This window comes from Ciceribacter sichuanensis (genome assembly GCF_024055605.1).
In the GTDB taxonomy this organism is placed as follows: domain Bacteria; phylum Pseudomonadota; class Alphaproteobacteria; order Rhizobiales; family Rhizobiaceae; genus Allorhizobium; species Allorhizobium sichuanense.
In genome coordinates this window covers 1-57,195 of the sequence record NZ_JAMXLX010000007.1, presented here as the reverse complement: position 1 = coordinate 57,195, position 57,195 = coordinate 1, and the positions used below count along the sequence as shown (strand labels likewise).

The following is a 57,195-nucleotide window of genomic DNA, read 5'->3' as shown; positions in this document are numbered from 1 at the left end:
CGCGCCGCTGGCGAGGATAGCGAGCGCAAGAGTGCCGGTCGTGAGTGAAAGCGCCAGCGACGCCGTTGCCGGGCTGAGGCCGAAAGCACTCTTGAATTCCGGCAACAGGGGCTGAACGCAGTAGATCAGCGAGAAACTTGAGAAGCCGGCAAGGAACAGGGCGAGGCTTGCCCGGCCATAGTCCCGGCTGCCTTTGCGGATCCATTGCTCGCTGAAATCATCTGCCGAGGAAATGGCCACGGCGCCGGCGGTTTCGCCAATTCTGAGGGTACGCATCTTTCCTGTCCTTTCTGACAGGCGAGATGTAGTCGAGCGAGGTCATTCGATCTAATATATGATGCTGTCGTTCTTCATACAAAAAATGAATACCATATGGAACTGAGACACATCCGTTATTTCCTCGCGGTAGCCGAGGAAGAGAGCTTCACCCGGGCAGCGGAAAGGCTTGGCATCGGTCAGCCGCCGCTTAGCCAGCAGATCAAGGCGCTGGAGGAGGAGATCGGTGCCCGGCTTTTCCGGCGGCTCTCCCATGGAGCGGAGCTGACGGAAGCCGGTAAGGTTTTCCGGGATCGCGTGGGTGGCATGCCTGCCGAGGTGGCGGAAGCCGTTCGCCTCGCACGGCGCGCCGCAGCCGGGGAAACGGGCACGCTTCGCCTGGGTTTCACGGGCACGGCGGCGCTCAGCCCCATCGTGCCGGCCTGTGTGAGAGCCTTTCGCCGAACCTATCCTGAGGTCGAATTCATCATCGAGGAGGCGAATTCGATGGCGCTTACGAAGGCGCTTGTAGAAGGCCGTCTCGATGCCGCCATCCTGCGGCCCTCTGCATCCGATCCGGCCGAACTGACGGAGGAGCGCGTGGCTGAGGAGCCGCTGGTGGCGGCTCTGCCCGCCGGGCATCCGTTGGCTGCGCAGTCCGGCGAGCTGAAACTCGCCCGTCTTGCCGACGAACCCTTCATCCTGACCTCGCGGGATCTGGGGATCAGCCTGCATGATGCGGTGCTTGCCGCTTGCCGCGAGGCGGGGTTCGAACCGCGGCTCGGTCCGTCTGCGCCTTAGATCGCCTCCATCCTCTCGCTCGTCGCTGCTGAACTCGGCGTTTCGCTCGTTCCGGCCTCGATGGGACAGATTAACGTGGGCGGCGTCTTGCTGCGGCAGCTCGAAGACGCGCCGCATACGGTGGGGCTTGCACTCGCCTATCGCAAGGCGACAACGGCGGTTGTCGTCAGGCATTTCGTCCAGATCGTGCGGCAGGTCGTGGCCGGAACATCTGGCGGCTGACGGCGCCCCATCGGGACGACGAAGCGTTGCGGTCCTCCTGTCGCCGTTCCCTCCGTCTATATGCTATGCCTATTTCATAGCCCGTCGATCCCAATCGAAAGGCTATGCGCTCGTGGTTACCTTTCTCGATACCCGGTCTCATCGACATCCCGTCGTGCAGCCGGAAATCAAGAAGGATTGTGGCATGTACGGTCGTTTGGGAAGTTTCTTTCTGGCGCAATATCTTGCGGAAAGCGATGCGCGAAACGGCGACAGACGTTGGCCCGAGCGTCGATCTGACCGTGGGCTTGCCAATCGGGATGCCGGGGTGCTGCTGACATGGTTTGCGCTTGCCGGCGTGGCATGTTGTGTTCTGGTCATCATTGCAGCGCTTTACTGAGGAGATCTCCCATGGGTAAGGCAGAGATGAATGCCGCTCCCTCGGCTGCGGGCGTGCGGTTCACCGTCGGGCGTGATGCGCGGGGACGCTGGGTTGTCGCTGACCGCGATGGTCTGGTTGGAGGTCTCTTCACCGATCGCGCCTCTGCGGTGCATTTTGCCATGTTTGAAAGTGACCATCAGCCGGGCGCCGTCTGGTGCGTTCCCGATCACGTCAGGCTGAAGATGGGGCGGCCTTTCGACGGACGCCCCGCCAGACCGGCCGGAACCAGCGCGAGGGCGTAAGACATGTCTCGCGCTTTCAATCGCCGGTTCAAGACAGTATTTGCACGCGCAGGCGGCGGGCGCGGGGAGCGCCTGCACGCCTTGAACATTGTTCCCGGTGCACTCGCCATCATGTTACTTGCGCTGCTTGCGACATACGGTCTGGCGCTCGCCGCCTGCATCCAGGCAAGGCCGGAATTCCTATAGGATTCCTATTTCTTTCCCGAACGTCCGCTCTCGAATCTATATGCGCCCGCGCCGCATATTCATACCCGAGGGATCGGGATGATCCTCTCCAGATCAGAAAGCATGGAGGTGCCATCATCGGAAGGCACCCTTTGTCTTGTCTGCTTCCAGTCATTGAAAAGGAGTGAAGATCAATGATGGATGTAATTCTACTCGCAACGGCGCTGATCTTCTTCGGGCTATGCTTCGCATACGTTCGCACATGTAACGAACTCTGAGGAATTTCAACGATGGTTCTCGATTACGTCTTGAGCGGTGCTGTGACCGTGCTTCTCACCGTCTATCTCACCTATGCTCTCATCCGTCCCGAGCGCTTCTGACCAAGCAGCCGGGCTATCGAAAGTTTTCCACCCATGACCCTCAACGGATGGTTTCAGATCCTGCTTTTTTGCGGGATCGTTTTCGCGCTGGTCAAACCGCTTGGCGGTTACATGACACGCGTCTTTTCTGGCGAGCGCACGTTCCTTTCACCGGTCCTCGTTCCCATCGAACGGGGACTTTACGCCATTGCAGGCACCGGCGAGCGCGAGGAACAGCATTGGAGCGCCTATGCCTTCGCCATGCTGATGTTCAATCTGCTCGGTGTTCTGTTTCTCTACGCGTTGATGCGCCTGCAGGCAGGATTGCCCTACAATCCGGCCGGCATGGGTGTTGTGCCGGAAGAGCTCGCCTTCAATACGGCGGTCAGTTTCGTGACCAACACCAACTGGCAGAACTATGGCGGCGAAAGCACCATGTCCTACCTGACCCAGATGGCGGGACTAGCAGTCCAGAATTTTCTCTCCGCAGCCACCGGCATCGCGATTGCCATTGCGCTCATCCGGGCGTTCTCGCGAGCTTCCGGCAAGGCGATCGGTAACTTCTGGGTCGATATGACCCGCGCCGTCCTCTATGTTTTGCTTCCGATCTGCATCGTGCTGACCTTGGTTTACGTCTGGCTCGGCGTGCCCCAGACCTTCGGTCCTTACGTGACCGCCACGACGCTTGAGGGTGCGCAGCAGACCATTGCGGTTGGTCCCGTTGCCTCCCAGCTCGCCATCAAGATGCTCGGCACCAATGGTGGTGGCTTCTTCAACGCCAATTCGGCACATCCCTTCGAGAACCCGGACGCGATCTCGAACCTGATCCAGATGGTCTCGATCTTCTTGATCGGTGCGGCGCTCACCAATGTGTTCGGCCGCATGGTCGGCAACCAGCGTCAAGGCTGGGCCATCCTCGCCGCCATGGGCGTGTTGTTCATAGCCGGTGTTTTCGTTACCTACTGGGCGGAAGCTGCAGGCAATCCGCTAATGCAGTCGCTCGGCCTTGCGGGCGGCAATATGGAAGGCAAGGAAGTGCGCTTCGGCATCGTCCTGTCTTCGCTGTTTGCTGTCATCACCACTGCGGCATCCTGCGGTGCGGTCAATGCCATGCATGGCAGTTTCACTGCGCTTGGTGGCCTGATCCCGCTCATCAACATGCAACTCGGCGAGATCATCGTCGGCGGCGTGGGTGCGGGCTTCTATGGCATCGTGCTGTTCATCGTCGTCGCCGTCTTCGTGGCGGGCCTCATGGTCGGTCGTACACCGGAATATCTCGGCAAGAAGATCGAAGCGAAGGAAATGAAGATGGCCGTTCTCGCCATTCTCTGCCTGCCGCTGGCGATGCTTGTCTTCACCGCGATCGCTTCGGTACTGCCTTCGGCGGTCGCCTCGATCGGCACGGCCGGTCCGCATGGTTTCTCCGAAATCCTCTATGCCTATACCTCGGCTGCCGCCAATAACGGCTCGGCCTTCGGTGGCCTGACCGGCAATACCCCCTGGTACAACGTGACGCTCGGCATCGGCATGCTGGCCGGCCGCTTCCTGGTCATCATTCCGGCGCTTGCAATCGCGGGATCGCTGGTCACCAAGAAGACGGTTCCGGCTTCCGCAGGCACTTTTCCGACCGATGGTCCGCTCTTCGTCGGCCTGCTCGTCGGTACCATCCTGATCGTTGGCGGCCTGACCTTCCTCCCGGCGCTGGCGCTCGGACCTGTGGTCGAGCACCTGTCCATGATCGCCGGACAGATGTTCTGAGGTGCGGTGGTGACCACGCGCATAAGACCCTCGAAGGCATCCGCCCATGCCCCGGTGAGCCGGGGCATGGGGGTCCCGCGGTGGCGGGCCTCCACTGTCATCGTGCTGATGACGGTCGGGCTTCTGGCCCTTGTGGCCGCAATACGAATTCTGCACGGCTGACCGGCCATCCGGTCCGCCTTCCTCGTTTCAACGCTGGAGTCTCTTATGAGCCAGGCAAAATCCGCGAGCATCATGGATTCTCGCATCCTTATTCCGGCCATCGGGGCCGCTTTCAAGAAGCTCAACCCGAGGACGCTTGCCCGCAACCCGGTCATGTTCGTCGTGGCCGTGGTTTCGGTACTGACCACCGTTCTCTTCATCCGCGATCTCGCCACCGGCGGCGGCAATCTCGGCTTCTCCTTCCAGATCAACCTCTGGCTCTGGTTCACCGTGCTCTTTGCCAATTTCGCCGAGGCTGTCGCCGAAGGCCGCGGCAAGGCCCAGGCGGACTCGCTGCGCAAGGCGCGCACGGAAACGCAGGCCAAGCTGCTGACGGGCAGTGACCGCGCCAGCTATAGCATGGTGCCGGGCACGAGCCTCAAGGTGGGCGATATCGTTCTGGTCGAGGCCGGCGATATCATTCCATCCGACGGCGAGGTGATCGAGGGTGTCGCTTCGGTCAATGAAGCTGCGATCACCGGCGAATCCGCTCCGGTCATCCGTGAATCCGGCGGCGACCGTTCGGCCGTCACCGGTGGTACGCAGGTTCTTTCCGACTGGATCCGCGTCCGCATCACGGCTGCTGCAGGCTCCACCTTCCTCGATCGGATGATCTCGCTCGTCGAAGGCGCCGAACGCCAGAAGACGCCAAACGAAATCGCGCTCAACATCCTGCTTGCCGGCATGACGCTCATCTTCGTTCTCGCTACCGCGACCATTCCGAGCTTTGCGGCCTATGCCGGCGGCTCAATCCCGATCATCGTGCTTGTTGCCCTGTTCGTCACGCTGATTCCAACCACCATCGGCGCTCTTCTTTCAGCCATCGGCATTGCCGGCATGGACCGCCTCGTGCGCTTCAACGTGCTTGCCATGTCGGGCCGCGCCGTCGAAGCTGCCGGTGACGTCGATACGCTGCTTCTCGACAAGACCGGTACAATCACGCTCGGCAATCGCCAGGCGACGGCGTTCCATCCGGTTCGCGGCGTATCCGAGCGGGATCTCGCCGATGCCGCCCAGCTTGCTTCTCTTGCGGACGAAACGCCGGAGGGACGTTCCATCGTCGTTCTCGCCAAGGAAAAATACGGTATCCGCGCCCGCGACATGGCGAGCCTGAAGGCGACTTTCGTCCCGTTCACCGCCCAGACGCGCATGAGCGGCGTCGATCTCGACGGTTCCAGCATCCGTAAAGGCGCGGTCGACGCCGTTCTCTCCTATGTCAATTCCGTTGCGCTTGGTGCGGGAACAGGCGGCGTGACCGCCGTCCGCACGGATATCTCGATCCTAAACGAACTGCAGTCGATTGCCGATGAGATCGCCAAGACAGGTGGCACCCCGCTTGCCGTTGTTCGCGACGGAAAGCTGCTTGGCGTCGTGCAGCTCAAGGACATCGTCAAGGGCGGCATACGGGAGCGATTTGCCGAACTGCGCCGCATGGGTATCCGCACGGTGATGATTACAGGCGACAACCCGATGACGGCTGCAGCAATTGCCGCAGAAGCCGGCGTGGACGATTTTCTTGCCCAGGCGACTCCGGAAAACAAGCTGCAGCTCATTCGCGAGGAACAGGGCAAGGGCAAGCTGGTCGCGATGTGCGGCGACGGTACGAACGACGCGCCGGCGCTGGCCCAGGCGGATGTCGGCGTTGCCATGAACACCGGTACGGTCGCCGCGCGCGAGGCCGGCAACATGGTGGACCTCGACAGCGACCCGACGAAACTCATCGAGATCGTCGAGATTGGCAAGCAGCTTCTCATGACCCGCGGCGCGCTGACGACGTTTTCGATCGCCAACGACATCGCCAAGTATTTCGCCATCATCCCGGCGATGTTCCTGGCCTTCTATCCGCAACTCGGCGTGCTCAACATCATGGGTCTTGCATCGCCGCAGAGCGCCATCCTGTCGGCAATCATCTTCAACGCGCTGATCATCATTGCGCTGATCCCGCTGTCGCTGAAAGGTGTGAAGTACCGGGCGGTCGGCGCCGGCGCGCTGCTCTCCCGCAACCTGCTCATCTACGGCGTCGGCGGCATCATCGTCCCGTTCATCGGTATCAAGGTGATCGACGTCGTCATCACGGCGATCGGTCTCGCCTAAGGAGTCATAAAAATGCTCAAGCAACTTCGTCCGGCCATAGTGCTGCTCGTCGCCACCACCGCTATCACGGGCCTCGCCTATCCCTTTGCCATGACAGGGGTCGCACAGGCGATCTTCCCTCATCAGGCCAATGGCAGTCTGGTCGACAAGAATGGTCAGGTCATCGGCTCGACGCTGATCGGTCAGGCATTCACCAGTGAGAAGTACTTTCACGGCCGCCCCTCTGCAGCCGGTGACGGATACAATGCAGCCGGCTCCTCCGGGTCGAACCTCGGTCCGACCAGCAGCAAGCTGATCGACCGCGTCAAGGCCGACTATGAGGCGGCCAAAGCGACCAATCCGGATGCGGAAGTGCCGATTGATCTCGTAACGGCATCCGGCAGCGGGCTCGACCCGCATGTCTCCCCGCAAGCTGCCTATTTTCAGGTGCCGCGTGTCGCCAAGGCGCGTGGCATGGACGAGGCGGCGGTTCGGGCGGTGGTCGACAGTCACGTGGAGGACCGGGAATTCGGTCTCCTCGGTGAACCGGTCGTGAACGTGCTGGCGCTCAATCTGGCGCTTGACCAGACGCATCCATAAATTGAAATAGATGCAATATCGTATCGGACGGCCATCAATCGATAGCCGCCCGATACGATCAAGAGATTTCAACCTATGCCGGATGACACTCGCGAAATGCTGAACAGGCCATCGCCGGATGCATTGCTGGAGCATGCCGAGCGGGAGACGCGAGGCAAGCTGAAGATCTTTCTCGGCGCCGCTCCCGGCGTGGGTAAAACCTATGAGATGCTGATGTCCGGCCGCGCCCAGAAGGCGGATGGTGTCGATGTGGTCGTCGGTGTCGTGGAAACCCATGGTCGCAGGGAAACCGAGGCGCTTCTCGACGGATTTGAAATCATCCAGCGCAAGCGGATCGACTATCGCGGGCAATATCTCGAGGAAATGGATATCGACGCCATTCTCGCCCGGCGTCCGGCGCTGGTCCTCGTCGATGAACTCGCGCATACGAATGCTGCGGGCAGCCGTCATCCCAAGCGCTACATGGATGTGCAGGAGATCTTGTCGCAAGGCATCGACGTCTATTCGACGCTCAACATCCAGCATGTCGAGAGCCTGAACGATGTCGTTGCCCAGATCACCCGCATCCGGGTGCGCGAGACGGTACCGGACTCGATCATCGATCGCGCCGATGACGTGGAGATCATCGACCTCACGCCCGACGACCTCATCAAGCGGCTGAAGGACGGCAAGGTTTACGTACCGACGACCGCGCGCCGGGCAATCGAGAATTACTTCTCACCGGGCAATCTCACGGCGCTTCGCGAGCTTGCGCTGCGGCGAACCGCGCAGCGGGTGGACGAGCAGCTCCTAAACCACATGCAGGCGCATGCGATCTCCGGCCCATGGGCGGCGGGCGAGCGAATACTTGTCAGCCTCGATCACAGCCGGAACGGCGCGAGCCTCGTGCGCTACGCCCGCCGTCAGGCCGACCGCCTCCGCGCGCCCTGGGCCGCATTGCATTTCGAAACACCGCAATCGATTAATCTTCCCGAAGAGGACAAGGACCGGCTCGCCGCCAACATGCGGCTTGCCGAACAGCTTGGAGCGGAGACGGTGACGCTGCCGGGGCTTCGCGTCTCGCGGGAGATCATTGATTATGCCCATGCCAACAATTTCACCCATATCGTCGTCGGCCGGCCGGGCAAGCCGCGTTGGCGCCAGCTCTGGCAGGGTTCGGTCACCCATGACCTGATCCGCCACGCGGGCGATATCAGCGTCCACGTGATTTCCAATGATGCGAAGGAAAACGACCAGCGACGCGGCATGAAGCCCGCATCGCAGCCGAAACCGTTCCGCATCAAGCCCTATGTCAAGAGCACGATCTTCGTCGCGCTCGCGATTGCTGCCGGTATTTTGCTGGATCAGACGCTCGCGGTGCAGAACCTCGCGCTCGTCTTCCTGATGGCCGTGCTGGCGGCTGCGATCCGCGGGGGGCTCGGAGCCGGTCTCTATGCTTCGCTGCTCAGCGCGCTGTCCTTCAATTTCTTCTTCCTGGAACCCCGATACACCTTCACTGTCCGAGATCCGGAAAGCCTTGTCGCTCTCTTCTTCTTTTTCGGCGTGGCGCTGGTCGCATCGAACCTGACTGCGGCTGTCCAGCGGCAGGCTGTCGCCGCGCGCCAGAGGGCGCGCACAACCGAGGATCTCTATCTTTTCTCGAAGAAACTCGCGGGGACCGGCACGCTGGACGATGTCCTGTGGGCGACAGCATTCCAGATCGCCTCCATGTTGAAGGTTCGGGTGGTCATCCTCCTGCCGGAAAAGGGAACGATTGCCGTGAAGGCCGGCTATCCCCCTGACGATACGCTTGTCGATGCCGATATTGCTGCCGCCAAATGGGCCTGGGAGCACAACCGTCCGGCCGGCCGCGCCGCCGACACGCTTCCGGGCGCCAAGCGGCTCTATCTGCCGCTGCGAACGGGACGTGAGGCGATCGGTGTCGTGGGGCTCGACAACGACAAGCAAGGCCCTCTGCTGACGCCCGAACAGCAGCGGCTGTTCGATGCGCTGGCCGATCAGGCGGCACTTGCCATCGAGCGCATCCAGCTCGTTTCCGATGTCGACAAGGCGAAGCTTGCGGCCGAGACGGACCGGCTGCGCACCGCTCTCCTCACCTCCATCTCGCACGACCTCAAGACGCCGCTTGCCGCGATCATGGGCTCGGCAGGTACGCTCAAGGACTTCGGCGGCAGTCTGTCGGAAGAGGCGCGGGGCGAACTGCTTTCGACCGTCATCGACGAATCCGAGCGGTTGAACCGCTTCATTTCCAACCTGCTCGACATGACGCGCATCGGTTCCGGCGCGATGGAGCCGAATTACGCCTTTCACTTCGTCGGCGATATCGTCGGCACTGCTTTGAAAAGGGCCTCGAAGATCAGCTCCCGGCATAAGGTCGCCGTCAGCATTCCGGCCGATCTGCCGATGCTGAAGGTCGATGCGGTTCTTTTCGAACAGGTGCTTTTCAACCTCATCGACAATGCCGCCAAATATGCCCCGGATGAAACGGTGATCGAGATACGTGGCTCGCGGGAAAATGGCTCGGTGCTGCTTTCGGTGATCGACGAAGGGTCGGGAATCCCGGCCGAGGACACCGAGCGGATCTTTGATAATTTCTACCGTGTCAGCAAGGGCGATCATGTGCGCGCCGGTACGGGGCTCGGCCTTGCTATCTGCCGCGGCTTCGTGGAAGCCATGGGCGGCACCATCCGGGCCAGCAATCGCTCCGACCGGTCGGGCGCGATTTTCACGATCCGTATGCCGGTGCCGGACGAACTGCCCGTTATGGGAGAAAGCGAATGACCAATTCAGCCGTCAGAATACTCATCGTCGATGACGAACCGCCGATCCGCAAGCTGTTGCGTGTCGGCCTGTCCACACAGGACTACGCGATCAGCGAGGCGATGAACGCCAAGGTGGCCATTGAGGCGGTGAAGGCGGAAAGGCCTAACCTCATCATCCTCGACCTCGGCCTGCCGGATATGCCCGGCCTCGATCTTCTGGCGAAGTGGCGGGGCGAGGGGTTGGACCTCCCCATCGTCATCCTGTCGAGCCGCACCGACGAGGCCGGTATCGTCAAGGCGCTCGAACTGGGTGCCGACGACTACGTTACCAAACCCTTCGGCATGAACGAACTCGTGGCCCGCATTCGCGTCGCCCTTCGTCACCGGTTGCAGAGCCAGGGGGAAAAACCGGTCTTCCAGACCGGCGACCTTTTGGTCGATCTCGTCAAGCGCGTCGTGAAGGTGGCGGGCAAGGAAGTGAAGCTCTCGCCGAAGGAATACGACATCCTGCGCATCTTGGTGCAGCATGCAGGCAAGGTGCTCACCCATCGTTTCATGCTGGAACAGGTGTGGGACAGCCTGACGGATGTCCAGTATCTGCGGGTCTATGTCCGCCAGCTTCGCCAGAAAATCGAACAGACGCCGGACCAGCCGCGTTACATACTGACCGAAACCGGTGTCGGTTATCGGTTGCAGGAAGGCCAGTAAGGCTCCTCCTCAAACATGGATAGCATCATGAAGCTCCGAGATTGTCTTCCGGCGGAGAACGTCGTGGTTGGCCTGCAGGCAACCACCAAGGCCGGTCTGATCAGACAGCTTTCCGAACTGGCGGCGGACAGGTTGCCGGTAGGCGCCGATGAGATCTCAAAGGCCCTTCTCGGACGCGAAAGGCTGGGATCAACCGGCATCGGCGACGGTATCGCCGTGCCTCATGCGCGTGTGAAGGGACTGGACAGGCACTTTTGCCTGTTTGTCCGTCTAGCCAAGGCAGTGGATTTCGAGGCGGTGGACGAATTGCCGGTCGACCTCGTTTTCGTGCTGCTCAACCCCGACAACCAGCCGAACCACCTGAACATCCTTTCCGGCATCGCCCGCAAAATGCGGGAGGACAAGGTTGCTCAGGCTGTTCGCACGGCGATATCGCCGGCGGACATCTATCGCGAATTATGTCCGCCGGAGCTCTAGTCGGTGTTGTTTTGGCCGTCAGGCGTAACGGCTGATCGCGAGATCGGTTGCGTCGATTTCGGCCTTGCGCCCGCTGACGATGTCGCTGATTACGCGGGCGGAGCCGCAGCTCATGGTCCAGCCGAGCGTGCCGTGACCGGTGTTGAGGAAAAGACCCTGGACCTTGGTCGGGCCGATGACCGGGGTGCCATCCGGCGTCATCGGACGAAGTCCCGACCAGAAGAGGGCCTGCGATACGTCGCCACCCGGGAAGAGGTCGGTGACGGAATGCTCGAGCGTGCGGCGGCGGGCAAGGCCGAGGTCGTTGGTATAGCCAGAGATTTCCGCCATGCCGCCGACGCGGATGCGGTCGCCGAGGCGGGTGATGGCGATCTTGTAGGTTTCGTCCATAACGGTCGATTCCGGAGCGCGGCTTGCGTCCGTGATCGGGATCGTCAGGGAGTAACCCTTGACCGGATAGACCGGGAGGCTGATGCCGACTTGCTTGAGAAGCAGAGGCGAAAAGCTGCCGAGCGCCACGACTACGGCATCGCCGCGCACCGGCGCTCCGTCCGTCATGATGCCGCGCACGCGGCCGCCCTCGATGTCGAAGCCCTTGATGGTGGTGCCGTACTGGAACCGGACGCCAAGTGCCGCGGCCTTTTCGGCCAGCGCATTGGTGAACTTGAAGCAGTCACCGGTCTCGTCCTTCGGTGTCAGCAGGCCGCCGACGATCTTTTCGCGGACGTGCCGGAGAGCCGGTTCGACCCGGATGCAGCCTTCCGGATCCAGAACTTCATAAGGGATGCCGTCTGCGGCAAGCGCCTTCACGTCTTTTGCCGAGGCGTCCAGCTGGTCCTGCGTACGGAAAAGTTGCAGCGTTCCCTGCATGCGCTCGTCATAGGCGAGGCCGGTTTCCTCGCGCACGGCGGCAAGCGAGGTTCGGCTGTAATCGGCGAGGCGGAGCATGCGGCTCTTGTTGAGCGCATAGCGGTCCGTGGTGCAGTTCGCCAGCATCTTGAACATCCACGACAGCATGGCCATGTCCAGCTTGGGGCGCAGGATCAGCGGCGCATGTTCCATGAAAAGCCACTTCATGGCTTTCAACGGAATTCCGGGTGCGGCCCAGGGCGAGCAATAACCGAACGATACCTCGCCGGCATTGCCGAAGCTGGTTTCGAGTGCCGGGCCGGGCTGGCGGTCGACGACGACGACTTCATGTCCGGCCTTTGCGAGTTGGTAGGCGGACGTGACACCGACTACGCCGGCGCCGAGAACGATGACTTTCATGATTGCCTCAATGACAGAAGAGAATTGTTAGCGGTATTGGCGGCGGTAACGGTGGCCGAGGCTGGTCAGCATCTCGTACGAGATCGTTCCAGCATCGGCGGCAAGCATTTCGAGCGTCTGGTTCGGGCCGATGACCTCGACCAGACTGCCCAGTGACAGTGTGCCCGCGGGCAAGGTGGAGATGTCGATCGTGATGCTGTCCATGGATACGCGGCCGACGATCGGCAGGCGCACGCCATTGAAATAGACGGCGCCGCGGTCGCTCAGGCTGCGCGGCAGCCCGTCGGCGTAACCGGCGGCAATCGTCGCAAGCCGCGTCTCGGTCTTGGTGACATAGGTCGCGCCATAGCCGACACGGGCACCGGCGGGAACGGTCCGGGTCTGGATGACCGCCACGTCGAGGCGGACGACCGGTTCCATCGGATTGGTTTCGCCGTTGTTCGGCGCGCCGCCATAAAGGGCGATACCGGGACGGGCGAGTACGCCGTGATATTCGCTGCCGAGGAAGACGCCGCCGGAATTGGCAAAGCAGACCTCGAACGCGGGGAACTCTTCCGCGATCCGGCGCATTTCCGAGAGCTGGTCGCCATTTTGCTGGCTGTCTGCGTCGTCGGCCGAGGCCAGATGGCTCATGATGAACAGGATTTCGATGTCCTGATTGTTGCGCAGTTCTTCGGCCAGAACGGCGCGTTCTTCCGGCGGAAAGCCCAGCCGCGACATGCCTGTGTCGAACTGCAACACGGCGGGCAGGCGGCGATCGAAGGCCCGCGCGGTGGCGGACCAGAGGTGCAATTGCTCCATCGAGTTCAGCACCGGGATGATGCCGGCTTCGGCGGCCGGGGTCTCGTTGCCCGGCTGAAGACCGTTCAGGACGAAGATGCGGGCTTCGCCGGAAAGATGCGGCCTGATCTCGGTCGCCTCGCAGAAATGGGCGACGAAGAAATGGCGGCAACCGGCTGCAAGAAGCGTGGCTGCGATTTTCGTGGCGCCCAGTCCGTAGGAGTCGGCCTTGACTACGGCTGCCGCCTTGGCCGGCGAGACGGCGGCGGAAAGTCTCTCGTAATTGCGGCGGATGGCGCCGAGATCGATGGTGAGATAGCCGGACGCACCTTCATCGCTTGTCCGTTCTCGAATGCGGTTGTTCCAGATGGCGTTATCCACGTCGTGCCCCTCATTTTTATGACGCAAGGATATTGAAACAATCAGAGAATTTTCCGTTGATTTGCGCTGGATTGTTCGATGAAATAAATCATCGTGAAACGATCTTCGAATTTACGGAATAATCTGCATGAGCGCTCTGGACGCCATCGACCGCAATCTCCTACGCCTCCTACGGCTCGATGCCCGCATGAGCAATGCGGCGCTCGCCGCCGAGGTGGGGCTCTCGCCTTCAGCCTGCCTGAGGCGGATCAAGCTTCTGGAAAAATCCGGCGTCATCCGCGGCTATACGGCGCTTGTTGACAGCGGCCAGATGGAGAATTCCATCGCCGTGATCGTCAACATCACGCTGGAACGGCAGACCGAGGATTATCTCAATCGCTTCGAGGCGGCGGTCCGGAAACATCCGGAAATCCAGGAGTGTTTCCTGATGACCGGCGGGTCCGATTACCTGCTGAAGGTGGAGGTCGCGAATGCCGGCGAGTTCGAGCGGATTCACAAGGAAATCCTCTCGACCATGCCGGGTGTCCTGCGAATTCACTCAAGCTTTTCGATCCGGGATGTTCTTGCCACCCGCGCCAAGGCCTCCCGCAACAGGCAGCCGCTGAAGCGGTAAGAAGAGTCGATTACGATGAGGATGCTTTCGAGATCGCCTTGGTGCGATCGATATCGTCGGATGACGCAACGACCTTGGGGCCTGTCGATCCGGGTTCGTCGGCAACCTCGCGTATCCATTCGCGAAGTATGGCGACCAGCAGTGCCATCAACACCGGACCGACGAAGAGACCGAGGAAGCCCATGGTCTTGACGCCGCCGATCAGGCCAAAGAACGTCGGCAGGAAGGGGAGCTTGATCGGGCCTCCGACGAGGTGCGGACGTAGTGTCTTGTCGACGATGAAGAGTTCCGTCGTGCCCCAGACGAAAAGGGCGATGCCGGGACCGGTTGAGCCGCTGGCGACGAGGTAGATGGAAACCAGCGTGAAGCTCAAGGGAGCGCCACCCGGGATCAGGGCCATGACGCCGGTGATGAGGCCGAGCGTGACGGCGGATGGCACGCCGGCCAGCCAGTAGGCGACGCCGAGCACGACACCTTCACCGATTGCGATGATGGTCATGCCGGTGACGGTCGAACTGATCGTCATCGGCACGATCCGCGACACGCGTTCCCAGCGATTCGGCAATATGCGCTCGCCGAGCTTATCGAGTTGGGCTGTGAGATAGCTGCCGTCGCGATAGACGAAAAACAGGGTGATCAGCATGAACAGGAGTGTCAGGAACCATTGGAACGCCGAGGTTCCGAAAACCAGCAAGCCTCTGTAGATGCTGCCGATATTCGCGCCGCTGGTCAGTTGGACCAGCTCACCGAGGCCGCCCGGATGGCCGAGATGGCGTTGCCATTGTTCCAGCAGGGACGTCCCGATGATCGGAATGCGGCCGAGCCATTGCGGTACGGGGGCTCCGGTCGCATTGGCCTGAACCGCCCAGGCAGCCCAGATCTTGATTTCCTGCACGGCATAAAAGGCTGCAAGCGAGATCGGGACCACGATGAAGGATATGACGAAAACGATCGCGATCGTCGCACCGAGCGTCCGATTGCCTGCGACGGATTCGAGCAGGCGGCGATAAAGCGGCCAGCTTGCAAAGCCGATTACCAGTGCCGCCAGAACCGGCACGACGAAGCCGTGAAAGAAATAAACTCCGGCGAGCAATACGAAGACGAGAAGCCAGCGTGCTGCCGATCGCGGACCTACGAGGAATGCCGGATCGTCGCGGTCATTGTCGGACGGACTGGGCGTTTTCACGGCCTTTTCACCTTCATGCATGGTCTCTTGCGTATTTCGGTTCCAGTTGACCTTATCCGGACTCTGGGCGCAATGACTTTGTTCGGTTTTGCGAGCGCGGCGAAGCTTTCTTGCGCACCGTCCCGAGCGTGGCCTGCATAGCAGGTGGCATTGCTGATTTGAAGTTCACAAAACGGTTTCGTGGCAATGCAATGCGCGTGCGTGTGCATTGCATGCACACTTTTAACGAGTATATATTTACATATAATAGTACTATTGCTAGCGTCACGACATGCCGAACCTGCGGAGGGCGGGTCAGGCAATTTTGGGGAGGAAATCATGTCTGTTCTATCCAGACTCGCGCTTGGCGCGGGTGTGTCTATCCTTTTGTCCACGACTGCGATGGCCGCTGATTTGACGGTCGGTTTTTCGCAGATCGGATCCGAATCCGGCTGGCGTGCGGCTGAAACGTCCGTGACCAAGGCCGAGGCCGAAAAGCGCGGTATCGATCTCAAGTTTGCCGATGCGCAGCAGAAGCAGGAAAACCAGATCAAGGCGATCCGCGGCTTCATCGCCCAGGGTGTCGACGCGATCCTTGTCGCGCCGGTTGTCGCCACCGGCTGGGAAGCCGTTCTTGGCGAAGCCAAGGATGCCAAGATCCCGGTCATCCTGCTCGACCGCGGCGTCGATGCATCTCAGGATCTCTACCTGACCTCCATTGCTTCCGATCAGGTCGAGGAAGGTCGAGTCGCCGGACGCTGGCTCACCGAGAACGTGAAGGACAAGGACTGCAAGGTCGTCGAACTGCAGGGCACAGTCGGCTCCACGCCGGCGATCAACCGCAAGAAGGGCTTCGAGGAAGCCATCGCCGACCACAAGAATGTCTCGATCGCCCGCAGCCAGACCGGCGACTTCACGCGCTCCAAGGGCAAGGAAGTCATGGAAGGCTTCATCAAGGCCGAGAATGGCGGCAAGGGCATCTGCGCAGTCTACGCTCATAACGACGACATGGCCGTCGGCGCGATCCAGGCCATCAAGGATGCCGGCCTGAAGCCGGGCTCCGACATTCTCGTCGTCTCCATCGATGCCGTTCCGGATATCTTCGCTGCCATGGCCGCAGGCGAAGCCAATGCTACGGTCGAACTGACGCCGAACATGGCCGGTCCTGCCTTCGATGCGCTCGCAGCCTATCTGAAGGATGGCAAGGAGCCAGCGAAGTTCATCATCACCGAATCGAAGCTCTACACCCCTGCCGATAACCCTCAGGGTGAATACGAAGCCCGCAAGGGTCTCGGCTACTGATCTTCCTGCCCAGACAGGGGGCGCCAGTAATTCCGGCGCCCCTTGCATTGAAGATGAGGTCGGCGAAATATCGTCGCGGAGTGAGGGGGGATGACTATGGAGACAGTGGAACCGGGCACGGATTTCGTGCTGGAGGCGCGTGGTGTCGGCAAGATTTTCGGCCAGAACCGTGCGTTGAACGATGTGACGCTGGGTTTGCGTGCGGGAGAGGTGCATGCCCTCCTGGGTGAAAACGGCGCCGGAAAATCGACACTGATCAAGATCCTGACCGGAGCCTATCAGCCGGATGCCGGCGAAGTCGTGCTCGATGGCAAGGCGGTTCAGTTTCGCGATCCGCTGGACGCCCAGTCCCATGGCATCGGAACCGTCTATCAGGAAGTCAACCTTCTCCCGAACCGCTCCGTTGCGGAAAATCTCTATCTGGGCCATCAGCCGACGCGCTTCGGTTTCGTTCGCAAGTCGCTGATCGCGCGCAATGCCCGCGCGCTTCTTGCGCGTTACGGCCTCGATATCGATGTCGAGGCAGAGCTTGGCAGCTACTCCGTCGCTGTGCAGCAGATCGTCGCCATCTGCCGGGCCGTCGAGCTTTCCGGCAAGGTGCTGGTGCTGGACGAACCCACTGCAAGCCTCGACCGTCACGAGGTCGACAGGCTGTTCGAAGTGATCGCCGCGCTGAAGGCCGAGGGCCTCGCGATCGTCTTCATCACCCATTTCCTCGATCAGGTCTTTGCGATTTCCGACCGCGTGACGATCCTGCGCAACGGTCGGCTTATCGGCACGCGCCCGCTTGCGGGCCTGACGCGCACCGATGTCGTGCGCATGATGCTCGGCAAGGATGTCAGCTTCGTTCCCGCCGTAACCGGCATAGAGGAGCGCGAGGCCGGCCCTGCCATGGTCGAGTTCGATGGTTGCGGCAAGACCGGCAAGGTGAAGCCTTTCTCGGTGCGTATCCACAAGGGCGAGGTGGTCGGCGTGGCCGGGCTTCTCGGATCGGGCCGTACGGAAATGGCGCGTGTCATGTTCGGCGTCGATCCTTCCGACAGCGGGGAGATCCGCATGGGGAAGAAGCGTATCGACCTCAAGAACCCGGTGCAGGCCATTGCTCACGGCTTCGGCTTCTGCCCGGAGGACCGCAAGGCGGAAGGCATTCTCGGGGATCTATCGGTGCGCGAAAACATCGTCATCGCGCTGCAGGGCAAGCTTGGCTGGTTCCGCGCGCTCAATCGCGACGAGCAGATGGAGATTGCGGGCAGGTTTGCCGAGGAACTCGATATTCGCGCGGCTTCTCATGACATGCCGGTGAAACTTCTGTCCGGCGGAAACCAGCAGAAGGTGATCCTCGCGCGCTGGCTGGCGACGGATCCGGATTTCCTCATCCTCGACGAGCCGACGCGTGGCATCGACGTCGGCGCCCATGCCGAAATCGTCCGCACCATCAATCGCCTGCGCGAAGACGGTCTGGCGCTGATGGTGATCTCGTCCGAACTCGATGAAATCGTCGCCTATTCGTCCCGCGTCGTCGTCATGCGCGACCGCGAAATGGTGGCGGAACTGCATGGCGACCAGATAACGCCGGCCGTCATCGTCCAGGCAATTGCAGCCCAGCCCGAAGGAGAAACCGCATGATTGCAGGCCGGCTGACGCGGGCTATCAATCCGCAAACCATTGCCCTGCTCGGCGTGCTGTTCATCAACTGGCTGCTGTTTCCGGGCTTCTTCGACATTACCTGGCAGGACGGTCGGCTGTTCGGCAGCATGATCGACGTGCTGAACCGTGGTGTTCCCGTGGCTATCCTCGCCATAGGCATGACTGCGGTCATCGCGACCAAGGGCGTCGACCTCTCGGTCGGCGCGGTCATGGCGATTTCGGGCGCGGTGGCGGCGACCATGGTGACAGCCGGTTATCCGGGCTATGTGGCTGTCAGCGCAGCACTTGCCGTCGGCCTTGTCTGTGGGTTGTGGAACGGCATCCTCGTGACCTTCCTTGAGATCCAGCCGATCGTCGCGACGCTGGTGCTGATGGTGGCGGGGCGTGGCATCGCGCAGCTCATCACGGAAGGTTCCATCGTGACCTTCGCGGATCCGATCCTGATCTTCCTCGGCACGGGCTCTCTCTTCGGCCTGCCCATGCCTGTGCTGATTGCTGCATGCCTGCTGATCATCAGCGTCGTGGCGGTGCGATCCACTGCCATCGGTCTCTTCATCGAGGCCGTCGGCGTCAACCGGACAGCCGCCAGCCTCGCCGGTATTCACAGCCGGCTGCTGCTGCTTGCCATCTACACCTTCTCCGGCTTTTGCGCCGCTATCTCGGGTATCATCGTTGCCGGCGACATCAGGGGCGCCGATGCCAACAATGCCGGTCTCTGGCTTGAGCTGGATGCGATCCTTGCCGTGGTGATCGGTGGCACGTCGTTGCTCGGCGGACGTTTCTCGATCGCCATGTCGGTGATCGGCGCGATCATCATCCAGGCCATGAATACAGGTATTCTCGTGTCGGGTTTCCCGCCCGAGTTCAACCTGGTGGTCAAGGCCGGCGTGATCATCCTCATCCTGCTGATGCAGTCTCCGCTCGCAGGGCGGCTCGTCGAAGCCCGGCGCAACCGTCGCCTTCTTTCCGGAAAATCCTCATGAACCGCAGCCTTCGTCCTCTGGCGGCAACCGCCCTGATCTTCGCGCTCGCCTATGCGGCCAGCGTCCTGCAATATCCCGGAATGTTCTCGACGCGCGTCCTCGGCAACTTCCTGACCGACAATGCATTTCTCGGCATCGCGGCAGTCGGCATGACCTTCGTGATCCTCTCCGGCGGCATCGATCTTTCCGTCGGCGCGGTGATCGGCTTCACCGGCGTCATGATCGCGGTCCTGGTGTCGTGGTTTGGCTATCACCCGCTCGTCGCCTTTGCCGTGGTGCTGGGGCTTTCCGCGGCTTTCGGTGCGGCAATGGGTGCAGCCATTCACTACCTCCAGGTACCGTCCTTCATCGTGACGCTCGCCGGGATGTTTCTCGCAAGAGGCGTCGCTTCGGTGATCACGCAGGATTCCATTCCGGTGACTCACGCATTTTATTCCAGCGCCTCCTCTACCTATCTCCTCCTGCCGGGCGGCGGGCGGATCAGCCTGATCGGTGGGTTGATGATCCTGGTCTTCATCGTCGGGGCGCTGCTCGCGCACCGCACGCGCTTCGGATCCTACGTCTATGCGCTCGGCGGCAACACCACTTCGGCGCAGCTGATGGGCGTTCCGGTGGCGCGCACGACAATCCTCGTCTATACGCTCTCTGCGACTTTATCGGGTCTCGCAGGTATTGTTTTTTCGCTATATACCTCCGCCGGTTATCCGTTGGCGGCGGTGGGTGTCGAGCTCGATGCGATCGGGGCCGTGGTCATCGGGGGCACCCTGCTGACTGGCGGTTACGGCTTCGTCTTCGGAACCTTCATCGGCGTCATGCTGCAGGGGCTGGTGCAGACCTACATTATCTTCGACGGTACGCTTTCGAGCTGGTGGACGAAGATCGTCATCGGCGGACTGCTGTTCGTCTTCATCGTATTGCAGCGGCTGGTCTTCTCGGCTTCCTCGGTACGAACAAGGGGCTTTTGGAAATTGAAACATGAGTGAACCCGGTAGCCTGATCCGCGCGCGTTCCGGGCGGTCGGCTGCACCCAATTTTCATTCGTTCATCATCAATGAGATCGGGGCCGGCATTGTTTCCGGCCGCTTTCCCGTGGGCTCCATCCTGCCCAGGGACGCCGAACTCATGGACACCTACGGCGTTTCCCGAACAGTGCTGCGTGAGGCGCTGAAGACGCTTGAGGCGAAGGGGCTGGTCGAGGCACGACCGAAGGTCGGAACGCGGGTCTCGCCGAAAAGCCGATGGCAGCTCTTTGACCAGCAGGTGCTGCTCTGGCATTTCGAGGCGGGGCTCGATCCGCAATTCGTGGGTTATCTCTTCGATGTCCGTCGCCTGCTGGAACTCGAAACGGTGCGCCTTGCCGCAAAGCTGCGCACCGCCGATCACATCCGCATGCTCTATTACTGGCTCCAGCAGATGAGCGTATCGCGCGGCATGGCCGATTCTTTCGCTCTTGCCACCTTAGAACTTCATCGCATCCTCGCGGATACCTCGCAGAACCCCTTGCTGCGGGCGGCGCTGGGTGTCACCGAATTCACGCTTGCGGCCGCCATGCCCGTAGGCGATAGCCGCGACAACAGCGTTTTCTACGAGACCGCGATCAACAGACGGCGCAATCTCGTGCAGGCCGTGGAGGCAGGAAATGTCGCCGAGGCGGAGGCGAGCATCTTGCAGGCGATCGAGGCGGATCTTGCCGGGGCCAGAGCCCGTAGCGCCGCCGGCATACTGCAAAACGATCATTGATTTCAGTGGTTTCCGTTTGGCTCGCCTGCCGCGTGCGGCGTGAAAAGCTTTACAAGCGAGTTCCGATATTAACTATTTGTTAACTATGGCGAGGGTACTTACGGTCAACGATTTGTTTACGTAGATGACCAAAGTGCTAACAGACGCCCGCTCGATCCGAATCAAAGGTCGCTCCTTCCTGGCGGTCGTATTGTCGCCGGACCTGCCGCTCGACCAGTGGCTGGAAAGGCTGGACGATCTTGCGGCGCGTTCGGCAGGTTTCTTCCTGTCCCGACCCGTCGTTCTCGACGTCAGCGAGTTGTCGCTCGACAAGGCACAGATCAAGGATCTGCTCGCCGAGCTTGCCGCGCGCAATGTCAGCATCATGGGTATCGAAGGCGCGCGTCCCTCGGCCATCGGGCCGGGAATGCCGCCTGCGCTGAAGGGTGGCCGCCCGGCCTCCGACTTCGAGATCACCCCCTCGGAGCCGACTGACGAGCCGGAAGAGAAGAAACAGTCGAGCGCCTCTGAAGCCGCGCCCGCACTGGTTCCGGAAGTGCGCCCGGTGCTGCAGTCGCTGGTCATCCGCGAGCCGGTGCGCTCGGGACAGTCGGTGATTTTTCCGGAGGGTGACGTGACGATCATCGGATCGGTCGCTTCAGGCGCCGAGGTCATTGCCGGTGGATCTGTCCATATCTACGGCGCGTTGCGCGGTCGCGCCATGGCGGGATCGCTCGGAAACGCCGAAGCACGCATTTTCTGCCGCAAGCTCGAAGCGGAGCTGGTCGCTATCGACGGCATCTACAAGATGGCCGAAGACCTGCCCGCCGCACTTCGCGGTCAACCCGTACAGCTATGGCTCGAAGACGATTCGATCATGGCAGCAAAAGTTATCTGAGCCGATGCCGGCCGAAAACAGGAGAGCAAGATGGGGAAGGTAATCGTCGTCACTTCAGGCAAGGGCGGGGTCGGCAAGACGACCACGACTGCCGCGCTCGGCGCGGCCCTGGCGCAGCGGAACGAAAAGGTTGCTGTCGTGGACTTCGATGTCGGTCTGCGCAACCTCGACCTCGTCATGGGGGCCGAACGCCGGGTGGTTTACGATCTGGTCAATGTGATCCAGGGCGACGCCAAGCTGCAGCAGGCTCTGATCCGTGACAAGCGGCTCGAGACGCTGTTCCTGCTGCCGGCCTCCCAGACGCGCGACAAGGACAACCTGACGCCCGAGGGTGTCGAGTGGGTCATCAACGAACTGCGGCGCTATTTCGACTGGATCATTTGCGACAGCCCGGCCGGGATCGAGCGCGGTGCGACGCTTGCCATGCGGCATGCCGACGTGGCCGTCGTTGTGACCAATCCCGAAGTCTCCTCGGTTCGCGACAGCGATCGCATCATTGGTCTTCTGGACGCCAAGACCCTCAAGGCCGAACGTGGGGAGCGCATGGAAAAGCACTTGCTGCTGACCCGTTACGACCCCGCCCGCGCCGAGCGGGGCGACATGCTGAAGGTGGATGACGTACTGGAAATCCTCTCCATTCCGCTGCTCGGCATCATCCCGGAAAGCATGGATGTGCTGCGTGCCTCCAATATCGGCGCGCCGGTCACGCTTGCCGATGTCCGCAGTGCGCCGGCCATGGCCTATTTCGACGCCGCACGGCGTCTTGCCGGCGAAACTCTGCCAATCACCATTCCAGGAGAAAAGCGAGGAATACTCGGCAAGATCTTCGCCCGGAGGGCAGCATGAGCATCTTTCGGCTTTTCACCCGGCAGAGGTCTGCTCCGATGGCGCGGGAACGCCTTCAGGTCCTTCTCGCCCATGAACGTGCCTCGTCAGGCTCGGATCTCGTGGCAACGCTGCGCGAGGAAATCCTCGCGGTCATCGCAAAGCATGTGGAGCTCGACAGCGATCGCGTGCATGTAAAGATGGATCGCGACGAGCATTATTCGATCCTCGAGATCGATGTCGAAATCCCGCTTGAGACGACCATGCAGGCCGCCTGAGTTTTCGGGACTTCATCATATGGCAGGCGCTGAGGCCTGTCCCTTCATTCAGGCCGTCGACCTCCGGGTGGCGGCCTGAACGATATTTGGGCACGGTTCCGGTGCCTGATGTTGTTACAACATTAAGATTCATTTCATCCGTTTTCGATATCGAGATGATGGATAGATCGGAAAGCCGCCGGTGTGCGGTTTCCGGGCCGCGGTATCGCGGCCAAAGCATCCTTTCAGGCGCATGAAGCATCCGAAGGAATAGCGATATGTGCGGCATTGCCGGCTATATGATCCCCCGCGAGGCACCGGCGATGCCGGCGCTGCTGCGGCGAATGGCCGGCGTCGTCCGTCACCGTGGACCCGATGCGACCGGCATTCATACCGCTCCGGGGATTGGCCTCGCCCATGCCCGTCTCTCCGTCGTCGACGTCGAGGGCGGCGCTCAGCCGATGTCGCTTGCCGATGGCAGCGTTTGGATCTCCTTCAACGGGGAGATTTTCAACCATGTTGAATTGCGCGAAAGCCTCAGGCAGCGTGGCCGTGTTTTCCGCACCCGGTCCGATACGGAAGTCATCCTCCATCTCTACGATCTGTTCGGGCCGGATTGTGTCGATCACCTGAACGGCGATTTCGCCTTCGCGCTTTGGGACGCCCGCCGGGGGCGGCTGATGCTGGCGCGCGATCGCATGGGTGTCCGGCCGCTCTACTACACGGAAGCCTGCGAAGGGCTCTATTTCGGATCCGAGATCAAGGCCTTGTTCGAGGTGCCCGGCATCGATCCGGAACCCGATCCGCTGGCGCTCGACCAGATCTTCACCTTCTGGTTCCCGCTCGCCCCCCGCACGCCGTTCAAGGACATTCTGGAGCTTCCGCCCGGCCACATGCTGCTGGCGGAGGGGGGAACAAGCAGGGTTCGTTGCTACTGGCAGCCCAGCTTTCCCGATGCCAGTCAGGTTGAAACCGGATTGGAAGAAGGCACGGTCAAGGAGGAGCTGCGATCCCTGCTGACCGACGCGGTTCGTATCCGGCTCCGGGCCGATGACCCCTGCGGAGCCTATCTCAGCGGCGGGCTCGATTCCTCTCTGGTGTCGGCAATCGCTGCAGGGCTTTCACCCCAGCCGCTGAAGACCTTTTCGGTGACGTTTGACGATGCCGAATTCGATGAGGCGGGACCGCAGCAGATCGTCGCCGATGCGCTCCGGACGGATCACCATGCATTGCGTTGCGCTGCTGGTGAAATCGGCAGGCTTTTCCCTGATGTGATCCGCCATGTCGAGCAACCCTTGATGCGCACCGGGCCGGTACCGCTCTTCACTCTTGCCGCTCATGTTCGCGAAAACGGGGTCAAGGCGGTGCTGACGGGCGAGGGTGCCGACGAGGTCTTCGCCGGATACGATATCTTCAAGGAAGCCAAGCTTCGCCGCTTCGTCGGGCGGCAGCCTGCTTCTCGCCGCAGGCCTCTGCTTTACCAGCGGCTTTATCCCTATCTGCCGCGTCTCAATCGCCAGTCGCCGGCCTATCTCTCCGCATTCTTCGCGGCGACACCTCGTCCCGATGATCCGATCTATTCGCATCAGCCGCGTTTCCGGGTCACGGCGGGGGCCAAGCTGTTCTTTTCCCGCGAGTTGTCCGATGAAATTGGCGGCTACAGCGCGCTCGATGATCTTCGCGGTCGCCTGCCGGCCGATTTTGCGCGCTGGCATGAACTGCATCAGGCCCAGTATCTGGAAATGACCGGTCTTTTGCCGGGCTATATTCTGTCCGCTCAGGGTGACCGGGTGAGCATGGCCCATGGCATAGAGGGCCGTTATCCCTTTCTCGACCATCGGCTGGTCGAATTTGCCGCGTGCATTCCGCCGTCGATGAAGCTGAAGGGGCTCCGCGAAAAACACATTTTGCGCGAGGTGGCGGGAGACCTCCTGCCGGAGAGTATTCGCGATCGGCCGAAACAACCGTACCGGGCACCTGATGGTGCAGCCTTTATCGGTGAAAGCACGCCCGCCTATGTGCGAGAGCTTCTCTCGGAGGGAACGCTTCGAGACGCCAGACTGTTTGATCCCGCAGCCGTTGGCCGGCTGTTCAGGAAGCTCTCTTCCGGTTCTGCGCCGAGTGCTCGCGACAGTATGGCGCTGACCGGTATCTTGTCGACGCAGCTATGGCATGAAAAATTTCCTCGCCCTGCGCGGGGCGAGAACGACACGCATCCAAGGGGAGTGGCCGCTTCATGATCAATTCCAAGCTTTTGCAGACCGTTCGCGGCTTTATTGCCGATAACTTCCTTTTCCGCGCTGAGAACGAAGCGCTGGGTGATGACCAGTCGCTGCTGGACAGCGGTATCGTGGATTCCACCGGCGTTCTGGAAATCATCGCCTTTCTCGAACAGACCTACGAAATCTCGATAGCTGACAGCGAGATCGTTCCGGAGAACCTCGATTCCGTCGGCCGCATTGCGGATTACGTGGAGCGTAAGCGCGCCGCCTGAGGTGCTGCCGGAGAGACGGAAAAGCCGATGCGCATAGAGGACCATCTGCGCGCGAGCGCCCGCAGGCTACCCGAGAAGGTGGCTTTGACGGCGGGTGAGAAAACGCTGACCTATTCCGGCCTGGATGAAGCCAGCGACCGTCTGGCCGCGGGCCTCATCCGGTTGGGTGTCAGCCCCGGCGACCGGGCCGTGTTGCTTCTGGAAAACGGATCTGAGTTCGTCACATCTCTCTTCGCAATCTGGAAGGCAGGCGCGGTTGCCTGCCCGTTGCATCCGTCCACCCGTGCGGAAAAGCTTGGGCGTATCGTTGAAAGCCTCGGAGCTTCCGCTCTGCTGACGCAGGCCCGGCTGCTGCAGACTGCACAAGCCGCCGTCTCGCGCCGGGACGGCTCGACTGTTCTGCTGGCCTGGGGACTGGCAGAGGATGCGCCGAATGAAAGCTCTTCCCGTTGTGAACAACTCCTTGCCGAAGGAACTGATGCACCTGCATTGCATGACGGCGAGCACGCGCTTGCCCTGATCCTGCACACCTCGGGCTCGACCGGTGAGCCAAAGGGGGTGATGCATACCCATGCGAGCCTCGGTGCCGCCTGTGCTTCAATCATCGCTTATCTCGGCAATGACGAGAACGACATCGTCTTCAACGTCCTGCCGCTGTCCTTCGGCTACGGGCTGACGCAGGTTGTGACCATGGCCATGGTGGGCGGCACTCTGCATCTTGAGAAGTCTTTCGCCTTCCCGGCAGCCATCTTCAAACGACTGGCGGAAACGCAGGCGACGGGGCTACCCCTGGTTCCTTCGATGGCCGCGGCGATTGCCAACATGAAAGAGCTGGAGCCCGGCTTCCTGCCTGAAATCCGTTACATCACCAGCGCGGCTGCCGCGCTGCCTCCGGCGATTGCCGGCAAGGTCAGGCGGCTCTTTCCCGCTGCGCGGCTTCACGTCATGTACGGCCAGACGGAATGCATCAGGGCCTTGAGCCTGCCGCCGGAAGCATTCGACGCGCATCCCGCGTCGGTTGGTTTCGCCATTCCCAGAACGGAGGCATTCGTCATCGACGAGAATGGCGAACGGGCTGCCCCGGGAATGGTCGGCGAACTCGTGATACGCGGTCCCCATGTCATGGCTGGCTACTGGAACGACCCGGAAGCGAGCACTGCCAAACTGCGAGGTGAGGCTGGCGGCAATAGCCGTACGTTGCTGACGGGGGATCTGTTTTCCGCCGATGAGAACGGGTTCCTGACCTTCGTCTCCCGCCGCGATGACATCATCAAGTCGCGTGGGGAGAAGGTCAGCCCTCAGGAGGTCGAGCGAGCGCTTTATGCCATCGACGGAATTGCAGAGGCAGCGGTGACAGGAGTTCCGGATGACTTCCTTGGTCAGGCGGTGAAGGCCTTTGTTGTCTTGGCGCCCGGCGTCACGCTCTCCCATCGGGATATCGTGCGTAGCCTCGCGCGGACACTGGAAGATTACATGCTGCCCCAGAGCACGGAGTTCTGCGATAGCCTGCCGAAAACGGCATCGGGCAAATTGCGGCTGGGACTGGCACAGGAAACAATCGGGGATTGAGGGATATGACGCATTTCAGCGCAGACGAATTGCGGCTCGATGCAGACGGGGAGATCGCGCGGATTTCCGGCTGGATGGTCGAAACCGTGGGAAAGACGCTGCGCAAGCGCGGCGTCGTGGTCGGCCTTTCCGGCGGGATCGACAGTTCGGTGACCGCCGCGCTGGCGGTTCGTGCGCTCGGGGCGGACAAGGTGTTCGGCCTTTTCATGCCGGAAGACGAATCCGACCCGCAGAGCCTCGAACTCGGGCGACAGCTTGCGGAGAAGCTTGGCATTTCGACCGCCGTGGAAAACATCGGTCCGATCCTTGTCGCCGCCGGTTGCTATACCCGCCGCGATGCCTTCATCCGGGAGATCCTGCCGGAATATGGCGAGGGATGGCGTTGCAAGGTGGTGCTGGAATCGGCCCTGTCCGGCCGGGGTTACAATATCTCCTGGCTGGTTGCCGTCGATCCCGATGGCCGCGAGTACAGGCAGCGCATGCCGCTCACCGTCTATCTTGGCATGATTGCGGCCGCGAACATGAAGCAGAGAACGCGCAAGCAACTGGAATACTACCACGCCGACCGCCTGAATTTTGCCGTTGCGGGAACGCCGAACCGGCTGGAATACGATCAGGGCTTCTTCGTGAAGAACGGTGACGGCGCGGCCGACCTGAAGCCTATCGCCCATCTCTACAAGACGCAGGTCTACCAGTTGGCGGAGGCGCTGGGCGTTCCCGAGGGCATTCGCCAGCGGCCGCCGACCACCGATACCTGGTCTCTGCCGCAGACGCAGGACGAATATTATTTCTCCCTGCCTTATCGCGAAATGGATCTCAGCCTCTACGCCCTCGACCGGGGAAAGAGCATTACTGATACGGCAGCCGTCGTCGGACTGTCGGAAGCCGAGGTGGAAGCGGTGTGGAAGAGCATCGAGGCAAAGCGCCGCGTGGCCGCCTATCTCGGCGCACCGCCGCTGACCATGCTGGAGAAGACGCAGGGCGTCAGGTGAAACGTTCGCCGATCAGCGGCGACCATGTTTCTCCCGCAAGGCCAGTGATCAGGGCCTTGCCGTTGTCGATCGCCTCGCGAATTTCACGGTCTTTCGTCTGGGCAACCACGAAGGAGCGGCCGAGAAACAGGGCCTTCTTGCGCAGCAGGAAAGGTGTGAGCCAGGGCTGGCCGGCACCGCGGATCGCGGCGCAGCCGGCATCGGCGGCGTGATGAAGCATATCGTCCACCATCGCTTCCATCCGTTCCGGACGGGCGAGCGATTGCAGTACCCAGGCAATACTACCGGGGCGGCCGTAATAGACATGGGCGGCAACCGGAGCCCCGTCCGATCCATAGGCGACCCGCCGCACGATCTGGCCGAACTGGCTCTTTTCCCTTGCCTGAGCGAGCAACCAGCCGAGAGATTGCCGGTTCCAGACGGGAGCGAGGGGAAAGGCAGGTGCCAGTGCCATCAGCGCTTCGGCAAGTTTTTCTTCACCGACATCCTGAAACGCCGGACCTTTTCCGCTCGCCGTCTCAAGGCCGAAGGAGGAAACGCCTCCCATGAGCGCGATCCGGTCGGCAAACACTCCGAAGGGCTTCAGTAATTTCGCGGCGGGGTGCACGCGGTTCAGGATATCGATGCCGGTAGACCCCGGCCGGAAAACCCGCAGCCAGTTCATGCTGTAGGCAGGGATCAGGTCGTGGCCGAGCTTGCGCCACATACCGAGCGCCGTGGCATTGGCAGTTTCGCTGATCGAAACGTCCTGCGGACCGGAAAGAAAGGCCCGGATAAGACGGGCACCGGCCAGCGGATTTTCCTTCGGGCGCTCTACCATCATGCTGCCGGCAAACGCCGCGCGGATCTCCCGGCCATCGATGGTCATGCGAGCGGGATTGACGCCGATGAAGCCCGAGACCTTGCCGGCCTCGTTCACGAATACGTGCGAAGGCAGGTCCGCGTCCGCGAAGGGATGGTCGATGAAAGTCTGCCTCAGGGCGGCCTCAAGTGCCGGCGAGGCCGGGGTCCCGTCACGAAAAGTTCGCTGGAAAAGATCTGCGACCGGGGCAAGATCGTCTTTGTTCAAGGGACGGACGGTGGAGGCAGGACTGTTCAAGGGTTCAAATATCCGGAAGGCCTGAAATCGTGGAAATGCTCTATGCCGTTATTTTTTCGCAATTCCGAACGTAAAGCCGCTGCACACCTTTACTGGAATTGCTTCAGATCTATACGATCACGAGCCGCATCGCGACTGCAATTTCCCCTACTGGAGGGCCATGAAAGCCTTCCGGCTATGACGGAGTTTCGCGGGGATCGGGGACATCGGTTACCAGACAGAGCCAGGCAGGGCATTCAACGGAATCTTGAGGTAGCGCTGGCCATCTTCCTCCGGTTCCGGCAGACGACCGCCCCGGATATTCACCTGCAGCGCGTGCAGGATGAGTTTTGGCATCGGAAGCGTCTTGTCCCTCGCTGTCCTCAAGGCGACGAACGCGGCCTCGTCCTTGCCGTTGACATGCGCATTGCTGCGCTTCTGTTCATCAACCGTGGTTTCCCACAGGGGCTCGCGTCCTCCCGGTTGATAGTCGTGGCCGACGAAAAGCCTGGTGTCGCCGGGAAGCGACAGGATCTGCTGGATCGAGTTCCAGAGACAGTTTGCGCTGCCGCCTGGAAAATCGGCTCGTGCAGAGCCGCTGTCGGGCATGAAGAGCGTGTCGTGGATGAAGGCGGCATCGCCGATCATATAGGTGATGGAGGCGAGCGTATGCCCGGGCGAAAAGAGCACGCGCGCCTCAAGTTCGCCTATCGTGAAACTGTCACCCCCAGCGAAGAGGCGGTCCCATTGCGAGCCGTCGGCCGGGAATTCGGGCCAGTTGTAGATGCCCTTCCAGAGTTGCTGAACCGCCGTCACATGGCTACCAATCGCCGTCTGTGCCCCGGTCCGTTCCTTCAGGTAATGAGCGGACGAAAAGTGATCGGCATGGGGATGGGTATCGAGGATCCATTCGAGTTCCAGTCCCTGTTCCTCGATATAGGCGAGCAGGCGATCCGCATTGGTCGTGGCCGTCGAGCCGGATTTCTCATCATAGTCCAGCACCGGGTCGATGATGGCGCATTTGTGCGTTGCCGGATCGGAAACGACGTATTGAACGCTGAACGTCCGCTTGTCGAAAAAGCCTTGAACGACCGGCTTGCGGTTCATGAAAATTCTCCATTGTTTTCGAGGTACGCCATCATGGAGGGCGTCGCGCCGCCGAAAAATAGCATGGCTGAAATACAGTCTTTCATTCGCCGCTCCGGTTCCCGGGCGGGCCGATATCTTCGTTGGTTTTCCCGCGGCTGGCGAGAACCCTGTTGCTCATCTCTTCGGATGTTGTCGGGTTGGCGGAAAGTTTTCGTGTGGGCATACGAAGCCGTGGGGCTTCCTTGCCGGGCGCGGACCATTCTTTCGCCATATGCGTTGACCAAAGGTAATCATGTCCCGTCGATCGCTTGATTCCCTATCAGCGGTCGCATCAGCTTTGAAGGAGTACAGGGATGAAAAAGATTTTTGCCGTGGCGCTCGCCGCCCTGCCGGTTCTGGCAGGCGCCGGAGCCGCCGTTTCGGCCGATGCCATCTCCCGTCAGGAACCGGTTCCGGATTTCAGGGAACAGGATAGCCGCGGTGGCGTCCGGATCGGCTATCTCGATTGCTCGATCGGTGGCGGTGTCGGTTATGTTCTCGGGTCTGCCAAGGAAGCCGATTGCGTGTTCACCTCCGCGATCGGCAGCGAGCCGCTCGACCGTTACACCGGCGTCGTTCGCAAGATGGGCGTCGATGTGGGCTTCACCACCCGCAGCCGTATGGTCTGGGCCGTGTTCGCCCCGACAGCCGGCTATCACCATGGCTCGCTCGGCGGCCTCTATCAGGGCGCTACCGCGGAAGCGACTGTTGGCGCTGGCATCGGCGCCAATATCCTCATTGGCGGCACGTCGGGTTCCATCCATCTGCAGACGATCAGCGTGAGCGGCCAGCTCGGCCTGAACCTTGCTGCAACCGGCACGTCCGTGACGCTTACGCCGGAAAGCTGATTTCTCGACACGGGCTGCCGGCTGAGAGATCGGCAGGTGGCCGGAAGTCGATGATAAAACAGGAAGGCGCGTCCAACCGGACGCGCCTTCCTGCATTCTGGATGTAAAAGATCAGCGCTTCAGGTGCTTGCCCAGTGCGCGGAATATCTGCAGTGTCTGCTGGTCGAGGTCGTCGTCGGCCGGAATGGGCTGAGATGAAAGCTTGACTGCTGTCATTTCCGCGGCCGGATCGACATAGATCCATTGACCGTGAATGCCGATGGCGCAGAACTCGCCGGGCACATCATCAGGGATGTACCACTTCGACCGGTAGCGCCCCGAAGCGAAGAGGTCGGTCAGGTCGCCGCGAGCCCAGGCCTGGCGGTCGCCGCCGTTGAGGATGTCGTCGATCCAGCTTTCCGGGATGACCTGCCGGCCATCGACGAGGCCCTTGAGCCGCATCATTTCGCCAAAACGCGTGAGGTCCGCAACCGTGGTGCAGATGCCGCCTGCGGTTCTGGCTCCGCCCTGCCGATCCACCGTGATGTAGGCATCGTTTTCGGCACCCATCGGCTGCCAGATGTAGCGCGACAGCAGTTCCGCCATCGCCATGCCGCCGGCGCGTTCGAGGATCCAGCCGAGAACGTCGGAGTTGGGTGAAACGTAATGGAACTTCTCGCCATGCGGACCGGCATCATGCGGAAGGGTCGCGACGAAGTCGTGCAAGCCACCCTCATATTCGAAGGCCTTCGGCGGATCCCAGTCCATCGCCACCCGGTAGCGGGCGACATCGCCCTTCGGATCGAGATAATCCTCGATGAAGCGAACCGATACGGTCATATCCAGGATATGACGGACAGTGCAGTCGCCATAGGCGGAGGCGGCCAGTTCCGGCACATAACGGATCACCGGCTGGTCGACATCGAGTTCGCCGCGCTCGACCAGCACACCGGCAAGGGTGCCGGTGAGGGACTTACTCACGGAAAAGACGATGTGGCGCGTTTCTGCGTCGGTGGCGGGGCCATACTGCTCGGCAATGATCCGGCCGCGATGCAGGACCATGAAGCCGTCGGTAAAGCTGTCGGAGAGAGCGGCGCTGATGGTCTTGCCGCCATCCGTCGAGATCGCCGACAGATCCACTTTCTCGGCGCGTGGCAGGGGACGCTTGTCCTGCCCGGTCTTGATCGGCTGGGTGGTGACCAGCCGGTCGACATGGCTGAAGCCCCAGGTGTTGTAGGGATGACGACGCCAGTTCTCCAGCGTCGCCTCGGGCAGTTCCGTTGTCATTGTTGTCATCGTGTTCTCAGGCGAGGAAATCGGCACTTTCGCGAACGTGAATAACAGTCGGACCGTCTGCTGCAAAGGCCGCGGTCACGGCTGCTTCCAGTTCGTCGAAGCTGGTCGGTTCGGCGGTGTGGCAGCCATAGGCCTTTGCCAGCGCGACGAAATCCGGGTTGTGCTGATTGACGCCGATGGTCGGGATGTTCCGTACGATCATGCCGTCGCGGATCTGCGCGAGACTGTCGTTGTTCCACAGGATGATCGCCATCGGCAGCTTGTTTTCGACCGCCGTGCCGAGTTCCTGAAGCGTGAACTGGAAACCGCCATCGCCGACGATGACGGCAACAGGTGTCTCCGGTGAGGCGATCTTGCCGCCGATTGCTGCCGGAAGCGCGAAGCCGAGTGTGCCATAACCCGCCGGGAAGAACCACTTGCCGGGCTTCTCGGTCGGGAAGAAGGCATAGCCGGTGTAAGCAAGCTGGGTCATGTCAGTGTAGACGACGCCCTCCGGCGGGATCGCCCGGCGCAGCGCGTCGAGCACGCGGACATGCTTCTGCTCCAGCGGCGTGAGGTTGTCGCGTTCGCTCTGGCGGAGGTCGGCAATGGCGTTCGAGCCATTGAAGCCACCCGTGACTGCGTCGGGCAATGCATCGAGCAGTCCTTCGACGGCAAGCGTGGCATCTGCGCAGATGGCGATCTCGGTATCATAGTCGCGGGCCAGTACGCTGCGGTCGATATCGACCCGGATCAGCTTGCCGGACATCGGAAGCGGGCCGTCCAGCCAGACATCGGGTTCGGCAAGTTCGGTGCCGATGGCGAGGATGATGTCGGCGCTCTCGATGAACTCCTGCGTCTTGCCACGGTCGAGCGTGGTCTCAATGGCCAGCGGATGGCTGTCCGGCAAAACGCCCTTGCCGGCAATGGTCGGAACGACGGCCGCGCCGATCTTTTCCGCCAGCATTTGCACGGCAGATGCCGCGCGGGCCGCACCGCCGCCTGCGATGATGAGGGGACGCTTTGCCTGCGCCAGCAACTGGGCTGCTGCCGCAAGATCAGCGGACGCGGGCGCTGCTTCGCCGCCAGCGCTGCGCACCTTCACCGGCTTGTCGTCCGGGGCCTTGAACACATCGAGCGGAATGGAGATGTGGACCGGACGCTTGCGGCCGGTCTCGAAGAGCGCGAAGGCGCGCGCCACATATTCGCGAACCTGCTCGGGATCATTGGCGATGGCCGAAAAGGCGGTGAGCGGCTCGGTCACGCGAGCCTGATCGGTGATTTCGTGCAGGCGGCCGCGCCCCATGCCGAGATCCTTGGTGGCAGCGACGGAGGTGATGACGAGCATCGGGATGCTGTCGGAATAGGCCTGTCCGATCGGGGTCGCGGCGTTGGTAACGCCGGGGCCGGAAATCAGCAGGCAGACGCCCGGCTTGCCGGATATGCGCGCATAGCCATCGGCCATGAAACCCGCGCCCTGTTCGTGGCGCACGCCGATATGGCGGATGCCGGCGGCTTCGAGACCGCGATAGGCTTCGAGCGTGTGAACGCCCGGCATGCCGAACACGGTGTCGACGCCATAGGCGGCAAGGATCTGCATGAGGCGGCTGCCGCAGGAAATTACTTCGGTCATAATGGTTGATCCATCCAGTGTGTTTTACTTGGCCGCGTCGGCAAGGCCCGACATGATCGAGCCATACTCATCGGCAACGACCATCAGCGAGGCGCCGAGGTTCTTGGCGTAATCCCGTTCCGCGCGCGACCACGCCGGCATAATCCAGGGTTTGCCGGCAGCTTTCGCCGCGGCTGCGATCTGGGCGAGATCGGCCTTGTCGGCATCGGTGTTGCGATAGGCGCCGCGGCCGCTGTCGAGCGAAAGGTCGCTCGGGCCGACGAACACGCCATCGACGGTGGGAAGGGCCAGGATCGCCTCGATATCGGCGAGTGCAGCGGCCGATTCCACCATCGGGTAGCATTTCGTGTTGGTGTTCTCGCGCTCGTAATATTCCGGCGAGACACCGCCATAGCGGGCCGGCCGGGTGCCGGAGAAGCTGCGATTGCCGAGCATCGGATACTTGGCCGAGCGGGTCACTTCCCGCGCATGATCGAGATTGCCGATATGCGGGATGATGACGCTGTCGGCGCCCATGTCGAGCGCCTGCTGGATCGGGATCGCCTGTGGCCCCAGCACCTTGGCATGCATCTTCATGCCGAGCGCCCTACCGAGCGCGATGATGCGGTCGAGCGCTTCGAGATCGAAGAGGCCGTGCTCGATATCGAGCACGATATGGCGATAGCCGATATCATGGGCGATCTCGATCATCGCCTGATGGGGCGTCGAAAGCCAGACGGCGAGGGTGTCGATCGTGTCAGCCATGGAGTTCTGCGTCCTTCCGGTTGCGTTCGGCGATCATGCCGGCGATGTCGACGAGATCCTGCAGGCTTTCGCCCTTCTTGAGCCGCTCGATCCAACCGCCTTCGTCGGCCTGATCGGCCAGGGCAATGGCTGTGAGGTCTTCGACCTCGGACGGCGGCAGCACGAGGATGCCGCAGTCGTCGGCGAGCACCGCGTCGCCCGGATTGACGGCCACGCCGCCACAGGAGATCGGAATATTGAAGCCGCCGCCGAGATTGAGCAGCTTGGTAGTGATCGGCGAGACGCCGCGTGCCCAAGTCGGAACGCCGGCGTCGCGGATCGCTTCCGGATCGGTGATCATCCCATCGACGATCACGCCGGCAATACCGCGCAGCTTCGCGACGGCGGCCATGAAGCCGCCCCAGGGGGCGTGGCGTTCGTCGCCGGCGCGGTCGATCACCAGCACGTCGCCGGGGCGTACCCAATCCATGGCATGGTAGAGCAATGTGGAGTCCGCACCCGCGATGGAGACGGTCACGGCTGTGCCGGCGATCCTGACACCGTCGATCAGCGGGCGCAGGTCGTTGCGCATGAAGCGGTCGTGCAGATAGTGGCCGACGGTTGCCGCTTCCACGCCGCGGAAGCGGGCGAGAAGCGTCTCGTCGAGGGCGGCCGGCATGTCGCCGAACCGGTAGGATTTCATGGGCATTTCAGGGCCTCAGTTGGTAAGAAGATGAATGGCGGCAAGCGGGCAGGAGACGGTCAGCATCTCGCCGGGCAAGGGTACGGGTGCAGCACCCAGCCGGTTCCTGACGCGCATGGTCATTGTCTCGCCGGTCATAAGCGTGATCGGGATCAGCCGGTCGGTGCCGGTGTAGACGGTCGTGCCGCAGGAGCCGGTAAAGGATATCGTCTCGCTTCCGCCCGTGCCGAGCGTCAGGGCCTCAGGGCGAATGGCGATCGTTGCCGTATCTCCGATGCCAAGCTGCCGAGGCGGACGCGGAAGAACGAGGTCCAGCCCTCCGGCCGAGACGGCCGCGTCGCGGTCGTCGATGTTCGTGATCTTGGCATCGAGCATGTTCATGTCACCGATGAAATTCGCGGTGAACCGGTCGCAGGGGCGCTCATAGATACCGACGGGGTCATCGACCTGCCGGATGATGCCGGATGACATGACCGCGATGCGGTCGGACATGGTCAGCGCTTCTTCCTGATCGTGGGTGACGAAGATGAAGGTGATGCCGAGCTTGCGCTGCATTTCCTTGATCTCGACCTGCATTTCCCGCCGCAGCTTCAGGTCCAGCGCGCCAAAGGGTTCGTCAAGCAGCAGCACGGACGGTTCGTTCACCAGCGCACGGGCGAGCGCCACACGCTGCTGCTGTCCGCCTGAAAGGGCTGACGGCTTGCGGTCGGCAACATGCGCCATCCGGACAGAGGCGAGCGCTGCCTGAATACGGTCGCGACGTTCCGCTTTCGGCACGCGCTTGACCGCGAGCCCGAAGCCAACATTGTCCGCCACTGTCAGGTGGGGGAAGAGTGCATAGCTCTGAAACACGGTATTGACGTTGCGCAGGTGCGGCGGCGAGCCGGAGACCTCGCGACCATCAAGCACGATATTGCCGCTGCTGGGTTCCTCGAAGCCGGCGATCATGCGCAGCGTCGTGGTCTTCCCGCAGCCGGACGGGCCGAGAAAGGTGAAGAACTCGCCGGCGCGGATCTTCAGGTTCATGTGGTCGACGGCATGGGACGGGTTTTCCGCATCGGAGCCGAAAACCTTGCACAGGTTGATCAGCTCGATGGCGGTCCTGTCCGGCCGCGGGGTGTTCCGGGTGTCGGGCGGCATCGCTCTTTCCAGGCTCATTCTGCAACAGGGATAAAAGGGGCGACGGTCGGGGTTGGGGATTCTCGGCCGCCGCCCACCGCTCAGATGGGAGTTACTGAGCGGTCTTCACCTTGGTCCAGCCATCCTGGTAGAGCTTGGTCGCGTCGCCGACATCGAGGATGAAATCGACCTTCGTCAGCTTGTCGGCCGGCGGATAGATGGCCGGGTTCTCTGCGACATCCTTGGGAAGCAGCGCCTTGGCTGCATCGACGACGGTTGCGGACTTCGAAAGGTTGGCAGCCTTGGCGGCCACTTCCGGCTTCATGATGTAATCCATGAACTTGTAGGCTGCATCGGCGTTCTTGGCTGCCTTCGGGATGGAGAAGCCATCGATCCACATCGAGCCGCCTTCTTCCGGGATCACATAGTGAACCTTCGGATTGGTGGTGATCGCCTGGGCGATGTTGCCGTTCCAGCCCTGCACGATGCAGGCCTCGCCCGAAGCGACGAGATCGCCGAAGTTGCTGCTGTTGTAGCCGCCGAGCACCTTCTTCTGCTCGATGAGCGACTGGGTGGCCTTTTCGATTTCCTCGGGGTTGGTGGTGCCTGCGTGGAAACCGTTGACCTGCAGGCCGGCGATGTAGGCGGCGAGCATGTTGTCCAGCATGTAGATGCGACCTTCATATGCCGGATCCCAGAGCGCCTTCCAGCTTGTCGGGGCGTCCTTCACGCATTCCTCGTTATAGGCGAAGCCGGTCGTGCCCCAGATATAGGGAACGCTGAACTTCTGGCCCGGGTCGAAGGATACGTTCTTGAAGGCTTCGCCGAGATGGGTGAGGTTCGGCAGCTTGGCATGGTCGAGTTCGAGCAGCAGGCCCTGCTTGGAAAGCACCTGAACCGAATACTGGCTGGGCTCGATCAGGTCGTAACCCGATGCGCCGGCCGAAAGCTTGGCCATCATGGTTTCGTTGGAATCATAGGTGTCCATGGTCACCTTGATGCCGGTTTCCTTGGCGAAGTCGTCGACGATTTCCTGCGGAAGTTCGCCGGACCAGGCGTAGATGGCGAGTTCCTCGGCGGATGCCGTGGAGGCCAGCAACAGCGAGGCAAGGCTCACTGTGGCGATGAGATATTTGCGGTTATGCATGTAGTTCCCCTTTTTTTGGTTGGAATTTTGGCATGCGGTTCATCCAGTCTTGCGGACCGTTTTCAGGTAACGCCCCATCACCAGCGCGATGGCGAGCACGTTGATGCCGATCAGCATGGTGCCGAGGGCGTTGATCTTCGGGGTGAGGCCGGTCTTCAGCATCGCGTAGATCTGGATCGGAAGCGGCGTCGTGCCGACACCGGAAACGAAGGTCGAGATCACGAAATTGTCGAAGGAGATGACGGCGCAGAGCAGGGTCGAGGAAAGAATGGCGGGAGCTAGAAGCGGCAGCGTCACGCGCATGAAGGTCTGCGGCCCGTTGGCCCCGAGGTCGGCTGCGGCTTCATCCAGCCGAGGGTCCAGCCCGGATGCGGCGGCGCGCACGATCAGGAAGCTGAACGGCACGGAAACCAGTACATGGCCCGCGATCAGCGTCGTATAACCAAGCGCCATTCCCATCCACACGGTCGCGACCAGAATGCCGACCGCCAGCACGATTTCGGGCAGGACGAGAGGCGCGATTAGCGCAGTCGAGAAGAGGGTCTTGCCGGAGAACTCGCGCTTGACGACGGCGAGGGCGGCACTCGTGCCGATCGCGGTTGCAAGAATTGCGGAAATGACGGCGACGATGGCGCTGACCTTCAAACCGTTTTGCAGGCCGCGATCCGAAAGCGCCTGCTGGTACCAGTCGAGCGAGAAACCCGTCCAGACCACCGTCGAGCGGCCGGCATTGAAGGAATAAATGACGAGCACCACCAGCGGCGCAAAGAGGAAGAGGTAACCAAGCGCCGTGATCGCCGGTACGACGAAGCCAGTAATGCGGTGAAGCCTCATGTCCGCGCCTCCTCGACCCGCCGCAACACGCCCATGTAAAAGACGATGATGACGGAGGAGATGACGAGCAGCGTCACTGAAACCGCAGCGCCGAGCGGCATGTTGCGGAAATCGAGGAAGAGCTGAACGATCAGGTTGCCGATGATGATGCTCTTGCCGCCTCCAAGCAGGACCGGGATGGCATAGACACCCATGGCCGGAACGAAGACGAAGAGCACGGCGGCCATGACCCCCGGTAGAGACAGCGGGAAGGTGACCCGCCAGAAGCTTTCGATTGGGCCGGCGCCGAGATCATCGGCAGCCTCCAGAAGCTTGCGGTCCATGCCCTGCAGGGCCGCATAGATCGGTAGCACAGCGGTAGGCAGGAAGGCATAGAGCATGCCGGCCATGACCGCGGGATAGGTGCCGATCATCCTGACCGGGGCTTCCAGTATGCCAAGGCCTGTCAGGATGCTGTTCAGCGTGCCGGTACGGCCAAGCAGCACCATCCATGCCGACATGCGGATCATGAAGTCGATCCAGAAAGGAATGATGAGAAGGGCGAGAAGCAGCGTCGCGTGGCGTCCGGCGCGAAAGGCGAGGAAATAGGCCATGGGATAGGCGACCAGAATGCAGATGGCGGTGGAATAGAACGCGATCTTCAGCGAATTCCAGAAGATCGGCAGGTAGCTCGGCTGCAGCAGTTCGCGGTAGCTTTCGAACGTGAAGTTCCAGACGGCGCCGCCATAGGCATCGCGCTCGGCAAAGCTGTAAGCCACGATGATCAGGATCGGGATAATCAGCAGCAGGATCGCCATGGCGATCGAGGGCGCCAGCATCAGGAAGGTGGTGAGGTTCCTGTTACCGGCGCGGCTCATGCGTTGGCCTCGCTGTCCGGTGCGACTGGCGCGGGAGCGACTGACGGCCTCGTGACCAGCTGAACGGAAGCGACAGTCAGGTGCTGTCGCATCGCGGCTTCCGCCCGGTCGGGATCGCGCGCTTCGAGTGCGGCATAGATCGCATCGAAGTTGGAGAGTTCGTCGAAGATCAGCGTTACCGGCAGGCGCGAGACATAGAGGCTGCGCACCGAGAGTGCGTAGAGCCTGCGAAGGGCCTGGGCGAGATAGGGATTGCCGCTCGCTTCAGCGATGATGCCGTGCATGCGTTCGTCGATGCCGAGATGCCAGTCGATTTCCGACCGTTGTTCGGCAACCCCCTGACGTGCCTCTTCGATCAGGCCGGCAAGTGTCCTCAACTGAATGACACTCATCCGGATCGCGGCGGTGCGAACCGCCATGATCTCGCTGTGCAGGCGGAACTCCTGCAGGTGGAAGAAGTCGGAGGCCGAGGTCGAGGAGACGAAGTAGCCGCGCTGCGGCACCGCGAGAACCAGATCCTCCTGCGAAAGCCGCTGCAGCGCTTCGCGCAATGGCGTGCGTCCTACATCGAGCATTTCCATGCAGGAGCGCTCGTCGATCGGGGCTCCGGGCAGAAGTTCGGCGCGAATGATGGCGGAACGCATCCCCTCATAGGCCGTGTCGCTCATGCGTTTCTTTGGAGAGTTGGGCGTCATATCAGCTCGATATATGAAAAATATATTTTTATAATATCCGTGAAGGCCGGGCCGTCAACCGTCAATTTTCCCGAAGCGGATTCTTTGCGGTGTAGGGTTGTCGGGGCTGTGGATTTCGGCTTGGAGCTGCGGCCAATGGCTTCCATGCGAGGAAGCGGTTTTCTCTTGGGACCTCGCGAAACCATCACGGTTTCGTGTTTGTGAGCGAGGGGCAGGCGCTCGCGTTTCAGCAATCGGTAAAGATTGCATTTAACATTTGCCGGTAAAACTCTGTTAGCAAATGCTGTCAGTGGTCCCGGCCGGAGCGGAATGAAGCCGCCCGCCGTTTGTATAGAGTATCGGTGCCATGCGTCTTTCTACCTTGTCCTCGATCGTCTTGGGATGCCTTGTCGTTGCGGGGTGCAGATCGACGTCCAGTCCGGAAGAGGTGCTGAACATCGCCCCCTCCCGGGAGACCACGAGCGCAGTCAGTACGGCTTCTGCCCCCATTCCCGCAGCGCCGGTAGGGCAGGCAAGCGCGCAGGCCATGCCGACGCAGCAGGTCGCTGTCGTCCAGCCGCAGTCGTCGCCAATGCTGGCCTGGGCCGGTACGGTGCCGGAGCCGCGGGCGCTTCAGCCGACAACACTTTCGACAGGCATGCCTGTACCGAACGAAAAGCCGGTGGCCATGCTGGTTCCCTCCGCTCCCCAACCCGATCCCACGCCGCGCGGACGTTCGCGGATCTACAGCCATCAGTTCCGGGATGCCAAGCCGATCAACTTCGGCAAGGCCTCGCCGAGGAGGCATGCGGTGCACGGCGTCGATGTCTCCCGCTGGCAGGGCGATATCGACTGGGTCAAGCTGCGCACGCAGGGCGCGAACTTCGCCTACATCAAAGCGACGGACGGGGGCGATCATCTCGACCCGATGTTCCGCACCAACTGGAAGCGCGCAAAGGATGCCGGGCTGAAGCGCGGCGCCTATCACTTCTTCTACTGGTGCCGCACCGCCGGCGAGCAGGCCGAGTGGTTCATCCGCAACGTGCCGCGCGATCCCGATGCGCTGCCGCCGGTGATCGATGTGGAATACAATGCGGAATCGAGTTGCAAACGTCGTCTCTCGTCGACCAAGGTGCGCGAGAAGATGCAGGTCTTCATGGACATGCTGGAGCGCCACTACGGCAAGCGTCCGGTGATTTATACAGCGCCGGATTTCTATGACGATCATCTGGACGGCCAGTTCCTGGAATATCCTTTCTGGCTGCGTTCGGTGGCGGCGCATCCTTCCAAGCGCTATCCCGGCCGCAAGTGGATGTTCTGGCAATACTCTGGCTCCGGCCTGTCGCAGGGCGTGTCCGGCAAGATCGACCTCAACGCCTTCCATGGCAGCGAGGACGAATGGCATCGCTGGACATCGCGCAACGGCGCTTGATGTGTCCAGTCTTCAGGAAATGAACCGGGGCGGATGCAGCTATCTTATGCCGCGGAATTATCCACTGTAGCGGATGTCCGTCAAACGGCGGTGCCCACCAGGGCGCCGATGCCAGCGGTCAGAGCCATGGCAAGAGCGCCCCAGAACGTGACCCTTGCTGTCGCCTTGGCTATATTGGCGCCGCCTGCGCGTGCGCCAATCGCTCCCAGCAGCGCGAGAAATACCAGAGAGGCAAGCGAAACGGAGATCGGGATCATCGTGACCGGCGACAGCAACGTCACGAGCATAGGCAGGGCGGCGCCCATGGCGAACGTTGCAGCCGACGTGAGCGCCGCCTGAATGGGACGGGCGCTGGTAATTTCCGAAATGCCGAGCTCGTCCTTGGCGTGGGCCGCCAGTGCGTCGTGCGCCATCATTTGGCTTGCTACGGTTCTTGCAAGCTCGAGTTCGACACCCCGGGCAACATAGATCTGGGCGAGTTCCTCGTGTTCGGATTCAGGGCTGGTCGCCAGTTCCCGCCGTTCCCGTTCAAGGTCAGCCTGTTCCGTGTCCGATTGCGAGCTCACGGACACATATTCTCCCGCAGCCATCGACATCGCGCCGGCGACGAGCCCGGCAATGCCGGCAACCAGGATCTCCGAACTGGCCGTCGAGGCCGATGCGACGCCAACAATCAGGCTGGCGGTTGAGACGATCCCGTCATTGGCTCCGAGCACGGCGGCCCTGAGCCATCCGATACGTGCGACAAGGTGGTTCTCTGTGTGCAGGCGCCCCACGATCTACTCCCTACAGCTTTCTGAATCGGCATTGCTGGATGCATGATTGCAGGTTGCGGTGCAGTTGGCCAGTTCCCGCTTCCCAAGCCGGAGCGGTGCCTATCGCAGCATCTTCTTCAACTCCGCCTGTACTGTGAGCAGCTTGGGCAGGTACCTCGCGGCAAGGTCTGAGACATCCTCCCCTCTGGCCGGAAGCCCGATGTTGAGTGCCGCGACAGTGATCCCGCGGGCGGTCAGCACCGGCACGGCGATCGAGCGCAGGCCGAGTTCCACTTCCTGATCGATGACGGCATAGCCTTGGGCGCGCACCGCGCGGATGCGTTCCATGAGCGTATCCGAATCGGTTACGGTGATGGGCGTACGCGCTGTGAGGGGATGAAGGGCGAGGCGTTGGCGCACTTCATCCTCAGAAAGCGCCGAAAGCAGGATCCTGCCCATCGAGGTGCAGAAAGCGGGAAGGCGCGATCCCGGCATCAGGGCGATCGACATGACTTTCCGTTGTGCTGCGCGCGCCACATAGACGATTTCGTCACCATCTAGGATGGATACGGAGGAGCTTTCCCCAAGTTCGTCGGAAAGCGTATCGAGGAGCGGTTGAACCATCTGCGGAAGCGGCATGGTTGCGAGGCAGGCGGTTCCAAGCCGCAATACTCTGGGCGTCAGCGTGAAGAACTTTCCGTCGTAGTCCGCGTAGCCGAAGTGGGCGAGCGTGAGCAGACAGCGCCGCGCGGTCGCCCGGTCGAGACCGCTTGCCGCGGCAACGTCGGAAATGCTCTGGCGCGGATGCTCCGCAGTGAAGGTCTCGATGACGGCGAGGCCCTTGGCAAGGCCGCCCATGGTGTCGCGTTGGGTAATGGGCATTGCTGTTCCGTGCGATATGTCAACAAATGCATCATATCGCACAAATCCATTGCCGGGAAGGGCTCTATTTTCTATCCATGATGCGGGCCGTGCGGCGTCAGTCCGTTGCGGCGATAGAGGAGATCCCGATGGACAAGACAGTCCCAAGTCCGGCCGAGGCTGTGGCCGAGATCGGCGATGGCGCAACGGTAATGATCGGTGGCTTCGGTGGTTCCGGCGCACCGATCGAACTGATCCATGCGCTCATCGACCGTTTCGTGCAGACCGGACACCCGAAGAACCTGACCGTTGTGAACAACAACGCCGGCAACGGCCATGTCGGCCTTGCGGCGCTGATCGAGCAGGGCATGGTCAGCAAGCTGATCTGCTCCTTCCCCCGCTCCGCCGATCCGCGCGTGTTTACGGAAAAGTATCAGGCTGGTGAAATCGAGCTGGAACTTGTGCCGCAGGGCACGCTGGCCGAGCGCATCCGCGCCGGCGGCGCTGGCATCCCGGCCTTCTTCACGCCGACCTCCTACGGCACCGAACTTGCCAACGGCAAGAAGATCGAGGAATTCGAAGGCCGTCCCTATGTGCAGGAACGCTGGCTGAAGGCTGATTTTGCGATCGTCAAGGCACATGTCGGCGATACCCATGGCAACCTGATCTACAACAAGGCGGCTCGCAACTTTAACCCGCTGATGTGCATGGCCGCGGCCACCACCATCGTGCAGGTGTCCAAGATCGTGGAGCCCGGCGAGATCGATCCGGAAGTCGTCATCACACCCGGCATCTTCGTGCAGTCGGTCGTCGAAGTGTCCAATCCTCAGCAGGAAGAAGTCTTGAACCGTGAGGGAGCGAGCTACCCATGACTGACAAGCTTTCCAACGCCCAGATCGCCTGGCGCGCAGCACAGGATATCGAAGACGGTTCCTATGTGAACCTCGGCATTGGCTTCCCGGAAATGGTCGCCCAATACCAGCCGCCGGGACGTCAGGCCGTGTTCCATACCGAGAACGGCATCCTCGACTTCGGCGAATCCCCCGCCAAGGGCGAGGAAGACTGGGACCTGATCAACGCTGGCAAGAAGGCCGTGACGCTGAAGCCGGGTGCCGCCTTCTTCCACCATGCCGACAGCTTCGCCATGGTGCGCGGTGGGCATCTGGATGTCGCAATTCTTGGCGCCTATCAGGTTGCCCAGAATGGTGATCTCGCGAACTGGAGCATAGGCGCAGGCGGTGTACCGGCCGTTGGCGGTGCGATGGACCTCGTACATGGCGCCAAGCGCGTGGCTGTCATCACTGAGCATGTTACGAAGAAGGGCGAGCCCAAGCTGCTCGACCGCTGCACCCTGCCGCTGACCGGCGTCGGCTGCGTGACCCGCGTCTATACCAGCCTTGCCGTGATCGATATCGAAGGCGGCCGTTTCGTCCTGCGCGAGAAGCTGCCGTCGATCTCTCTCGAAGAGCTGCAGGCCCTGACCGGCGCCGAACTTCTGGTGCCGGGACCTGTAGGTGACCTGATCGTACCGGAGTTGTGACATGAGCGAAGCCTATATCTGCGACTATATCCGCACCCCGATCGGCCGTTTCGGCGGTTCGCTCTCCTCCGTCCGCGCCGATGATCTCGGCGCGGTTCCCCTGAAAGCGCTTCTGGAGCGTCATCCGAGCCTCGATTTCGAAGCTGTCGATGATGTGATCTTCGGCTGCGCAAACCAGGCAGGCGAAGACAATCGCAATGTTGCCCGCATGTCGCTGCTGTTGGCCGGTCTGCCAGTCAGCGTTTCGGGTACGACGATCAACCGTCTTTGTGGCTCCGGCATGGATGCGGTCATCACCGCGGCTCGTGCCATCCGGTCGGGCGAGGCGGAATTGATGATCGCCGGCGGTGTCGAAAGCATGAGCCGCGCTCCCTTCGTCATGCCGAAGGCCGAGACAGCATTCTCTCGTCACGCCGAAATCCACGACACCACCATTGGCTGGCGCTTCGTCAATCCTTTGATGAAGAAGCAGTATGGCGTCGACAGCATGCCGGAGACCGGCGAGAACGTCGCCGAGGACTTCAAGGTGAGCCGCGAGGATCAGGACGCCTTTGCCGTTCGCTCCCAGGCCAAGGCCGCCGAAGCTCAGGCCAACGGACGCCTAGCGAAGGAAATCGTGCCAGTCACCATTCCGCAGCGCAAGGGCGATCCCGTCGTCGTCGAGAAGGACGAGCATCCCCGTGCAACGACCATCGAGACGCTGGCGAAGCTTGGAACGCCTTTCCGCAAAGAAGGTGGAACCGTGACGGCCGGCAATGCCTCGGGCGTCAACGATGGTGCGGCCGCCCTGATCATAGCGTCGGAAGCGGCTGTGAAAAAGTATGGCCTGACCCCGATTGCCCGGGTTCTCGGTGGTGCTGCCGCTGGCGTTCCCCCGCGAGTCATGGGCATCGGTCCCGCTCCGGCCTCACAAAAGCTGATGACGCGGCTCGGCATGACGCAGGACCAGTTCGACGTGATCGAACTGAACGAAGCCTTCGCCAGCCAGGGTCTTGCAACGCTGCGTCTGCTCGGCATTGCCGATGACGATCCGCGCGTGAACCGTAATGGCGGCGCGATTGCGCTTGGCCATCCGCTCGGCATGTCGGGCGCCCGCATAACCGGCACCGCGGCATTGGAACTTTCGCTCAACGGCGGCCGCTACTCGCTGTCCACCATGTGCATCGGCGTCGGTCAGGGCATCGCGGTCGCGCTCGAACGCGTCTGATCGTTTCTTCTCCAAGAATACAAAGGCCGGCGCGTCATCGCGCCGGCGTTGTCATGTCCGTTCCATGAGACCCGGTTGTCAGCCGATGCGGATGATATCGCGTGGCAAGCTGTTCATGCATTCGGTGCCGGTTTCGGTCACGAGAAACTGATCCTCGATCATCAGCGCGCCGAAGCCCTGCGCATAGAACGGCGTTTCAAGGGCGACGACCATGTTCTGTTCGATCACCTCGTCATTGCTGTTTGAAAAGAAGGGCCACTCCTCGATGCCGGCATTGCCGCCGACGGAATGGCCGAAATGTCCGCGATAATATTCGTCGAGGCCGTTCTTCCTGAACCGGGCGAGCATTGCGGCGTGAACATCCCCGAAACGACGGCCGGGCCGGATCTGCTCGAGACCGGCGAGAAAGGCTTCATGCAGGATGGCATGAAGATCCGTGGCGAGTGCCGCCGGTTGCCCGAGCACGAAGGTCCGCGCGCCGTCGGAGGAATAGCCCTCGACCAGCGTGCCGACATCCGCCTTGATCAGAGAGCCGGGTTTTACCGTGGCGCTGCCATCCGTGAGGTCGGGACCGACCGAAATATAATCCCAATGTCCCGAGAGCCCGAAGCCTCCGGCTGTGGCCTCTTCACGGGCACCTTGGAGCCATGCGGCTGATAGTTCGCGCAGGGAAGCATCGGGCTTTACGGCAGACACCAGCGATCGCAGGCCGGCTTCGGCAGCGCGCGCGGCTCGGCGCAGGCGCTCGATTTCACGTGGATTTTTGATCACCCTCAACCTCAGCAGAATGTCCGAGGCGTCTTTCCATGTGACATGGGGGAGGGCCTTCTTCAGCCTTTCGAAGTCTGCGGCAGGGAGGAAGGAGAAATCGGCCCCCAGCACTGCCTTGTCCAGTCCGCGCTCGGTGAGAATGTCGGCGAGCAGACGGAAGCATGCTTCCTGATCGAAGGTCTCCGGTCGCGGACCGGTGTTTTCCATATGGCGATAGGCTGCGTCGATATCGGCGATGGTTTCCTGTCCGGTCAGGGCGACGCCGTCGATCCATATGCGGTGCGTGCGGATATCCACGGATTGGTACAGCCTCGCCATGCCGGCGGCGGCATGATCGCTGATGACGGCGGCCAGCGAGGCGGTGGTATCAGACGGAACGACAGCGATCGCGGAACCTGCCCGCCCCCACATCGTCGCCACGCCGGCATGAGCGCCTATCGCATAGCGGAAAGCCTCCGGCTGGAAAAAGACGAGGGCATCGATGCCGGCTGCTCCCATCAAACTTTCCGCGCGAACTCGGTCCAGGTCGCTCATGTCCTCAGCCTTTCAGTTTTCCGATGCTTCTTGTGTGGGATGCATTGTCGATGGCGTACTTGAACTTCGTGAGTGTCGCGATAGCTCTTCATCGGAGTGGAAAATAATTCTCTTCATGCGGTGGAATTGCCTGTGAGCATTTTCCTCCGCAACGACAAATCAGGCGAAGGATCCAATACCCCACAAGTCTGGTAGGGTATAACACCAATCGAGATCAACGACCAAAAACACTGACGATACGAGGAGCACATCCATGAGCGGTTTTGCCAATAAAAACAGGCAGGGTTTCCTGTCCGAATGGCGCGCGACGACGGCTGCGGCCGCACTCGTCGCCCTTTCGTTCGCAACGCCGCTTGCGGCTGCGGACTTCGATGCCGATGCGACCGTCAACATCGGTTCTCTCTACGAGCCGCAGAACCTCGACAACACCGCGGGCGCGGGGCAGGGCATCAACGAAGCCTTCAACGGCAATGTCTACGAAGCTCTTTTCCGTCTGAGCGATGCGGGTGCTGTCGAGCCGGTTCTGGCTAAGGACTTCAAGGTCAGCGATGACGGTCTGACCTATACCTTCACCCTGCAGCCGGGTGTTACCTTCCATTCCGGCGAGCCTCTTACGGCAAAGGACGTCAAGTTCTCGATCGAGCGCGTCACGGCGGCCGAATCCAAGAGCTCGCGCAAGAACAGCCTCAAGACCATCAGCGCTGTCGAGACGCCCGACGACCAGACGGTCGTCGTGAAGCTCTCTGCCCGCTCGATCTCGCTGCCCTACAATCTGAGCTATGTCTGGGTGGTCAATGACGCCGCCAAGGACCTGCAGTCTTCTGAAGACGGCACGGGTCCCTACAAGCTCGAGGAATGGCGTCGCGGTTCCTCCATCTCGCTCCAGCGTTTCGACGGCTACTGGGGTACGAAGCCGAGCAATGGCGAAGTCGTCTACCAGTATTTCACCGAGGCGACCGCGCTCAACAATGCGCTGCTGACCGGTTCGGTCGATATCGTCACCTCCGTCCAGAGCCCGGATTCGCTTGCGCAGTTCAAGGACAATCCGGATTTCACGGTCGCCGAGGGCCAGTCCTCCACCAAGCTGTTGCTTGCCTATAACGACCGGGTGAAGCCGTTCGATAACGTCAAGGTGCGCAAGGCTCTGGCTCGCGCCGTCGACAAGAAAAAGCTCCTGAACGCCATCTGGGGCGACTACGGCATTGTCATCGGCTCCTTCGTGCCGCCGACCGATCCGTGGTATGTCGACCTCACCAATGTCGACGCCTATGACGTGGGCAGCGCCAAGGCGCTTCTGGCGGAAGCCGGTTATCCTGATGGCTTCTCCTTTACGCTCGATACGCCGAACTACGATCCGCATCCGATCGTCGCGCAGTTCCTGCAAACCGAACTTGCCAAGGTCGGCGTGAAGGTGAACATCAACGTCATCACGGCCAACGAATGGTACACGAAGGTCTACAAGGCTCATGATTTCCAGGCGACCTTGCAGGAGCATGTGAACCACCGCGATATCGTCTTCTACGGCAATCCGGACTTCTACTGGGGCTACAATAACCCGAAGGTCGTCGACCTGATCAAGGAAGCCGAAGCGAGCGCTACCACGGACGAGCAGACCGCGAAGCTCAAGGAAGCCAACACGGTGATCGCCGAGGATGCCGCCAGCAACTGGCTCTATCTCTATCCGCAGATCGTGGTTTCGAAGAAGTCGGTGACCGGCTATCCGGTGAACGGCCTCAACTCGCAGTTCTTCGCTTACGGCATCCAGAAGGCCGCCGAATAACGAACTGTTCAAGCCGCGGGCCTCGTCCTGCGGCACGCTCGACAGCAAGCGCCGCCCGAACTATTTTCGGGCGGCATTTTGCGTCTGAAGCAATTCCAGCAAAAGCGGGAACCGGTTTTGCGTCCGGAATTGCGTGAAAACAGAGAGAAGAGCTTTGAAGGCGCAACCGTTTTTGCCGGAAATGCTCTAAGAAAGGTGGCGACCATTCTTGCCTATCTCATACGCCGTTCGGTGATCCTCGTCCTGTCGGTCCTGATCGCCGCGGCCGTTCTGTTCCTGCTGCTGCGCCTGCTTCCCGGTGATCCCGCGAATGCCCTGGTTTCCGTTGGTGCGGACCCTGAGCAGATCGAGGCTGCGCGCCGGCAGGTCGGTTCCGACCTGCCTGTTTCGGAACAGTTCGTCCGTTTCGTATCGAGCCTTGCGCGCTTCGATTTCGGCAACTCCTTCATCAGCGGTGCGCCGGTGCTGGCGGAGATCGGCAAGCGGCTTACGGTCACTGTTCCGCTCACGCTGCTGGCTTTCGTTCTGGCAATCGTGATCGCCCTGCCGCTCGGCATCATCGCGGCGGTCAAGCAGGACCGCTGGTATGGCGTCCTGCTTTCGGTCGTGTCGCAGTTCGGCATCGCCGTGCCGGTGTTCTGGATCGGCATTCTTCTCGTCGCCGTTTTCGCGGTCAATCTGCGGCTCTTCCCCTCCGGCGGCTTTCCGTCTCGCGGCTGGACGAATGCCCCAGCGGCCTTTCATGCGCTTGTCCTGCCGGTGATTACCATCGCTCTTGTGATGTCATCGTCGCTGATCCGCTACGTGCGTTCCGCGACGCAGGACGTGCTTGGCAGCGACTATCTCAGGACGGCGCGGGCGCTCGGTTCCGGATTTTCGGAAGCACTGATCCGTCACGGTATCCGTAATGGCGCGGTGCCGGTGATTTCGATCCTCGGCATAGAACTCGCCTCGACCCTTCTCGGCGCGGTCGTGGTCGAGCGCGTCTTTTCGCTGCCGGGGCTTGGGTCGATGCTTCTGCTGGGCATCGAGCAGCGCGATTATCCGAATGTGCAGGGCGTGTTGTTCATCTCCACGCTTCTCGTGCTCCTTGTCGGCTTCGCCGCCGATATCGCGCAGCGTCTGATCGACCCGCGGCTGCGTGGCAGAGCGACGGGGGCAAAGGCATGACGTTCGACAATCCGGAATTGCCGGTCTCTCTTCCTCACGAGCGTTTCAGGGTTTCCGCGAACTTCATGCTCGGGAGCCTTGTCGTCGGGCTTCACATCCTTCTCGGGCTCGTCAGCCTGTTCTGGACCCCCTACGATCCGACAGGCATGGTCGGCGGGCGCCTCGAAGCGCCATCGCTCTTCCATTGGGCGGGAACGGACCGGCTCGGCCGTGACCTGATGACCCAGATCATGATCGGTTCGCGCATCGCGCTGGTGGTCGGCGCAGGAGCGGTTACCATCGGCGCGCTGATCGGCGTGACGATCGGGGTGATTTCCGCTTTTGCGACGAGAACCCTTGATGATGTCTTCGCCGCCACTTTCGATATCCTGATCGCATTCCCGACCCTGCTGGTCGCCATGCTGATCGTGGCTTCAAGCGACGGCGCGAGCCTCTGGACGGCGATCCTTGCCATCGGGATCGCCAGTTCCGCGATCATCGCCCGGCTGACCCGCATCCTTGCCAAGCGCGTGCTGGCCATGGACTACATCACCGCTTCGCGCGTTTCGGGGACCTCGTGGCCGGCCGTCGTCTTCATTCATGTGCTGCCGAACATCTGGCCGACGCTGATCGTCAATCTGGCGCTACAGTTCGGTCTTGCCGTCATCGCGGAAGCCTCGCTTTCCTATCTCGGGCTTGGCGCGCCGCCGCCGAATTCGTCCTGGGGACGTCTTCTGCAGGAAGCACAGGGGACAGTTTATACCGCGCCCTTCGGCGCGGTCGCTCCAGGCATTGCGCTGGTCTCGCTGGTAATCGGCCTTAACCTGCTCGCGGACGGCCTGCGCGATTTCGGAGATCCAACCCGCAGGAGGCGCCGATGAGCGATATCCTCAAGGTCGAAAACCTGACGATCAGGGCAGGCGGGCGTGTGCTCGTCTCCGACGTGTCGTTCTCCGTTTCGGCCGGCGAACGCGTTGGCCTGATCGGAGAATCCGGTTCGGGAAAGTCGCTAACCGCGCTCGCCGCCATCGGTCTTCTCGCGGATGGCATGTCTGCTGAAGGTTCGGTTCGTCTCGGTGACAGGGAGGTCATCAGCGCGTCTGACCGCGAACTCGTTCCGCTTCGGGGGGATGTCGCCGCAACCGTGTTTCAGGAGCCGCTGACGGCGCTCGATCCGCTGATGAAGATCGGGCGGCAGGTGGCGGAAGTGGTGCGCCGCCGCCGTCGCCGGGATGGCTTGAGCCTCGACAGGTCGGCCGTCGATGGTGAAGTGATCGGCCTGCTGGAGCGCGTGCTTCTGCCTGATCCGGCGCGCATCGCAAATTCCTGGCCGCATGAGATTTCCGGCGGCCAGCGCCAGCGCGCGGCCATCGCCATGGCGCTTGCCTGCCGGCCCAGGCTCCTGATCGCGGATGAGCCGACCACCGCGCTCGACGTGACCACCCAGGCGGAAATCCTGAAACTGCTCGAAAGCCTCGTCCGGGAAAGCGGAATGGCGCTACTGTTCATCAGCCATGACCTACCGGTGGTGGCGATGGCCGCAGAGCGTGTCGTGGTGCTGCAGCAGGGCAGGCTCGTCGAGCAGGGACCGGTTGGAGAAGTGTTCCGCCGTCCGCAGCACGCCTACACGCAAGGTCTTCTCGCTGCCGCGCGCTCCTTCGATCAGGCCCTCAGGAGAGCGCTATGACCCTGCTCGAGATGAAGAACGTCACCTTCGGCTACGGGCGCGGACAGCGCGTGCTTGACGGTGTGAGCCTTAAGGTCGAGGCCGGCCGCAATCTCGGCATTGTCGGCGAATCCGGCTCGGGCAAGACCACAATGCTGCGCCTGCTGCTGGGGCTCGCGAGCCCCGTCGCCGGCGAGATCGCGCTGAAAGGCAGGGCGGTCGATCTTTCGAACCGCGGGTTCATGCGGGACTTCCGGCGCTCGATGCAGGCGGTGTTTCAGGATCCTTATTCCTCGCTCGATCCGCGTCAGTCGGTCTTCGATATCATCGCCGAGCCGATCCGGTCGCTGAAGACGGGTTTCGATCCGAAACAGGCGGTTCCCGAGGCGCTGGCTTCCGTCGGGTTGCCTGCCGATGCGGCATCCCGCTATCCGCACGAATTTTCCGGCGGACAGCGCCAGCGCATCGCGATCGCCCGCGCTATCGTTTCCCGGCCGGAAATCATCCTTGCGGACGAGGTGGTCAGCGCGCTCGATCTTTCCACTCGCGTGCGGATCGTCGAGCTCCTGAAAGAGTTGTCGAACACCGTGACGCTGGTGCTGGTATCTCACGACATCAGCCTCGTCGCGCTGCTCTGTGATGAACTGGTCATTCTCGAGCGGGGCCGGATCGTGGAAAGCGGACCGACGCGGGAGATCCTGGCAAACCCCAAGAACGCCTATACGCAGAAGCTGCTGGCCAGCACGCCACGCTTTCCGGAATACGACTGAGGTTTCTGCCGTTCAGGCATGATCGAAAACGGTGAGAGAGGCCCGGAAACCTCACTCGATGCCGTAAACGCCGAGCAGGCTCTTCATGCGTCTTGTCGCAAGCTCCGGTTTGTCGAGCACATTCGCCCGATCCGCCAGCCGGAAGATATTGGCATAGTGCAGGATGCCACGTGCCGATTGCATGCCGGCCGGCAGGCTGAAATGCGACTGGTGCCCGTTCAGCCAGGCAAGGAAAACCACGCCTGCCTTGTAATATTGGGTCGGGCTTTCGAAGATCTTGCGGGAGAGGGGAACGGTCGGTTCGATCACTGCACGGAAGGTTGCCGTATCGCCGCCTGCCAGAGCCGCAAGTGCCTTTGAGGCGGAGGGGGCGACGGCGTCGAAGATACCGAGCAGCGCATGGCTGTAGCGCTTGCCGTCTCCCCCGATTAGTTCGGCATAGTTGAAGTCGTCGCCGGTGAAGCAGAGCACGCCTTCCGGCAGGCGACGGCGCAGTTCGATCTCCTTGGCGTTTTCCAGCAGGGAGATCTTGATACCCTCGACCTTGTCCCTGTTGGCCTCGATGATGTCGATCACGCAATCGAGTGCAGCCTCGAAGCTCTGTGAGCCCCAGTAGCCGGTAAGCTGCGGATCGAACATCTCGCCCAGCCAGTGGAGCACAACCTTGTCCCTGGTCTGGGACAGGATGCGTCCGTAGACGTAAGCATAATCTTCCGGCGACTTGGCAACGCGTGCCAATGCACGGCTCGCCATCATGATGGCGCGACCACCGTGCTTTTCGATGAAGCCGATCTGTTCCTCATAGGCCGCAATGACGTCATCGAGCGAGCGGGTATCGGCGGCTGCGAGCTGGTCGGTGCCAGCACCGCAGGCGAGATCGGCGCCTTTCACCGACCGTGCTTCTGCGAGCGAGCGGCTGATGAGTTCCTGCGCCCCGGCCCAGTCGAGGCCCATGCCGCGCTGGGAAGTGTCCATCGCCTCGGCGATCTTGAAGCCGAGGCTCCATAGATGGTGGCGGAATGCCATGGTCGTTTCCCAGTCGACTTGGGGCCGGTTCCAGGGATCTGCGTCACGGAACGGATCGGAGACGACATGTGCCGCCGCATAGGCAATGCGATTGAAAACTGGCGGCGAGGAAGGGCGGGCAATCGGTGTCCCGACCAGCTGATACTCGCGAACGGTTCCGCCTTCATCGGGCAGTTTCAGGCTCTCAGTCATCTCCATCCTCCTCTGGATTTTTGCTGAATAATTTGGAACGTTCCAAAATTCAAGAAATTTTTTCGAACACATGATAATGTTTGAATGGCGTTTCGGCGGATGATTTACGAGAAAAAATAGAAATATTTCTTTGTTTTCAGCGGCCGATCGACCTGTCGCAAGGATTTCGTGGGCCGGTGCTTGACATATTTGGAACGTTCCAATTATTTAATGCCAAGAGCGGACGAAAGTCCCGGGAGGAAGTCTGATGAACAAGGGACGGGTCACCGTCATTGATATCGCGGAAGCGGCCGGTGTGTCGAAGTCGACGGTATCGCTTGTCCTGCAGGGCTCTCCCCTTGTCGGTGAGGCGACCCGGGTCAAGGTCAACGCTGCAATGCGAGACCTTGGATACGTTTATAACCGCGGTGCGGCCAACCTGCGCCAGTCGAACGCCAAGTCGAAGATCATCGGCGTTGTCGTCAATGATCTGACCAACAGCTTCTTTGCCGAGCTTGCGGTGGGCGTCGACATGGTCGTGCAATCGGCTGGCTTCGTGCAGTTTCTTGCCAATACCGGAGAGAGCATCGACCGGCAGAGCGAGGTGATCGCCTCGATGCGCGAGCATGGGGTGTCGGGTCTGATCGTCTCGCCGGCGCGCGGAACGACGGCGAAGGATCTTAAGCCGCTGGTGTCCGCAGGCATTCCGGTTGTGCTCGTGGTGCGCAATGTGCCGGGCGCCAAGGTGTCTTCGCTCGTCTCCGATAACCGGGCGGGAACGGTGGCGGCGGTCGAGCATCTGGTTTCGCTCGGTCATCGTCGCATCGCCTTTATCGGTGGCTTTGCCGATACCGTGGTCTTTGCCGAGCGCCTTGAAGGTTATCGCGCGGCCATGGCTGCTGCTGGTCTGGAATTCGGCGAGGATCTGGTCGTGCCGTCCGCGCCGTCGCGGGCCGGCGGCGTGGAGGCGATCGGTCGGGCGATGCTGCTTGCGGAGAAGCCAACGGGCGCGGTTTGCTTCAACGATGCGGCTGCTTTCGGCGTCTGCGATGGCCTTCGGGCGCGGGGGCTGGAGCCCGGTCGCGACTTCGCCGTCGTCGGTTTCGACGATGTGATCGAGGCGCAGACGGCAGTGCCGGCGCTGACAACGATTGCGGTCGACCCGCAGGGCATGGGCCGGCGCGCCGCCCAGCTTTTGCTGAAGCAGATCAATGCGGACAAGGCGGAAGCCGAAGCGATCACGGGTGCTGTGCGCCTCGTGGTCAGGGAGAGCTGCGGCGCCGGACAGGGAATATTCGGGAGGAAGATGGCATGACTGTGCGATGGGGATTGATCGGCGCAAGCACGATCGCCCGTGAGTGGGTGATCGATGCGATCCGCGCGGCCGGAGGCGACGTCGTCTCGGTCATGAGCACGAATGCCGAGCGTGGGCAGGCTTACGCCGCGGAAAACGGTATTCCCAAGGCCGTTACCAGTGTCGATGAACTTCTGGGCGATGCCTCGGTCGATGCCGTCTACATTTCCACCACCAACGAGCTTCATGCTCCGCAGGCGATCGCTGCCGCCAAGGCCGGCAAGCATGTCCTCTGCGAAAAGCCGCTCGCTCTTTCGCTGGAGGATGCGCATGCCATGGCAAAGGCCGCAGCCGATGCCGGCGTGATCCTCGCGACCAATCATCATCTGCGCAATGCCGCCAGCCACAGGGCCATGCATCAGGCGATTGCCGATGGCCGGATCGGCAAGCCGCTTTCCGCGCGCGTTTTCCATGCTGTTTATCTGCCACCGCATTTGCAGGGCTGGCGACTGGACAAGCCGCAGGCTGGCGGCGGTGTGATCCTCGATATCACCGTGCACGATGCCGATACGCTTCGTTTCGTGCTCGGCGAAAATCCGGTCGAGGTGATCGCCTTTTCGCAGACTGGCGGCATGGGCAAGGCGGGTCTGGAAGACGCCGTGATGGGCGTCATGCGCTTCGAGTCCGGACTGATCGCCCAATTCCATGACGGCTTTACTACGAAGTTCGCGGAAACCGGTTTCGAGGTGCATGGCACCGAGGGCTCGCTGATCGCTCGCAATGTGATGACCCAGAAACCGGTGGGTGCCGTCGTTCTGCGCGACGCGTCCGGAGAGCACGAACTGCCTCTCGATCAGCACAATCTCTATGAGACGGCGCTCAAGGCTTTCCATGCCGCCGTCGCCGGTGGAGGCAAGCCGTCGGCGACGGTCGAGGATGGCATCTGGTCGCTGGCCACCGGGCTTGCGGTCGTCGAGGCGGCGAAGGTCGGTCACGCGGTCAAGGTCGAAACGGGATTTTGAGTTCACGTCCATGAGCAAGCACATCACTCCGGCGCAAGCCGCGGCCCTGATCCCAGATGGCGCTATCGTCACCGTTTCCTCGTCGAGCGGTCTCGGCTGCCCCGATCTCATGCTGAAAGCCATCGGCGAGCGCTTCGAAGCGACCGGCCACCCGCGCGAGATTACCACGCTGCACCCGATTGCGGCCGGCGACATGAGCGGCATCAAGGGTGTCGACCATATCGCCCGCAAGGGGCTGCTCGCCCGCATCATCGGTGGGTCCTATCCTTCCGGTCCCTCGACGGCAGAGCCGCCGTTGATCTGGCAGATGATCACCAATAACGAGATTCCGGCCTACAACATTCCCTCGGGCATCCTGTTCGACATGCATCGCGAAGCCGCTGCGAAACGGCCGGGCGTCCTGACCAAGGTGGGCCTCGAAACCTTCGTCGATCCCGCGCGTCAGGGCTGCGCCATGAACGAGGCCGCAAGCCGCGAACCGGTGGTAAAAAAGCTGCCGTTCGAAGGCGAGGAATGGCTTTATTTCCCGGCCATCGTGCCGAAGGTCGCAATCATCAGGGCAACGACCGCCGACGAGCGCGGCAATCTCACCTATGAACACGAGGGCGCCTATCTCGGTGGTCTCGATCAGGCGCTCGCCGCCCGCAACAACGGCGGCATCGTCATCGCGCAGGTCAAGCGGATCACCAAGGAAGGCTCTCTGAAGCCCCATGATGTCCGGGTGCCGGGCATGCTGGTCGATTATGTCGTGGTCGATCCCGACCAGAAGCAGACGACCCAGACGCTTTACGATCCTGGGATCTCGGGCGAAATCTTCCGCCCGCTGGACAGCTTCCGTGTGCCGGAATTCAATATCCAGAAGATGATTGCCCGCCGGGTGGCCCAGGAACTGCAGGCCGGCAGCGTGGTCAATCTCGGATTCGGTATCTCGGCGAACGTGCCGCGTGTTCTGCTGGAAGAAGGCCTGCACGGCGCGGTGACCTGGGCCATCGAACAGGGCGCTGTCGGCGGCGTTCCGCTTCTCGACTTCGCCTTCGGCTGCGCTTCGAATGCCGATGCCTTCATGCCCTCTCCTTATCAGTTCACCTATTTTCAGGGGGCCGGCTTCGATGCCTCGCTGCTTTCCTTCCTGGAAATCGGTCGCGATGGTTCGGTCAATGTATCGAAGCTCGCTTTCCGGCCGCATGTGACGGCAGGGGCCGGCGGTTTCGTCGATATCACGGCACGGGCACGGAAGATCGTCTTCTCCGGCATGTTCAATGCCGGCGCCAGGCTTGGCAT

Annotated in this window: 53 protein-coding genes and 2 pseudogenes (1 of these 55 only partly in view); 36 read left to right on the top strand and 19 right to left on the bottom strand. The window is 61.5% G+C overall.

The features are described 5' to 3' along the window. A protein-coding gene (locus NBH21_RS19550; protein ID WP_250914418.1) for an MFS transporter crosses the window boundary here: on the bottom strand, positions 1-276 show its 5' portion. 1,014 nt of this gene lie to the left of the window's left edge; only the first 276 of its 1,290 coding nucleotides appear in the window; it begins with the start codon at positions 274-276; the stop codon falls past the left edge of the window. 96 nt (positions 277-372) lie between these two features. Here NBH21_RS19550 and NBH21_RS19545 point away from each other — a divergent pair. The 10 genes and pseudogenes from NBH21_RS19545 to NBH21_RS19500 all read left to right on the top strand — a co-directional run bounded on the left by NBH21_RS19545 (position 373) and on the right by NBH21_RS19500 (position 11,044). After that, a pseudogene (locus tag NBH21_RS19545) lies at positions 373-1,278 on the top strand (LysR family transcriptional regulator). A 184-nt stretch (positions 1,279-1,462) separates the two neighbouring features. Next, the gene (locus NBH21_RS19540) at positions 1,463-1,657 is read left to right on the top strand and encodes a hypothetical protein (RefSeq protein ID WP_250914419.1); all 195 of its coding nucleotides are present in this window, start codon (positions 1,463-1,465) and stop codon (positions 1,655-1,657) included. An 11-nt stretch (positions 1,658-1,668) separates the two neighbouring features. After that, a complete protein-coding gene (locus tag NBH21_RS19535) occupies positions 1,669-1,941 on the top strand; it encodes a hypothetical protein (protein ID WP_250914420.1) in 273 nt (90 codons plus the stop codon). Positions 1,942-2,396: 455 nt separating this feature from the next. Further along, the gene (kdpF, locus tag NBH21_RS19530) at positions 2,397-2,486 is read left to right on the top strand and encodes a K(+)-transporting ATPase subunit F (protein ID WP_163898704.1); all 90 of its coding nucleotides are present in this window, start codon (positions 2,397-2,399) and stop codon (positions 2,484-2,486) included. A gap of 33 nt (positions 2,487-2,519) precedes the next feature. Next, positions 2,520-4,223 carry a potassium-transporting ATPase subunit KdpA gene (kdpA, locus tag NBH21_RS19525; protein ID WP_163898701.1) on the top strand — a complete coding sequence of 568 codons (1,704 nt, stop codon included), beginning with the start codon at positions 2,520-2,522 and terminating at the stop codon, positions 4,221-4,223. 207 nt (positions 4,224-4,430) lie between these two features. Further along, a complete protein-coding gene (gene kdpB, locus NBH21_RS19520) occupies positions 4,431-6,518 on the top strand; it encodes a potassium-transporting ATPase subunit KdpB (protein ID WP_250914421.1) in 2,088 nt (695 codons plus the stop codon). 12 nt (positions 6,519-6,530) lie between these two features. Beyond that, positions 6,531-7,097, top strand: a complete 567-nt coding sequence (gene kdpC / locus NBH21_RS19515) for a potassium-transporting ATPase subunit KdpC (RefSeq protein WP_163898693.1) — start codon at positions 6,531-6,533, stop codon at positions 7,095-7,097. Between the two features lie 75 nt (positions 7,098-7,172). Continuing rightward, positions 7,173-9,878: a sensor histidine kinase gene (locus NBH21_RS19510; RefSeq protein ID WP_250914422.1), complete on the top strand. Its 2,706-nt coding sequence runs from the start codon at positions 7,173-7,175 to the stop codon at positions 9,876-9,878. After that, positions 9,875-10,567 carry a response regulator transcription factor gene (locus NBH21_RS19505; protein WP_250914423.1) on the top strand — a complete coding sequence of 231 codons (693 nt, stop codon included), beginning with the start codon at positions 9,875-9,877 and terminating at the stop codon, positions 10,565-10,567. The genes NBH21_RS19510 and NBH21_RS19505 overlap by 4 nt, the downstream gene beginning before the upstream one ends. Before the next feature lie 27 nt (positions 10,568-10,594). After that, on the top strand, positions 10,595-11,044 hold the full coding sequence (locus tag NBH21_RS19500; RefSeq protein WP_250914424.1) for a PTS sugar transporter subunit IIA: 450 nt from the start codon (positions 10,595-10,597) through the stop codon (positions 11,042-11,044). A gap of 18 nt (positions 11,045-11,062) precedes the next feature. Here NBH21_RS19500 and NBH21_RS19495 read toward each other — a convergent pair whose 3' ends face one another. Next, a complete protein-coding gene (locus tag NBH21_RS19495; RefSeq protein WP_250914425.1) occupies positions 11,063-12,313 on the bottom strand; it encodes a D-amino acid dehydrogenase in 1,251 nt (416 codons plus the stop codon). A gap of 27 nt (positions 12,314-12,340) precedes the next feature. Then, positions 12,341-13,474, bottom strand: coding sequence for an alanine racemase (alr, locus tag NBH21_RS19490; RefSeq protein ID WP_250914426.1), 1,134 nt, complete (start codon positions 13,472-13,474; stop codon positions 12,341-12,343). Positions 13,475-13,601: 127 nt separating this feature from the next. On the opposite strand from alr, the gene NBH21_RS19485 reads away from it, so the two are divergent. Continuing rightward, a complete protein-coding gene (locus NBH21_RS19485) occupies positions 13,602-14,087 on the top strand; it encodes an Lrp/AsnC family transcriptional regulator (protein WP_250914427.1) in 486 nt (161 codons plus the stop codon). Positions 14,088-14,097: 10 nt separating this feature from the next. On the opposite strand, the gene NBH21_RS19480 is transcribed toward NBH21_RS19485, so the two are convergent. Continuing rightward, positions 14,098-15,273, bottom strand: coding sequence for an AI-2E family transporter (locus NBH21_RS19480; RefSeq protein WP_250914428.1), 1,176 nt, complete (start codon positions 15,271-15,273; stop codon positions 14,098-14,100). A 318-nt stretch (positions 15,274-15,591) separates the two neighbouring features. On the opposite strand from NBH21_RS19480, the gene ytfQ reads away from it, so the two are divergent. The 12 genes from ytfQ to nadE all read left to right on the top strand — a co-directional run bounded on the left by ytfQ (position 15,592) and on the right by nadE (position 27,938). Further along, entirely contained in the window at positions 15,592-16,554 is a 963-nt protein-coding gene (gene ytfQ, locus NBH21_RS19475; RefSeq protein WP_250914429.1) for a galactofuranose ABC transporter, galactofuranose-binding protein YtfQ, read from the top strand. Positions 16,555-16,644: 90 nt separating this feature from the next. After that, positions 16,645-18,180, top strand: coding sequence for a sugar ABC transporter ATP-binding protein (locus NBH21_RS19470; RefSeq protein WP_250914430.1), 1,536 nt, complete (start codon positions 16,645-16,647; stop codon positions 18,178-18,180). Continuing rightward, complete coding sequence (locus tag NBH21_RS19465; RefSeq protein WP_250914431.1) at positions 18,177-19,184, top strand: ABC transporter permease; 1,008 nt, start codon at positions 18,177-18,179, stop codon at positions 19,182-19,184. The genes NBH21_RS19470 and NBH21_RS19465 overlap by 4 nt, the downstream gene beginning before the upstream one ends. Continuing rightward, the gene (gene yjfF, locus NBH21_RS19460) at positions 19,181-20,167 is read left to right on the top strand and encodes a galactofuranose ABC transporter, permease protein YjfF (protein WP_250914432.1); all 987 of its coding nucleotides are present in this window, start codon (positions 19,181-19,183) and stop codon (positions 20,165-20,167) included. The genes NBH21_RS19465 and yjfF overlap by 4 nt, the downstream gene beginning before the upstream one ends. Further along, positions 20,160-20,924: a FadR/GntR family transcriptional regulator gene (locus tag NBH21_RS19455; RefSeq protein ID WP_250914433.1), complete on the top strand. Its 765-nt coding sequence runs from the start codon at positions 20,160-20,162 to the stop codon at positions 20,922-20,924. Before yjfF ends, NBH21_RS19455 begins: the two co-directional genes overlap by 8 nt. A gap of 124 nt (positions 20,925-21,048) precedes the next feature. Further along, positions 21,049-21,801, top strand: coding sequence for a septum site-determining protein MinC (minC, locus tag NBH21_RS19450; protein WP_250914434.1), 753 nt, complete (start codon positions 21,049-21,051; stop codon positions 21,799-21,801). Positions 21,802-21,831: 30 nt separating this feature from the next. Then, positions 21,832-22,647: a septum site-determining protein MinD gene (gene minD, locus NBH21_RS19445; protein WP_099061277.1), complete on the top strand. Its 816-nt coding sequence runs from the start codon at positions 21,832-21,834 to the stop codon at positions 22,645-22,647. Beyond that, complete coding sequence (gene minE / locus NBH21_RS19440; RefSeq protein WP_250914435.1) at positions 22,644-22,904, top strand: cell division topological specificity factor MinE; 261 nt, start codon at positions 22,644-22,646, stop codon at positions 22,902-22,904. Before minD ends, minE begins: the two co-directional genes overlap by 4 nt. A 257-nt stretch (positions 22,905-23,161) precedes the next feature. Continuing rightward, positions 23,162-25,123, top strand: a complete 1,962-nt coding sequence (asnB, locus tag NBH21_RS19435) for an asparagine synthase (glutamine-hydrolyzing) (RefSeq protein WP_250914436.1) — start codon at positions 23,162-23,164, stop codon at positions 25,121-25,123. After that, positions 25,120-25,377, top strand: a complete 258-nt coding sequence (locus tag NBH21_RS19430; protein ID WP_250914437.1) for an acyl carrier protein — start codon at positions 25,120-25,122, stop codon at positions 25,375-25,377. Before asnB ends, NBH21_RS19430 begins: the two co-directional genes overlap by 4 nt. A 27-nt stretch (positions 25,378-25,404) precedes the next feature. Further along, positions 25,405-26,946, top strand: a complete 1,542-nt coding sequence (locus NBH21_RS19425) for a class I adenylate-forming enzyme family protein (RefSeq protein WP_250914438.1) — start codon at positions 25,405-25,407, stop codon at positions 26,944-26,946. 5 nt (positions 26,947-26,951) lie between these two features. Further along, the gene (nadE, locus tag NBH21_RS19420; RefSeq protein ID WP_250914439.1) at positions 26,952-27,938 is read left to right on the top strand and encodes an NAD(+) synthase; all 987 of its coding nucleotides are present in this window, start codon (positions 26,952-26,954) and stop codon (positions 27,936-27,938) included. Here the strand turns inward: nadE and NBH21_RS19415 are convergent. After that, positions 27,931-29,037 (bottom strand): hypothetical protein, encoded by a 1,107-nt coding sequence (locus NBH21_RS19415; RefSeq protein ID WP_250914440.1) that lies wholly within the window; start codon positions 29,035-29,037, stop codon positions 27,931-27,933. The two genes, nadE and NBH21_RS19415, sit on opposite strands and share 8 nt — an antisense overlap. Positions 29,038-29,247: 210 nt before the next feature. Further along, a pseudogene (locus NBH21_RS19410) lies at positions 29,248-30,117 on the bottom strand (MBL fold metallo-hydrolase); the annotation flags it as partial. 341 nt (positions 30,118-30,458) lie between these two features. Between NBH21_RS19410 and NBH21_RS19405 the strand changes: the two are divergent. Then, on the top strand, positions 30,459-30,992 hold the full coding sequence (locus tag NBH21_RS19405) for a DUF992 domain-containing protein (protein WP_250914441.1): 534 nt from the start codon (positions 30,459-30,461) through the stop codon (positions 30,990-30,992). Between the two features lie 111 nt (positions 30,993-31,103). Here NBH21_RS19405 and NBH21_RS19400 read toward each other — a convergent pair whose 3' ends face one another. The 9 genes from NBH21_RS19400 to NBH21_RS19360 form a co-directional block, all read right to left on the bottom strand. Further along, positions 31,104-32,267, bottom strand: coding sequence for a serine hydrolase domain-containing protein (locus NBH21_RS19400; RefSeq protein WP_250914442.1), 1,164 nt, complete (start codon positions 32,265-32,267; stop codon positions 31,104-31,106). 7 nt (positions 32,268-32,274) lie between these two features. Continuing rightward, complete coding sequence (locus NBH21_RS19395) at positions 32,275-33,879, bottom strand: 5-guanidino-2-oxopentanoate decarboxylase (protein WP_250914443.1); 1,605 nt, start codon at positions 33,877-33,879, stop codon at positions 32,275-32,277. Between the two features lie 24 nt (positions 33,880-33,903). Next, on the bottom strand, positions 33,904-34,623 hold the full coding sequence (locus tag NBH21_RS19390; protein ID WP_250914444.1) for an HpcH/HpaI aldolase family protein: 720 nt from the start codon (positions 34,621-34,623) through the stop codon (positions 33,904-33,906). Then, positions 34,616-35,305 carry an RraA family protein gene (locus NBH21_RS19385; RefSeq protein ID WP_250914445.1) on the bottom strand — a complete coding sequence of 230 codons (690 nt, stop codon included), beginning with the start codon at positions 35,303-35,305 and terminating at the stop codon, positions 34,616-34,618. The genes NBH21_RS19390 and NBH21_RS19385 overlap by 8 nt, the downstream gene beginning before the upstream one ends. Before the next feature lie 15 nt (positions 35,306-35,320). Next, on the bottom strand, positions 35,321-36,445 hold the full coding sequence (locus NBH21_RS19380) for an ABC transporter ATP-binding protein (protein ID WP_250914446.1): 1,125 nt from the start codon (positions 36,443-36,445) through the stop codon (positions 35,321-35,323). Between the two features lie 91 nt (positions 36,446-36,536). After that, the gene (locus NBH21_RS19375) at positions 36,537-37,571 is read right to left on the bottom strand and encodes an ABC transporter substrate-binding protein (protein ID WP_250914447.1); all 1,035 of its coding nucleotides are present in this window, start codon (positions 37,569-37,571) and stop codon (positions 36,537-36,539) included. Positions 37,572-37,610: 39 nt separating this feature from the next. After that, complete coding sequence (locus NBH21_RS19370) at positions 37,611-38,405, bottom strand: ABC transporter permease (RefSeq protein WP_250914448.1); 795 nt, start codon at positions 38,403-38,405, stop codon at positions 37,611-37,613. Further along, positions 38,402-39,262 carry an ABC transporter permease gene (locus NBH21_RS19365; protein ID WP_250914449.1) on the bottom strand — a complete coding sequence of 287 codons (861 nt, stop codon included), beginning with the start codon at positions 39,260-39,262 and terminating at the stop codon, positions 38,402-38,404. Before NBH21_RS19365 ends, NBH21_RS19370 begins: the two co-directional genes overlap by 4 nt. Beyond that, positions 39,259-39,930 (bottom strand): GntR family transcriptional regulator, encoded by a 672-nt coding sequence (locus NBH21_RS19360; RefSeq protein ID WP_250914450.1) that lies wholly within the window; start codon positions 39,928-39,930, stop codon positions 39,259-39,261. The genes NBH21_RS19365 and NBH21_RS19360 overlap by 4 nt, the downstream gene beginning before the upstream one ends. Positions 39,931-40,303: 373 nt before the next feature. Here NBH21_RS19360 and NBH21_RS19355 point away from each other — a divergent pair, with 373 nt between their 5' ends. Then, a complete protein-coding gene (locus tag NBH21_RS19355) occupies positions 40,304-41,368 on the top strand; it encodes a glycoside hydrolase family 25 protein (protein ID WP_250914451.1) in 1,065 nt (354 codons plus the stop codon). Positions 41,369-41,448: 80 nt separating this feature from the next. Here the strand turns inward: NBH21_RS19355 and NBH21_RS19350 are convergent, their stop codons facing one another. Both NBH21_RS19350 and NBH21_RS19345 read right to left on the bottom strand, forming a co-directional pair. Further along, positions 41,449-42,144, bottom strand: coding sequence for a VIT1/CCC1 transporter family protein (locus NBH21_RS19350; protein WP_250914452.1), 696 nt, complete (start codon positions 42,142-42,144; stop codon positions 41,449-41,451). A 99-nt stretch (positions 42,145-42,243) separates the two neighbouring features. Next, positions 42,244-42,999 (bottom strand): IclR family transcriptional regulator, encoded by a 756-nt coding sequence (locus NBH21_RS19345; RefSeq protein ID WP_250914507.1) that lies wholly within the window; start codon positions 42,997-42,999, stop codon positions 42,244-42,246. A gap of 134 nt (positions 43,000-43,133) precedes the next feature. Here NBH21_RS19345 and NBH21_RS19340 point away from each other — a divergent pair, with 134 nt between their 5' ends. Genes NBH21_RS19340 through pcaF form a run of 3 tightly spaced genes read left to right on the top strand, consistent with a single transcriptional unit; the run spans position 43,134 to position 45,731 of the window. Further along, the gene (locus NBH21_RS19340; RefSeq protein ID WP_250914453.1) at positions 43,134-43,856 is read left to right on the top strand and encodes a 3-oxoacid CoA-transferase subunit A; all 723 of its coding nucleotides are present in this window, start codon (positions 43,134-43,136) and stop codon (positions 43,854-43,856) included. Beyond that, entirely contained in the window at positions 43,853-44,524 is a 672-nt protein-coding gene (locus tag NBH21_RS19335) for a 3-oxoacid CoA-transferase subunit B (RefSeq protein WP_250914454.1), read from the top strand. The genes NBH21_RS19340 and NBH21_RS19335 overlap by 4 nt, the downstream gene beginning before the upstream one ends. Before the next feature lies 1 nt (position 44,525). Beyond that, positions 44,526-45,731, top strand: coding sequence for a 3-oxoadipyl-CoA thiolase (pcaF, locus tag NBH21_RS19330; protein WP_250914455.1), 1,206 nt, complete (start codon positions 44,526-44,528; stop codon positions 45,729-45,731). A gap of 78 nt (positions 45,732-45,809) precedes the next feature. Here the strand turns inward: pcaF and NBH21_RS19325 are convergent, their stop codons facing one another. Then, positions 45,810-47,036, bottom strand: coding sequence for a M24 family metallopeptidase (locus NBH21_RS19325; RefSeq protein WP_250914456.1), 1,227 nt, complete (start codon positions 47,034-47,036; stop codon positions 45,810-45,812). Between the two features lie 253 nt (positions 47,037-47,289). Here NBH21_RS19325 and NBH21_RS19320 point away from each other — a divergent pair, with 253 nt between their 5' ends. From NBH21_RS19320 to NBH21_RS19300, 5 genes are all read left to right on the top strand, one after another. Further along, a complete protein-coding gene (locus NBH21_RS19320) occupies positions 47,290-48,816 on the top strand; it encodes an ABC transporter substrate-binding protein (protein WP_250914457.1) in 1,527 nt (508 codons plus the stop codon). Positions 48,817-49,011: 195 nt separating this feature from the next. Next, positions 49,012-49,986, top strand: a complete 975-nt coding sequence (locus tag NBH21_RS19315; RefSeq protein WP_250914458.1) for an ABC transporter permease — start codon at positions 49,012-49,014, stop codon at positions 49,984-49,986. A gap of 65 nt (positions 49,987-50,051) precedes the next feature. Beyond that, a complete protein-coding gene (locus NBH21_RS19310) occupies positions 50,052-50,846 on the top strand; it encodes an ABC transporter permease (protein ID WP_425340456.1) in 795 nt (264 codons plus the stop codon). After that, positions 50,843-51,652: an ATP-binding cassette domain-containing protein gene (locus tag NBH21_RS19305; RefSeq protein WP_250914460.1), complete on the top strand. Its 810-nt coding sequence runs from the start codon at positions 50,843-50,845 to the stop codon at positions 51,650-51,652. The genes NBH21_RS19310 and NBH21_RS19305 overlap by 4 nt, the downstream gene beginning before the upstream one ends. Next, on the top strand, positions 51,649-52,401 hold the full coding sequence (locus NBH21_RS19300; protein ID WP_250914461.1) for an ABC transporter ATP-binding protein: 753 nt from the start codon (positions 51,649-51,651) through the stop codon (positions 52,399-52,401). Before NBH21_RS19305 ends, NBH21_RS19300 begins: the two co-directional genes overlap by 4 nt. Positions 52,402-52,452: 51 nt before the next feature. On the opposite strand, the gene NBH21_RS19295 is transcribed toward NBH21_RS19300, so the two are convergent. Beyond that, positions 52,453-53,619 carry a dihydrodipicolinate synthase family protein gene (locus NBH21_RS19295; protein WP_250914462.1) on the bottom strand — a complete coding sequence of 389 codons (1,167 nt, stop codon included), beginning with the start codon at positions 53,617-53,619 and terminating at the stop codon, positions 52,453-52,455. Positions 53,620-53,866: 247 nt separating this feature from the next. Here NBH21_RS19295 and NBH21_RS19290 point away from each other — a divergent pair, with 247 nt between their 5' ends. From NBH21_RS19290 to NBH21_RS19280, 3 genes are all read left to right on the top strand, one after another. Next, positions 53,867-54,913, top strand: a complete 1,047-nt coding sequence (locus NBH21_RS19290) for a LacI family DNA-binding transcriptional regulator (protein ID WP_250914463.1) — start codon at positions 53,867-53,869, stop codon at positions 54,911-54,913. Beyond that, positions 54,910-55,914 (top strand): Gfo/Idh/MocA family protein, encoded by a 1,005-nt coding sequence (locus NBH21_RS19285; RefSeq protein WP_250914464.1) that lies wholly within the window; start codon positions 54,910-54,912, stop codon positions 55,912-55,914. Before NBH21_RS19290 ends, NBH21_RS19285 begins: the two co-directional genes overlap by 4 nt. Positions 55,915-55,924: 10 nt before the next feature. Continuing rightward, positions 55,925-57,195 (top strand): acyl CoA:acetate/3-ketoacid CoA transferase (locus NBH21_RS19280; protein WP_252759583.1); only part of this gene is annotated, 1,271 nt, incomplete at its 3' end.

Coding starts and splice junctions, on each gene's coding strand:
- NBH21_RS19320 (WP_250914457.1), top strand. CDS start 47,290: ATGAGCGGTTTTGCCAATAAAAACAGGCAGGGTTTCCTGTCCGAATGG.
- minC (WP_250914434.1), top strand. CDS start 21,049: ATGACCAAAGTGCTAACAGACGCCCGCTCGATCCGAATCAAAGGTCGC.
- NBH21_RS19505 (WP_250914423.1), top strand. CDS start 9,875: ATGACCAATTCAGCCGTCAGAATACTCATCGTCGATGACGAACCGCCG.
- NBH21_RS19285 (WP_250914464.1), top strand. CDS start 54,910: ATGACTGTGCGATGGGGATTGATCGGCGCAAGCACGATCGCCCGTGAG.
- NBH21_RS19325 (WP_250914456.1), bottom strand. CDS start 47,036: ATGAGCGACCTGGACCGAGTTCGCGCGGAAAGTTTGATGGGAGCAGCC.
- NBH21_RS19390 (WP_250914444.1), bottom strand. CDS start 34,623: ATGGCTGACACGATCGACACCCTCGCCGTCTGGCTTTCGACGCCCCAT.
- NBH21_RS19335 (WP_250914454.1), top strand. CDS start 43,853: ATGACTGACAAGCTTTCCAACGCCCAGATCGCCTGGCGCGCAGCACAG.
- NBH21_RS19485 (WP_250914427.1), top strand. CDS start 13,602: ATGAGCGCTCTGGACGCCATCGACCGCAATCTCCTACGCCTCCTACGG.
- NBH21_RS19290 (WP_250914463.1), top strand. CDS start 53,867: ATGAACAAGGGACGGGTCACCGTCATTGATATCGCGGAAGCGGCCGGT.
- NBH21_RS19355 (WP_250914451.1), top strand. CDS start 40,304: ATGCGTCTTTCTACCTTGTCCTCGATCGTCTTGGGATGCCTTGTCGTT.
- NBH21_RS19300 (WP_250914461.1), top strand. CDS start 51,649: ATGACCCTGCTCGAGATGAAGAACGTCACCTTCGGCTACGGGCGCGGA.
- yjfF (WP_250914432.1), top strand. CDS start 19,181: ATGAACCGCAGCCTTCGTCCTCTGGCGGCAACCGCCCTGATCTTCGCG.
- minE (WP_250914435.1), top strand. CDS start 22,644: ATGAGCATCTTTCGGCTTTTCACCCGGCAGAGGTCTGCTCCGATGGCG.
- ytfQ (WP_250914429.1), top strand. CDS start 15,592: ATGTCTGTTCTATCCAGACTCGCGCTTGGCGCGGGTGTGTCTATCCTT.
- NBH21_RS19360 (WP_250914450.1), bottom strand. CDS start 39,930: ATGAGCGACACGGCCTATGAGGGGATGCGTTCCGCCATCATTCGCGCC.
- nadE (WP_250914439.1), top strand. CDS start 26,952: ATGACGCATTTCAGCGCAGACGAATTGCGGCTCGATGCAGACGGGGAG.
- minD (WP_099061277.1), top strand. CDS start 21,832: ATGGGGAAGGTAATCGTCGTCACTTCAGGCAAGGGCGGGGTCGGCAAG.
- NBH21_RS19380 (WP_250914446.1), bottom strand. CDS start 36,445: ATGCCGCCCGACACCCGGAACACCCCGCGGCCGGACAGGACCGCCATC.
- NBH21_RS19365 (WP_250914449.1), bottom strand. CDS start 39,262: ATGAGCCGCGCCGGTAACAGGAACCTCACCACCTTCCTGATGCTGGCG.
- NBH21_RS19425 (WP_250914438.1), top strand. CDS start 25,405: ATGCGCATAGAGGACCATCTGCGCGCGAGCGCCCGCAGGCTACCCGAG.
- NBH21_RS19305 (WP_250914460.1), top strand. CDS start 50,843: ATGAGCGATATCCTCAAGGTCGAAAACCTGACGATCAGGGCAGGCGGG.
- NBH21_RS19370 (WP_250914448.1), bottom strand. CDS start 38,405: ATGAGGCTTCACCGCATTACTGGCTTCGTCGTACCGGCGATCACGGCG.
- kdpB (WP_250914421.1), top strand. CDS start 4,431: ATGAGCCAGGCAAAATCCGCGAGCATCATGGATTCTCGCATCCTTATT.
- NBH21_RS19500 (WP_250914424.1), top strand. CDS start 10,595: ATGAAGCTCCGAGATTGTCTTCCGGCGGAGAACGTCGTGGTTGGCCTG.
- kdpF (WP_163898704.1), top strand. CDS start 2,397: ATGGTTCTCGATTACGTCTTGAGCGGTGCTGTGACCGTGCTTCTCACC.
- NBH21_RS19295 (WP_250914462.1), bottom strand. CDS start 53,619: ATGACTGAGAGCCTGAAACTGCCCGATGAAGGCGGAACCGTTCGCGAG.
- kdpC (WP_163898693.1), top strand. CDS start 6,531: ATGCTCAAGCAACTTCGTCCGGCCATAGTGCTGCTCGTCGCCACCACC.
- NBH21_RS19455 (WP_250914433.1), top strand. CDS start 20,160: ATGAGTGAACCCGGTAGCCTGATCCGCGCGCGTTCCGGGCGGTCGGCT.
- NBH21_RS19510 (WP_250914422.1), top strand. CDS start 7,173: ATGCCGGATGACACTCGCGAAATGCTGAACAGGCCATCGCCGGATGCA.
- NBH21_RS19375 (WP_250914447.1), bottom strand. CDS start 37,571: ATGCATAACCGCAAATATCTCATCGCCACAGTGAGCCTTGCCTCGCTG.
- NBH21_RS19340 (WP_250914453.1), top strand. CDS start 43,134: ATGGACAAGACAGTCCCAAGTCCGGCCGAGGCTGTGGCCGAGATCGGC.
- NBH21_RS19430 (WP_250914437.1), top strand. CDS start 25,120: ATGATCAATTCCAAGCTTTTGCAGACCGTTCGCGGCTTTATTGCCGAT.
- NBH21_RS19470 (WP_250914430.1), top strand. CDS start 16,645: ATGACTATGGAGACAGTGGAACCGGGCACGGATTTCGTGCTGGAGGCG.
- asnB (WP_250914436.1), top strand. CDS start 23,162: ATGTGCGGCATTGCCGGCTATATGATCCCCCGCGAGGCACCGGCGATG.
- NBH21_RS19405 (WP_250914441.1), top strand. CDS start 30,459: ATGAAAAAGATTTTTGCCGTGGCGCTCGCCGCCCTGCCGGTTCTGGCA.
- NBH21_RS19465 (WP_250914431.1), top strand. CDS start 18,177: ATGATTGCAGGCCGGCTGACGCGGGCTATCAATCCGCAAACCATTGCC.
- NBH21_RS19385 (WP_250914445.1), bottom strand. CDS start 35,305: ATGAAATCCTACCGGTTCGGCGACATGCCGGCCGCCCTCGACGAGACG.
- NBH21_RS19400 (WP_250914442.1), bottom strand. CDS start 32,267: ATGACAACAATGACAACGGAACTGCCCGAGGCGACGCTGGAGAACTGG.
- kdpA (WP_163898701.1), top strand. CDS start 2,520: ATGACCCTCAACGGATGGTTTCAGATCCTGCTTTTTTGCGGGATCGTT.
- NBH21_RS19395 (WP_250914443.1), bottom strand. CDS start 33,879: ATGACCGAAGTAATTTCCTGCGGCAGCCGCCTCATGCAGATCCTTGCC.
- NBH21_RS19535 (WP_250914420.1), top strand. CDS start 1,669: ATGGGTAAGGCAGAGATGAATGCCGCTCCCTCGGCTGCGGGCGTGCGG.
- NBH21_RS19495 (WP_250914425.1), bottom strand. CDS start 12,313: ATGAAAGTCATCGTTCTCGGCGCCGGCGTAGTCGGTGTCACGTCCGCC.
- pcaF (WP_250914455.1), top strand. CDS start 44,526: ATGAGCGAAGCCTATATCTGCGACTATATCCGCACCCCGATCGGCCGT.
- NBH21_RS19540 (WP_250914419.1), top strand. CDS start 1,463: ATGTACGGTCGTTTGGGAAGTTTCTTTCTGGCGCAATATCTTGCGGAA.
- NBH21_RS19310 (WP_425340456.1), top strand. CDS start 50,052: ATGCTCGGGAGCCTTGTCGTCGGGCTTCACATCCTTCTCGGGCTCGTC.